General features: G+C 66.0%; 48 protein-coding genes (2 of these 48 running past the window's edge). 17 read left to right on the top strand and 31 right to left on the bottom strand.

Annotated features, from left to right (window positions below):
• The 5 genes in view from C8C93_RS17410 to C8C93_RS17390 are tightly spaced (at most 4 nt apart) and all read right to left on the bottom strand, a layout consistent with a single transcriptional unit that may run on beyond the window.
• Nucleotides 1–1084, bottom strand: partial view of an AMP-binding protein gene (locus C8C93_RS17410; RefSeq protein ID WP_121507727.1) — the 5' portion only. Its footprint begins 584 nt before the window's first position; only the first 1084 of its 1668 coding nucleotides appear in the window; its start codon is at nt 1082–1084; the stop codon falls past the left edge of the window.
• A gap of 4 nt (nt 1085–1088) precedes the next feature.
• Nucleotides 1089–2285, bottom strand: a complete 1197-nt coding sequence (locus C8C93_RS17405; RefSeq protein ID WP_121507726.1) for an acyl-CoA dehydrogenase family protein — start codon at nt 2283–2285, stop codon at nt 1089–1091.
• A 4-nt stretch (nt 2286–2289) separates the two neighbouring features.
• A complete protein-coding gene (locus C8C93_RS17400) occupies nt 2290–3144 on the bottom strand; it encodes an enoyl-CoA hydratase family protein (RefSeq protein ID WP_121507725.1) in 855 nt (284 codons plus the stop codon).
• Entirely contained in the window at nt 3141–3632 is a 492-nt protein-coding gene (locus tag C8C93_RS17395) for a MarR family winged helix-turn-helix transcriptional regulator (protein WP_121507724.1), read from the bottom strand. The genes C8C93_RS17400 and C8C93_RS17395 overlap by 4 nt, the downstream gene beginning before the upstream one ends.
• Before the next feature lie 2 nt (nt 3633–3634).
• Nucleotides 3635–5995, bottom strand: a complete 2361-nt coding sequence (locus C8C93_RS17390) for a bifunctional salicylyl-CoA 5-hydroxylase/oxidoreductase (RefSeq protein ID WP_121507723.1) — start codon at nt 5993–5995, stop codon at nt 3635–3637.
• Between the two features lie 113 nt (nt 5996–6108).
• Between C8C93_RS17390 and C8C93_RS17385 the strand changes: the two genes are divergently transcribed.
• The 3 genes from C8C93_RS17385 to C8C93_RS17375 all read left to right on the top strand — a co-directional run bounded on the left by C8C93_RS17385 (nt 6109) and on the right by C8C93_RS17375 (nt 8219).
• Nucleotides 6109–7377: a class I SAM-dependent methyltransferase gene (locus C8C93_RS17385; RefSeq protein WP_121508846.1), complete on the top strand. Its 1269-nt coding sequence runs from the start codon at nt 6109–6111 to the stop codon at nt 7375–7377.
• Between the two features lie 29 nt (nt 7378–7406).
• Nucleotides 7407–7730, top strand: a complete 324-nt coding sequence (locus C8C93_RS17380) for a DUF1840 domain-containing protein (protein ID WP_121422116.1) — start codon at nt 7407–7409, stop codon at nt 7728–7730.
• 99 nt (nt 7731–7829) lie between these two features.
• On the top strand, nt 7830–8219 hold the full coding sequence (locus C8C93_RS17375) for a nuclear transport factor 2 family protein (RefSeq protein ID WP_121507722.1): 390 nt from the start codon (nt 7830–7832) through the stop codon (nt 8217–8219).
• Nucleotides 8220–8247: 28 nt separating this feature from the next.
• Here C8C93_RS17375 and C8C93_RS17370 read toward each other — a convergent pair whose 3' ends face one another.
• From C8C93_RS17370 to C8C93_RS17330, 9 genes are all read right to left on the bottom strand, one after another.
• Nucleotides 8248–9276: a tripartite tricarboxylate transporter substrate binding protein gene (locus C8C93_RS17370; RefSeq protein WP_121507721.1), complete on the bottom strand. Its 1029-nt coding sequence runs from the start codon at nt 9274–9276 to the stop codon at nt 8248–8250.
• Nucleotides 9277–9458: 182 nt separating this feature from the next.
• Complete coding sequence (locus C8C93_RS17365; RefSeq protein WP_121422117.1) at nt 9459–10445, bottom strand: tripartite tricarboxylate transporter substrate-binding protein; 987 nt, start codon at nt 10443–10445, stop codon at nt 9459–9461.
• Between the two features lie 412 nt (nt 10446–10857).
• Entirely contained in the window at nt 10858–12105 is a 1248-nt protein-coding gene (locus tag C8C93_RS17360; protein ID WP_121507720.1) for a phenylacetate--CoA ligase family protein, read from the bottom strand.
• Nucleotides 12106–12329: 224 nt separating this feature from the next.
• Nucleotides 12330–13142, bottom strand: a complete 813-nt coding sequence (locus C8C93_RS17355) for an ABC transporter ATP-binding protein (protein ID WP_055400025.1) — start codon at nt 13140–13142, stop codon at nt 12330–12332.
• A 224-nt stretch (nt 13143–13366) separates the two neighbouring features.
• Nucleotides 13367–14695, bottom strand: coding sequence for an ABC transporter substrate-binding protein (locus tag C8C93_RS17350; RefSeq protein WP_121507719.1), 1329 nt, complete (start codon nt 14693–14695; stop codon nt 13367–13369).
• A gap of 52 nt (nt 14696–14747) precedes the next feature.
• Nucleotides 14748–15824: a branched-chain amino acid ABC transporter permease gene (locus C8C93_RS17345; RefSeq protein ID WP_055400013.1), complete on the bottom strand. Its 1077-nt coding sequence runs from the start codon at nt 15822–15824 to the stop codon at nt 14748–14750.
• Between the two features lie 28 nt (nt 15825–15852).
• A complete protein-coding gene (locus tag C8C93_RS17340) occupies nt 15853–16782 on the bottom strand; it encodes a branched-chain amino acid ABC transporter permease (RefSeq protein WP_055400015.1) in 930 nt (309 codons plus the stop codon).
• A gap of 15 nt (nt 16783–16797) precedes the next feature.
• The gene (locus tag C8C93_RS17335; protein ID WP_055400027.1) at nt 16798–17583 is read right to left on the bottom strand and encodes an ABC transporter ATP-binding protein; all 786 of its coding nucleotides are present in this window, start codon (nt 17581–17583) and stop codon (nt 16798–16800) included.
• Nucleotides 17584–17621: 38 nt separating this feature from the next.
• Nucleotides 17622–19568: a long-chain fatty acid--CoA ligase gene (locus C8C93_RS17330; protein WP_121507718.1), complete on the bottom strand. Its 1947-nt coding sequence runs from the start codon at nt 19566–19568 to the stop codon at nt 17622–17624.
• A gap of 243 nt (nt 19569–19811) precedes the next feature.
• Here C8C93_RS17330 and C8C93_RS17325 point away from each other — a divergent pair, with 243 nt between their 5' ends.
• Together C8C93_RS17325 and C8C93_RS17320 are read left to right on the top strand one after the other, a co-directional pair.
• A complete protein-coding gene (locus C8C93_RS17325) occupies nt 19812–21575 on the top strand; it encodes an ExeA family protein (RefSeq protein WP_121507717.1) in 1764 nt (587 codons plus the stop codon).
• A 2-nt stretch (nt 21576–21577) separates the two neighbouring features.
• Nucleotides 21578–22408: a general secretion pathway protein GspB gene (locus C8C93_RS17320; protein WP_121507716.1), complete on the top strand. Its 831-nt coding sequence runs from the start codon at nt 21578–21580 to the stop codon at nt 22406–22408.
• A gap of 183 nt (nt 22409–22591) precedes the next feature.
• On the opposite strand, the gene C8C93_RS17315 is transcribed toward C8C93_RS17320, so the two are convergent.
• A complete protein-coding gene (locus tag C8C93_RS17315; RefSeq protein WP_121507715.1) occupies nt 22592–23770 on the bottom strand; it encodes an ABC transporter substrate-binding protein in 1179 nt (392 codons plus the stop codon).
• Between the two features lie 178 nt (nt 23771–23948).
• Between C8C93_RS17315 and C8C93_RS17310 the strand changes: the two genes are divergently transcribed.
• Complete coding sequence (locus C8C93_RS17310; RefSeq protein ID WP_199727044.1) at nt 23949–24662, top strand: Crp/Fnr family transcriptional regulator; 714 nt, start codon at nt 23949–23951, stop codon at nt 24660–24662.
• An 89-nt stretch (nt 24663–24751) separates the two neighbouring features.
• Here the strand turns inward: C8C93_RS17310 and C8C93_RS17305 are convergent, their stop codons facing one another.
• Nucleotides 24752–26464 (bottom strand): methyl-accepting chemotaxis protein, encoded by a 1713-nt coding sequence (locus C8C93_RS17305; RefSeq protein WP_121507713.1) that lies wholly within the window; start codon nt 26462–26464, stop codon nt 24752–24754.
• 396 nt (nt 26465–26860) lie between these two features.
• Between C8C93_RS17305 and C8C93_RS17300 the strand changes: the two genes are divergently transcribed.
• From C8C93_RS17300 to C8C93_RS17275, 6 genes are all read left to right on the top strand, one after another.
• Nucleotides 26861–27757 carry a DUF4394 domain-containing protein gene (locus tag C8C93_RS17300; protein WP_121507712.1) on the top strand — a complete coding sequence of 299 codons (897 nt, stop codon included), beginning with the start codon at nt 26861–26863 and terminating at the stop codon, nt 27755–27757.
• Nucleotides 27754–28410, top strand: coding sequence for a methylamine utilization protein (locus tag C8C93_RS17295; protein WP_199727043.1), 657 nt, complete (start codon nt 27754–27756; stop codon nt 28408–28410). Before C8C93_RS17300 ends, C8C93_RS17295 begins: the two co-directional genes overlap by 4 nt.
• Nucleotides 28407–30776, top strand: a complete 2370-nt coding sequence (locus C8C93_RS17290) for a bifunctional diguanylate cyclase/phosphodiesterase (protein WP_199727042.1) — start codon at nt 28407–28409, stop codon at nt 30774–30776. The genes C8C93_RS17295 and C8C93_RS17290 overlap by 4 nt, the downstream gene beginning before the upstream one ends.
• Before the next feature lie 172 nt (nt 30777–30948).
• Nucleotides 30949–31929 (top strand): pseudouridine synthase, encoded by a 981-nt coding sequence (locus C8C93_RS17285; RefSeq protein ID WP_233559478.1) that lies wholly within the window; start codon nt 30949–30951, stop codon nt 31927–31929.
• Between the two features lie 55 nt (nt 31930–31984).
• Entirely contained in the window at nt 31985–33250 is a 1266-nt protein-coding gene (locus C8C93_RS17280; RefSeq protein WP_121507711.1) for a triacylglycerol lipase, read from the top strand.
• Nucleotides 33251–33385: 135 nt separating this feature from the next.
• Nucleotides 33386–34321, top strand: a complete 936-nt coding sequence (locus C8C93_RS17275; RefSeq protein WP_121507710.1) for an exopolyphosphatase — start codon at nt 33386–33388, stop codon at nt 34319–34321.
• Nucleotides 34322–34382: 61 nt separating this feature from the next.
• On the opposite strand, the gene aqpZ is transcribed toward C8C93_RS17275, so the two are convergent.
• Entirely contained in the window at nt 34383–35078 is a 696-nt protein-coding gene (gene aqpZ / locus C8C93_RS17270; protein WP_055400143.1) for an aquaporin Z, read from the bottom strand.
• A gap of 322 nt (nt 35079–35400) precedes the next feature.
• Here aqpZ and htpG point away from each other — a divergent pair, with 322 nt between their 5' ends.
• The gene (gene htpG / locus C8C93_RS17265) at nt 35401–37377 is read left to right on the top strand and encodes a molecular chaperone HtpG (RefSeq protein WP_121507709.1); all 1977 of its coding nucleotides are present in this window, start codon (nt 35401–35403) and stop codon (nt 37375–37377) included.
• 120 nt (nt 37378–37497) lie between these two features.
• On the opposite strand, the gene C8C93_RS17260 is transcribed toward htpG, so the two are convergent.
• Entirely contained in the window at nt 37498–37806 is a 309-nt protein-coding gene (locus tag C8C93_RS17260) for a hypothetical protein (protein WP_055400148.1), read from the bottom strand.
• A 471-nt stretch (nt 37807–38277) separates the two neighbouring features.
• Between C8C93_RS17260 and C8C93_RS17255 the strand changes: the two genes are divergently transcribed.
• Nucleotides 38278–41571: an IPTL-CTERM sorting domain-containing protein gene (locus tag C8C93_RS17255; RefSeq protein WP_233559476.1), complete on the top strand. Its 3294-nt coding sequence runs from the start codon at nt 38278–38280 to the stop codon at nt 41569–41571.
• A 143-nt stretch (nt 41572–41714) separates the two neighbouring features.
• Here C8C93_RS17255 and C8C93_RS17250 read toward each other — a convergent pair whose 3' ends face one another.
• The 10 genes from C8C93_RS17250 to C8C93_RS17205 all read right to left on the bottom strand — a co-directional run bounded on the left by C8C93_RS17250 (nt 41715) and on the right by C8C93_RS17205 (nt 50624).
• Nucleotides 41715–42428 carry a response regulator transcription factor gene (locus C8C93_RS17250; protein WP_121508842.1) on the bottom strand — a complete coding sequence of 238 codons (714 nt, stop codon included), beginning with the start codon at nt 42426–42428 and terminating at the stop codon, nt 41715–41717.
• Between the two features lie 203 nt (nt 42429–42631).
• Nucleotides 42632–43690 carry a serine/threonine protein kinase gene (locus C8C93_RS17245; protein WP_121507707.1) on the bottom strand — a complete coding sequence of 353 codons (1059 nt, stop codon included), beginning with the start codon at nt 43688–43690 and terminating at the stop codon, nt 42632–42634.
• A gap of 44 nt (nt 43691–43734) precedes the next feature.
• Nucleotides 43735–44829: a DUF2855 family protein gene (locus C8C93_RS17240; protein ID WP_121507706.1), complete on the bottom strand. Its 1095-nt coding sequence runs from the start codon at nt 44827–44829 to the stop codon at nt 43735–43737.
• An 85-nt stretch (nt 44830–44914) separates the two neighbouring features.
• Nucleotides 44915–46351, bottom strand: a complete 1437-nt coding sequence (locus C8C93_RS17235; RefSeq protein ID WP_121507705.1) for a bifunctional serine/threonine-protein kinase/universal stress protein — start codon at nt 46349–46351, stop codon at nt 44915–44917.
• Nucleotides 46348–47106, bottom strand: a complete 759-nt coding sequence (locus tag C8C93_RS17230) for a metallophosphoesterase (RefSeq protein ID WP_121507704.1) — start codon at nt 47104–47106, stop codon at nt 46348–46350. The genes C8C93_RS17235 and C8C93_RS17230 overlap by 4 nt, the downstream gene beginning before the upstream one ends.
• 134 nt (nt 47107–47240) lie before the next feature.
• Nucleotides 47241–47627, bottom strand: coding sequence for a DUF1304 domain-containing protein (locus C8C93_RS17225; protein ID WP_121422133.1), 387 nt, complete (start codon nt 47625–47627; stop codon nt 47241–47243).
• A 3-nt stretch (nt 47628–47630) separates the two neighbouring features.
• Nucleotides 47631–48047, bottom strand: a complete 417-nt coding sequence (locus tag C8C93_RS17220) for an organic hydroperoxide resistance protein (protein ID WP_121423023.1) — start codon at nt 48045–48047, stop codon at nt 47631–47633.
• 72 nt (nt 48048–48119) lie between these two features.
• Nucleotides 48120–48584: a MarR family winged helix-turn-helix transcriptional regulator gene (locus tag C8C93_RS17215; RefSeq protein ID WP_121507703.1), complete on the bottom strand. Its 465-nt coding sequence runs from the start codon at nt 48582–48584 to the stop codon at nt 48120–48122.
• A 270-nt stretch (nt 48585–48854) separates the two neighbouring features.
• Complete coding sequence (locus C8C93_RS17210) at nt 48855–49688, bottom strand: crotonase/enoyl-CoA hydratase family protein (RefSeq protein ID WP_121507702.1); 834 nt, start codon at nt 49686–49688, stop codon at nt 48855–48857.
• A gap of 87 nt (nt 49689–49775) precedes the next feature.
• Nucleotides 49776–50624, bottom strand: a complete 849-nt coding sequence (locus C8C93_RS17205; RefSeq protein WP_121507701.1) for a 3-hydroxybutyryl-CoA dehydrogenase — start codon at nt 50622–50624, stop codon at nt 49776–49778.
• A gap of 128 nt (nt 50625–50752) precedes the next feature.
• Here C8C93_RS17205 and C8C93_RS17200 point away from each other — a divergent pair, with 128 nt between their 5' ends.
• Together C8C93_RS17200 and C8C93_RS17195 are read left to right on the top strand one after the other, a co-directional pair.
• Nucleotides 50753–52342, top strand: coding sequence for a GMC family oxidoreductase (locus tag C8C93_RS17200; protein WP_121508841.1), 1590 nt, complete (start codon nt 50753–50755; stop codon nt 52340–52342).
• A 188-nt stretch (nt 52343–52530) separates the two neighbouring features.
• Complete coding sequence (locus C8C93_RS17195) at nt 52531–53268, top strand: hypothetical protein (protein WP_121507700.1); 738 nt, start codon at nt 52531–52533, stop codon at nt 53266–53268.
• 165 nt (nt 53269–53433) lie between these two features.
• Here the strand turns inward: C8C93_RS17195 and C8C93_RS17190 are convergent, their stop codons facing one another.
• The 3 genes from C8C93_RS17190 to C8C93_RS17180 are packed head-to-tail and all read right to left on the bottom strand — an operon-like array spanning nt 53434 to nt 56146.
• Nucleotides 53434–54786 carry a GAF domain-containing protein gene (locus C8C93_RS17190; RefSeq protein ID WP_121508840.1) on the bottom strand — a complete coding sequence of 451 codons (1353 nt, stop codon included), beginning with the start codon at nt 54784–54786 and terminating at the stop codon, nt 53434–53436.
• Nucleotides 54783–55298 carry a hypothetical protein gene (locus tag C8C93_RS17185; RefSeq protein WP_121507699.1) on the bottom strand — a complete coding sequence of 172 codons (516 nt, stop codon included), beginning with the start codon at nt 55296–55298 and terminating at the stop codon, nt 54783–54785. The genes C8C93_RS17190 and C8C93_RS17185 overlap by 4 nt, the downstream gene beginning before the upstream one ends.
• Nucleotides 55295–56146 (bottom strand): ABC transporter permease, encoded by an 852-nt coding sequence (locus C8C93_RS17180; protein WP_121507698.1) that lies wholly within the window; start codon nt 56144–56146, stop codon nt 55295–55297. Before C8C93_RS17180 ends, C8C93_RS17185 begins: the two co-directional genes overlap by 4 nt.
• Before the next feature lie 90 nt (nt 56147–56236).
• On the opposite strand from C8C93_RS17180, the gene C8C93_RS17175 reads away from it, so the two are divergent.
• On the top strand, nt 56237–56412 hold the 5' end (the start) of the coding sequence (locus tag C8C93_RS17175) for a PAS domain-containing sensor histidine kinase (protein WP_121507697.1). It continues 1033 nt past the right edge of the window; the window shows 176 of its 1209 coding nt (coding positions 1–176); the start codon lies at nt 56237–56239; its stop codon lies off the right edge, out of view.

The following is a 56412-nucleotide window of genomic DNA, read 5'->3' as shown; positions in this document are numbered from 1 at the left end:
GCCGGCTCTCACCGCCGGGCGAGGAAATGAAGATGTGGAACATTTCGGTGGCGCCAATGCCGTCCGTCATGTCCAGGCCGGTCGCCTCCTTCCACAGCTGGCGCGTGGCGTCCGGCAGGCCCTCGCCCGCGCTCACGCTGGTACGCAGCTGGGGCAGGCCGATCTGCTTGGCGAACGGCGCCATCTGCCGGTAGAAGGTGGGCGCGGTGTAGCAGATGGTCACGCCCGCATCGCGCATCAGCCGCACCATGGTTTCGGGCGTGTAGGGCTGGTCGGGGAAGTACACGCTGGCGCCGGCCCACATCGGAAACACCAGCAAGCCGCCCAGGCCAAAGGTGAACGCCAGCGGCGGCGAGCCCGCCACGATGTCATTGGGCGTGGCCTTGAGTACATGGCGCGGCCAGGCCTCGCAGCCTGCCAGCACATCGCGGTGTGTGTGCACGGCGGCCTTGGGTGCGCCCGTGGTGCCCGAGGTGAACGCCATCAGCGCGATGTCGTCCGCCGACGTGGGGCAGGGCGGCGTGGTGCCAGGCTTGCCCTGCGCGCGCTGCAGCAGGTCGGCTGCATCGGGTGCGGTGTGGAAGGGCACGATGGTGGCGAGCACGGGGTGCTGTGTCTGTGCCGCTTGCAGTTCGGCCAGCAGGCGGCCGTCGCACAACGCCAGCGTGGGCTGGGCGCGGTCGATGATGCTGCCCAGTTCCACCGCGCGCAGCAGCGGCATGGTGGCTACCGCCACCAGCCCCGCGTAGACGGTACCCAGCCAGGCCAGCGCCATCTCCACCGTGTTGCCGCCGCGCAGCAGCACGCGGTTGCCGGGCACCAGGCCGTGGTCCTGCGTCAGCACCTCGGCAATGCGCGCGGCCTCGGTGCGGGCGTCGCGGTAGGTGTACGTGCGGTGCGGGCCGCGCAACAGGGGGCGGTCGATGTGGCCAGCGCGCTCGGCCTGGTCGAACAGCGCCTGCACCAGGTTGGCCTGGTTGGCGATCTGCAGCTCGGGCAGGTCGTAGCGCAGTGTGGGCCAGGCCTCGGGCGGCGGCAGCCGGTCGTGCACGAAGTGGTCGGGCTGGGCGGAGGGGGCTTTCATGCGATTACTCCTGCAGAACGGCCTTGCCGATGATCAGTTGCTGCACCTCGGTCGCGCCTTCGTAGATGCGCAGCGAGCGGATGTCGCGGTACAGCGATTCGACCTTGCTACCCACCTCCACACCGCGCCCGCCGTGCAACTGCAGCGCCATGTCGATCACGCGCTGGGCGTTTTCGGTGGCGGTCATCTTGGCCATGGCTGCTTCTGCGGTGACGCGCGCCTGGCCGGTGTCACGCAGCCAGGCCGCGCGGTAGGTGAGCAGCGCGGCACTGTCCACCAGTGCAGCCATCTCGCCGATCTTGGCCTGCGTGAGCTGGAAGTCTGCGAGCGTCTGGCCGAACATGCGGCGCTGGCGGGCGTGGTGCACCGCCTCGGCCAGCGCGCGGCGCGCCATGCCCAAGGCGGCGGCGGCCACCGATGCGCGGAAGATGTCCAGCGTGCGCATGGCCAGCTTGAAGCCGCCGTTTTCTTCGCCCAGCAGCGCTGTGGCGGGCACGTTGCAGTCGCTGAACTGCAGCGTGGCCAGCGGGTGCGGCGCCATCACATGGATATGGCGCGAGGTGTCCAGCCCTGGCGCGTTCGCATCGACGATGAAGGCGCTGATGCCGCGCGTGCCGCCGCTGGGGTTGGTCTTGGCGAACACACAGTAGAAGTCGGCAATGCCGCCGTTGCTGATCCAGGTTTTGGTGCCGTTCAAGCAAAAAGTGCCTGTAGCGCTAGTGGAATCTGTGCTGGTAGCTATGGTTTGCATAGCGCCTACATCGGAGCCCGCCTCGGGCTCGCTGAGCGCAAACGCCGCAATCAGCTCGCCGCGCGCCACACCTTGCAGGTAGTGCGCCTGCTGAGCGGGGCTGCCCGCCAGGGTGATCGCACCGCTGCCCAGGCCCTGCATCGCAAACGCAAAGTCCGCCAGCGGCGAGTGGTAGGCCAGGGTCTCGCGCAGCAGCACCAGCGCGCGCGAGTCCAGTGCGGGCAGTGCGCCGCCGTGCGCTGCGGGCACGCAGTAGCGCAGCCAGCCGCCCAAGCCCAGGCGTTTCACCCAGTCGCGGCAGGCGGCGCGGTCGTCGGTTTCATCGACCTCTTGCGCGGCCGCCCAGGGCACCAGGCCCTCGGCCAGCGTGCGGTGGGCGTCGTCAAAGAAGGGCAGAGCCAGGTGCGCCGTGGAGGGCGGGCAAGGGGCGGGGGGCGTGGCGACATGCATGGGTTCAATCCCCCTGGAACACGGGCTTTTGCTTGGCAGCAAAGGCTTCGTAGGCGCGGCGGAAGTCTTCGGTCTGCATGCAGATGGCCTGGGCCTGTGCCTCGGCCTCGATGGCCTGTTCGATGGTCATGCTCCACTCCTGGCTCAGCATGGTTTTGGTCATGCCGTGGGCAAAGGTGGGGCCGTCGGCCAGTGCGCGCGCTGTGGCCTGCACGTTGGCCAGCAGGTCGGCGCTTTCATACAGGTCGTTGAAGAAGCCCCAGGCCAGGCCTTCGTGCGCGGTCATCGCGCGACCGGTGAACAGCAGCTCGCTGGCGCGGCCCTGGCCGATCATGCGGGGCAGCAGCGCGCAGGCGCCCATGTCGGCCCCGGCCAGGCCCACGCGGGTGAACAAGAAGGCGGTCTTGGTGGCCTGGGTGCCGTAGCGCATGTCGCAGGCCAGCGCCATCATCGCGCCCGCACCGGCGCAAATGCCGTCGATGGCGCCCAGCACGGGCTGTGGGCAGGCGCGCATGGCCTTGACCAAATCACCGGTCATGCGTGTGAACTCCAGCAGCTCGGGCATGGTCATGGTGGTCAGCGGGCCGATGATCTCGTGCACATCACCACCCGAGCAAAAGTTGCCGCCCGCGCCGGTGACGACGATGGCCTTCACATCGGTGGCAAAGCGCAGCGCATAGAAGAAGTCGCGCAACTCGGCGTAGCTCTGGAAGGTCAGTGGGTTCTTGCGGTCCGGGCGGTTGAGCGTGACGGTGCCCACACCATCGGCAAAGGTCCAGGCAAAGTGCTCGGCCACATAGCTGGCTTGCGGGTTGAACTGCTCGCGCATGGGGTTGCTCGCCCCGATGAAGTGTTTCATTCGGCTGTCTCCAAAGAATTGTTTTGTGTGTGTTCTTTCACCTTGCCCAGCAGGCGGTACAAGGTGCTGATGTCGCGCTCGCCCAGCGAGGCGAAGGCTTCGACGATCCATTGCTCGTGCTGGCGCGCCATGGTGTTGAACTGCTCGCGGCCTTGCGGCGTGAGGCGCACGAGGTACGCGCGGCGGTCGCCTTCCACGTCCATGCGCTCCACCAGCCCCTCGGCCACGAGCTGGTCGGTGATGCCGGTGATGTTGCCGCTCGTCACCATCATGCGGCGCGAGAGTTCCTTCATCTTCATGCCGTCCGGCGCGCGCTCCAGCTGGGCCATCAGGTCAAAGCGTGGCAGCGTGGTGTCGAACTGCGCGCGCAGGTGGCTGCGCACCTGTTTTTCGATGAGCTGGGTGCAGGTGAGCAGGCGCAGCCACAGGCGCAGGGCTTCGGGGTGCTCGCTGGGGGCAGCGCCGTGCAGGCGGGCTTCGAGGTCCATGGCTAGCCTTCTTCCTCGGATGCTCTGTTTTTGGTAGCTGCTTGCGTTTGATTGGCCTGCGCAAGGAGCTGTTTTTGCTTGGATATCTCGCGCAGCATCTGGTCGCGGCCGCTGGTGTACTGCACCGGCCAGTCGGTGTGCGCTGCGGCCACGGGGCTCAGCTGCGCGGCGGCGTGCAGCGTCCAGGCCGGGTCGGCCAGGTGGGGGCGTGCAATGGCGCACAGGTCGGCGCGGCCGGCGGCGATGATGCTGTTGGCGTGGTCGGCCTCGGTGATCGCGCCCACGGCCATTGTGGCAATGCCCACCTCGTTGCGGATGCGGTCGGCAAACGGCGTTTGGTACATGCGGCCATACACCGGACGCGAGTCGCGTGTGGTCTGGCCGGAGGACACGTCGATCAGGTCTGCGCCTGCCGCCTTGAACAAGCGCGCAATGGCGATGGCGTCGTCGGCAGTATTTCCGTCGGGGAGCCAGTCGTGGGCCGAGATACGCACGGAGAGCGGCTTGTCGGCCGGCCACACGGCGCGCAGCGCGGTCAGCACCTCCAGCGGGTAGCGGCAGCGGTTCTCCAGGCTGCCGCCGTATGCATCGGTACGCTGGTTGGTGGCGGGGCTCAAAAAGCTGGCCAGCAGGTAGCCGTGTGCGCAGTGCAGCTCCAGCCAGTCAAAGCCGCAGGCCACGGCGCGGCGGGCGCTGTCCACAAACGCGGCGGTCACGCGGTCCATGTCGGCGCGGGTCATGGCGGCAGGTGTCTGGTTCTGCGCGCCATAGGCGATGGGGCTGGCGGCCAGCAGGGGCCAGTTGCCCGCCTCCAGCGGTTCGTCCGTGCCTTCCCAGCCCACGCGGGTCGAGCCCTTGGGGCCGCTGTGGCCCAACTGCAGGCCGATCTTGGCCGTGCTGCTGCCGTGCACAAAGTTGACGACGCGCGCAAAGGCGGCTTGCTGTGCGTCGTTCCACAGGCCGGGGCAGGCGGGGGTGATGCGGCCCTCGGGCGTGGGGCTGGTCATCTCAACCATCACCAGCGCTGCGCCGCCCAGGGCCCTAGCGCCCAGGTGCACCAGGTGGAAGTCCTGCGGCACGCCCTCGACCGCGCTGTAGGTGGCCATGGGCGAGACGACGATGCGGTTCTTGAGCGTGAGGCCTTTGAGCGTGAAGGGCGTGAGCATGGGCGGAATCGCGGCCTTGCCACCCGCGAGCCAGGCCTCATAACCCTCCAGCCACGCGGCATCGCGCAGCCGCAGGTTCTCGTGGCTGATGCGCTGGCTGCGCGTGAGCAGCGAGTACGTGAACTGCTCCACGGGCATGCCGGCGTAGCGCGCCACGTTCTCAAACCACTCGGTGCTGTTGCGCGCGGCGTTCTGGATCTTGAGCACCTCCACGCTGCGGCGCGCTTCATAGTGCTGCAGCACCTCGTCAATCGGCAAGCCCGTGGCGAATTCGTTGGCCAGGTCAATGGCGTCTTCGAGCGCGAGCTTGGTGCCGCTGCCAATCGAGAAATGTGCGGTGTGCGCCGCGTCACCCATCAGCACGATGGGTACCTGCTTCCCGCCGATGGTCTCGCGGTGCACCCAGGTGTTGCAGATCACGCGCGGGAAGCGGATCCAGTTGGCCGAGCCGCGCAGGTGCGTGGCGTTGCTGATGAGCGCGTTGCCGTCCAGGTATTTGGCAAACAGCTTTTCGCAGAATGCAATGGCCTCGGGCTGCTCCATCTGGTCGAGACCGTGCGCCTTCCACACCGCTTCGGGGGTCTCGATGATGAAGGTGGAGGTGTCGGCATCGAACTGGTAGGCATGCGCCTGGAACCAGCCGTGCTCAGTTTGCTCGAAAGCAAACGTAAAAGCATCCAGCTTTTTGTGCGTACCCAGCCAGACAAAACGGCACTCGCGCAGGTCGATATCGGGCTGGTAGGTGGTGGCGTAGCGGGTACGGATGCGGCTGTTGAGGCCATCGCTGGCGATCACCAGGTCGGCGTTGTACTGCGCAGCCAGCGCCTGGTCGTCGGTCACGTCGGTCTCGAACACCAGCTCCACGCCCACCGCCAGGCACCGGTCCTGCAGGATGTTGAGCAGGCGCTTGCGGCCAATGCCGCAGAAGCCGTGGCCTGTGGAGCGCACGCTGCGCCCCTTGAAGAACACCTCGATATCGTCCCAGTGGTTGAACGCGTCGCCGATCAGGGCTGCCGTGGGCGCGTCGGCCGCCTGCAGGTTGGCCAGCGTCTGGTCCGACAGCACCACCCCCCATCCGAAGGTGTCGAACGGCCGGTTGCGTTCGACCACCGTGACGCGGTGCGCGGGGTTTTGCTGCTTCATGAGCAGGGCGAAGTAGAGACCGGCGGGCCCACCGCCAATGCAGAGGATGTTCATGCCAAAATAGTTTAGGCTTAAACAAAATGCTGTCAATGGGGCCTTCCCGGCGAAACCCCTGATGCCATCGCGGGGTGTTGACGCAGTGCAGCAAATTTCTCAAGATGCGCCGCATGAAGCACTTGCTGCACACCTTGGAGGGGCGGCTGGCGGCCTTGCCGGTGCCGATGGCAGTCCAGTTGCCTGCGGGCCAGCAACTGGGCGCGCCCGAGCCTGCTGTAACGCTGCGCTTTCGTGACCGCATGGCACTGGTGGCGCTGGCCACGGGCGAGATCGGCAATGTGGGGGCTGCCATCGTCGAGGGGCGCGTGGCGCTGGAAGGCGGCATGCGCGACCTGATGACCGCCGCTGCGGGCCTGTTGACCCGCGACCCGGCCCGCGACCAGCACCACGGCTGGTGGCAGCGGGTGCTGGCACGCGCGCGGTCGATGGCGGTGCACACGCTGGCGCATGACGCGCGCCATGTGCAGTTCCATTACGACCTGTCGGACGACTTCTACGCGCTGTGGCTCGATCCGCGCCGCGTGTATTCGTGTGCGTACTACCGGTCCCCAGACCTGACGCTGGCCCAGGCGCAGGAGGCCAAGCTCGACCACATTTGCCGCAAGCTGCAGCTGCAACCGGGGGACCGGTTTCTGGACATTGGCGCGGGCTGGGGTGGCCTGCTGCTGTGGGCGGCCGAGCACTACGGTGTGGATGCCACAGGCATCACGCTGTCGCGCAACCAGCACGCCCATGTGCAGCGGCGCATTGAAGAGCGTGGGCTGCAGGGGCGCGTGCGCATGCAACTGGTGGATTACCGCGAGCTGCAGGTGGAGCAGCCCTTCGACAAGATCGCCTCGGTGGGCATGTTCGAGCATGTAGGCCGCGCGCAGATGCAGCGCTACTTTGAGACGGTGGCGGGCCTGCTGCGGCCCGGAGGGCTGGTGCTGAACCACGGCATCACAGCGGGGGGCGCAGACAACGCGCAACTGGGCGCGGGCATGGGTGACTTTATCGAGCAGTACATCTTCCCGGGCGGCGAGCTGTTGCATGTGAGCACGGTGCTGCACGACATGGCCCGCGCAGGCCTGGAGATGGTGGACACCGAGAACCTGCGCCCACACTACGCGCGTACGCTGTGGGCGTGGTCCGACGGGCTCGAAGCCCAATTGCCTGCGGCCCGTGAGGTGCTGGCCGCACAGGGTGGGGCGCAGCAGGGTGATAAGGTCTTGCGTGCATACCGCCTGTATCTTGCGGGCAGTGCCCTGGGGTTTGAGCGCGGCTGGATGGCACTGCACCAGATGCTGGCCATCAAGCCTGACGGAGATGTGGCCACCGGGGCCATGCCCGGCGCACAATCAGGCTATCCGTTCATTCGCGATTACATCTACCGCAGCTGAGTCTGCTTCTTCCACGAAAACGCTTCTCCATGCTCTACAAATTCAAATCCCGCGCCGCAGCCGATCTGATCATGCTGGAGCCGCAGGGCCGCCAGGTGGTGACCATCATGGGCAAGACACCCGGTGCCAGCGGCATCGTGACGGCCGCCCAGATCCCTGCCGCCATCGCTGCGCTGGAGTCCGCCGTGGCGTCCGAAGAGGCTCAGCAGGCGTCCGCAGACGCGGGTGGAGAGGATGAGGCCAGTGCGGAAGACCGCGCTGAGGCCGTGCGTCTGCGGCAGCGGGTGGCACCGCTGATCGACATGCTCAAGCGCAGTGCTGCGGCGGATGTGGACGTGGTCTGGGGGGTGTAGCGCCTCGTCTTTTGAGCCAGTGGGCGGCGAGCAGCTTCGTTCGCGGCGCATATTCACGGCAGCCCCCTGCAGGTTTCTTCTTTCTTGTGCAACCCGCCAATGACTTGCGACCTTTCTCCGCTGGCCGTCGTCCAGGCTCAGCTGGACGCCTACAACGCCAAGAACATCGATGCCTTGCTGACGACCTACGCCGAAGACGCGCAGCAGTTTGTCCTCCACGGAGAGCGGCTTGCGCAAGGGCATGCCGAGATGCGCCCGCGCTTTCTGGCACGCTTTGCCGAGCCCGACCTGCATGCACGGCTGCTGTCGCGCACGGTGGTGGCGAATGTGGTGGTGGACTGCGAATTGATCACGCGCAATTTTCCCGAGGGCCTGGGGACGCTGGAGATGCTGTGCGTGTATGAAGTCTCGAACGGGCGCATCCAGCGCGCCTCGTTTGCCACGGGTGAAAAGCGCCTGCAGCCCGCGCAGGCAGCCATCACGGGCTGACCCGCAGGCCCGCCACCACGGCAACAGGTCAGTCCACCTTCGCCCCCGACGCCTTCACCACCTGAGCCCACTTCTTGTGTTCGTTGTCGATGTGTTTGGCAAACTCGGCGGGTGTGTTGCCACCCGGAATAGCGCCTTGCGCCACCAGCCGTTCTTTCATCGCCGGGGTGGCCAGTGACTTGGCCACTTCCTGCTGGATGCGGTTCACGATGTCCTGGGGCGTGCCCGCCGGGGCAAGCAGGCCGAACCAGGAGCTGGCCTCGTAGCCCTTGAGGGTCGGGCCTCCGGCCTGCTCCACTGTGGGAACGTCGGGCAGGGCGCTGGAGCGCTCTGAACTGGTCACGGCCAGGGCCGTGAGCTTGCCCGCTTTGATCTGCGCCATCGACGAAGGCAGGTTGTCAAACATCACGTCGGCGTTGCCCGCCACCATGTCCATGAGCGCGGGGCCGGAACCCCGATAGGGCAAGTGCAGCATGAAGGTGCCAGTCATGCTCTTGAACAGCTCGCCTGCCAGATGGATCGATGTGCCGTTGCCGCTGGAGGCCATGTTCATCTTGCCGGGGCTGGCCTTGGCGACGCGGATGAAATCCTGCACGTTGGCGATGCCCTGGGCCTTGGCCTTGTCGGCATTCATCACCATCACATTGGGCACCGCAGCCACCAGCGTGACGGGGACAAAGTCCTTGATGGGGTCGTAGGGCAGCTTGGCGTATAGCGCGCGGTTGATGCCGTGAGTGCCCACGGTGCCCATCAGCAGCGTGTAGCCGTCCCCCGGCGACTTGGCGACGATGTCGGCGCCCACATTGCCGCCAGCACCGGCGCGGTTGTCCACAATGAACTGCTGGCCAAACGCGCGCGAGAGTTCGGGCGCCATGGCGCGCGCCAGGATGTCGGTGGTGCCACCGGGGGCAAAGGGCACCACGATGCGCACGGGCTTGGTGGGCCAGGTGCTGGCTTGTTGTTGGCCGTGCGCAAGGGGCAGCAGGGCAGCGCAACCCAGGGCGGCGCAGGCCAGTGCCGCAACGGTGCGGCGGCGTGGATGGGGGCGTGTTGTCATGGGGGGGGCGTCCTTTCGCAGGTGTTTCGTATGCATGCAAAGCTTTTTACGCGGCACGGCGCGATCCGTGCAGATGGATTACCCCAAGGTGGTGGTGCCGAGCTCAATGGCAGGCACAAAAAAAGCCGCCTCGGCCAAGGCCGAGGCGGCTATTCCAACAATGACTGGAAGGGAAAAATTGATCAGTCTGCGTAGGTGCCTGCAGCCTTGATCACAGCGCCCCACTTGTCGATTTCGGCCTGTACAAACTTCTTGTGTTCAGCGGGTTCCATGCGCTTGTCGGTGACGACCACCGCGCCCAGGCCTTCTTGTTTCTTGATGAACTCGGGGTCCTTCAGTGCAAGCTTGAGGGCTTCGTTGATCTTGGTCACGACGGGAGCTGGCGTGCCCTTGGGCGCGTACAGGCCGTGCCAGATGCTGACGTTGAAGTCCTTCAGGCCCGACTCCGCCAGGGTGGGCAGGTCCTTCAGAGCCGGGGTGGTCAGGCGCTTGGGCGTGGTCACGGCGTAGGCCTTGACCTTCTTGCCTTCGATCTGTGGCGTGGTGTTCGTGGTCTGGTCGCACAGCAGGTCGATCTGGCCGCCAATCAGGTCGGTGATGGCGGGGGCCGTGCCCTTGTACGGCACGGGGGTCATGTCCACCTGCATGGCGCTCTGGAACATCAGGCCACACAGGTGCGACGCTGCGCCCAGGCCGGCATTGCCCAGGTTGATCTTGCCCTTGTTCTGCTGGATCCAGGCGGTGAGTTCCTTGAAGTTGTTCGCAGGCATGGTGGGCCGAGCGATCAGCGTCATAGGCACATCGTTGACCATGCCCAGGTATTCAAAGTCGTTGGGCACGCTGAATGACAGCTTGCGGTACAGCGCGGGCATGGTGGACATGCCAATGTGGTTGAGCAGCAGCGTGTAGCCGTCCGGTGCGGCGCGGGCTACGCGGGCTGCACCGATGGAGCTGCCGGCGCCGGCCGTATTGTCCACCACCACAGTAGCACCCAGGGGCTTGCGCAGTGCTTCGGCCAGGTCGCGCGCCACGCGGTCGGTGGGGCCGCCCGCAGCAAAGGGAACCACGATGGTGATGGTCTTGTCCTTGGCGGGATAGTCTTGGGCGCTGGCGCCAAAAGCGGTGGCTGCGGCCGCAGCGATCAATGCAAGTTTCAGCGTTGTTTTCATGGGTCTCTCCTGTGAATGACGGGCCATGATAGCGAGGGGGGGGTGCGGGAACATTGCGGATATTACGTAGCACACAGGGGGCATGGTTTTTAACAAAAAGACGCCTGAAGCGCTTGTCTATAAAGCGCTGAATGCTACAAAATAAGGAGCAATGCTAGGGTAAACACTGCGGCATGCCACCGCGCAAAGCGGGCACTTTTTGCGCTGACGCAAACCTTTGGGCGGAGCGGGAAGGGCCCACGTTTGCGCATTGACAGCACGCCCATGCCGCTCATCACCGAGACAGGCACGACCCGATGCCAGCGCCACCGTGGAACGCTTTGCCAGGCCACGGGCGGCGTTTCCGTTGGGGATAGAGGAGCTGCAGCCTCTGGCAGCTGCGGCTAGGCGCCGCATGGCGCCATGGCGGAGGCTACTTATAGCTCCGCGCGTCCTCAATCACCTTGCCATCGTTGGGCAGCGTGCCAGGGGCCACCATCTGCACGTCGCCCCGCAGCTTGGTCACCTCGCGGATCGCGTCCGAGAGCTGGTGTGCCAGGCCCTCGGCGGTCTCCACGGTTTCCACCTGCAGCACCATCTGGTCGTTGGCCATCTCGCCGCTGACCACCAGGCGTGCGCGCAGCACCTGCGGAAAACGCTGTGCAATCGTGGCCACCTGGCCGGGGTGCACGAACATGCCGCGGACCTTGGTGGTCTGGTCGGCCCGGCCCATCCAGCCCTTGATGCGGGTGTTGGTGCGGCCCGTGGGGCACTGCCCTGGCAGCACGGCCGACAGATCACCCGTGCCAAAGCGGATCAGCGGGTAGTCGGGGTTGAGCGTGGTCACCACCAGCTCGCCCACCTCGCCCTCGGGCACCGGGTCGCCCGTGCCGGGACGCACGATCTCGACGATCACACCTTCATCGAGCACCAGGCCTTCGCGGGCCGAGGTCTCGTAGGCAATCAGCCCCAGGTCGGCCGTGGCGTAGCACTGGTAGCCCGCGATGCCGCGCTCGGCAAACCACTCGCGCAGTGAGGGCGGAAAGGCCTCGCCCGACACCAGCGCCTTGGTCATCGTGGGCAGCGTTACACCCATCTCGGCGGCTTTTTCGACAATGATCTTGAGAAAGCTGGGCGTGCCGATGTAGCCCGCAGGTTGCAGTTCGGCCATGGCCTGCACCTGCTGCTCGGTCTGCCCCGTGCCGCCTGCAAACACCGTGCAGCCCAGAGCGTGTGCGCCGGTTTCCATCATCGAGCCCGCAGGCACGAAGTGGTAGCTGAAGCTGTTGTGGATCAGCTCACCGGGCCGAAAGCCTGCGGAATGGATGGCGCGCGCCATGCGCCAGTAGTCGCGCCGCGTGCCTTCGGGTTCGTAGATGGTGCCGGGGCTGGCAAACACACGCGGCATGGCCGCGCCAAAACCCAGCGCGCTGAAGCCACCAAACACGTTGGTGGCGCGGCCTGCCTGCTGGCGCTCCAGCAACTCGTACTTGCGCGTGACGGGCAGCTTTGCCAGGGCCGCGCGGCCGGTGATGGTGGTTGCATCCACGCCAGCCAGGATGCCGGCAAATGCGGGCGATGCCTTCTGGGCATGGGCGATCTGCTGCGGCAGCGCAGCCATCAGCGCCGCTTCGCGCTCTGCGGGGCTGCGTGTTTCCAGGGCGTCATAAAACGTGCTCATGCCTGGGGTTCCTTGTGAGGTGGTTTGAAGTGAAATTGGCCTCTGGCGCTTATCCATAAAGCGCAAGCAGCTATGAAAATAGGAGTGATCCGTTCAGCGTTTGAAAAGGTGCGGAGCCTGGAATACCGGCGCTGACGAAAGCCAGCGCCACCGCGCAAGGGCCGCCCCGCCGCGCTGGTGGCGTCCCCCTGAGGGGGAAGGCGCGCAGCGCCACAGGGGGCTCCTCAAGCCAACCAGCGCTTGCGCCGCTTGTAGCTTTTGACATCCTTGAAACTCTTGCGCTCGCCGCCGCCCACGCCCAGGTAGAACTCCTTCACGTCCTCGTTGTTGGCCAGGTCGCTCGCGGCGCCGTCCATCACCACGCGGCCGCTTTCCATGATGTAGCCGTAGTCCGAATACTTGAGGGCCATGTTGGTGTTCTGCTCGGCCAGCAGGAAGGTGACCTTTTCTTTGGTGTTCAGGTCCTTCACGATGTTGAACACCTCCTCCACGATCTGCGGCGCCAGGCCCATCGAGGGCTCGTCCAGCAGCACCATGCTGGGGTTGGCCATCAGCGCGCGGCCGATGGCGCACATCTGCTGCTCGCCACCCGAGGTGTAGGCGGCCTGCGAGGTGCGGCGCGTCTTGAGGCGCGGAAAGTAGTTGTAGACCTTCTCCAGGTTGGCTGCGATCTCGGCCTTGCTGGTGCGGGTGTAGCTGCCCGTCATCAGGTTCTCTTCAATGGTCAGGTGGGCAAAACAGTGGCGCCCCTCCATCACCTGCACCACGCCACGCTGCACCAGGTCCGCGGGCGAGAGGTTTTCGATGCGCTCGCCGCGCAGCTCGATGGAACCCTTGGTGACCTCGCCCCGCTCGCCCTGCAGCAGGTTGGAGATGGCGCGCAGCGTGGTCGTCTTGCCCGCCCCGTTCCCCCCCAGGATGGCCACGATGGAGCCCTGCGGCACCTGCAGTGACACGCCCTTGAGCACCAGGATCACGTGGTTGTAGATGACCTCGATGCCGTTGACGTTGAGAACGATATTGCTGTTGGAGTCCATGGTGTTGCCTTCCTGTACCAATCCAAAGAGCTGTTGCACAACCCTTTGGATTGGCGGCTGCCAGAAAGCAGCCGTTACGTCACTGGCCCTTGAAACGGTCGCAGCCTGAAATACCAGTGCCACCGCGCAAGGGCCGCCCCGCCGCGCTGGTGGCGTCCCCCTTCCCGCAGCGCGAAGCGCTAAGAGAGAAGGGGGAAGCGGCAAAGCCGCTCAGGGGGATGTGCTTAGCTCTGGCAGTCCGCAGCGTCGCGGCGCGTCATCTTCTTGTCGGCCAGGTACTTGTCCGCACCGGCCTTGACCATGGGCTTCAAGATCTGCTCATCGGCCTGGTACCAGTCGGACGAGAAGTTCCACTTGCTGCCATCCCAGGTGTGGACGCGCGCCCAGGTGGATCCCATGTGGTCAGCGCAGCTGGTGGACAGCGGACGCATCACGCCGCCAAAGCCCAGCGCATCGAGCTTCTTCTGGTCCAGGGCCAGGTTTTCCATGCCCCAGCGCACTTGTTCGCCGGTCATGACCTTGCCCTTGCCAAAACGCTCCTGTGCGCGGCGCACCGATTCGACGGCCAGCATCTGGATGATCACGCCGCGCGTGTACAGCACCGAGCCCACTTCGTCCTTGGGCCCTGTGCCCTGGCCCTTGTCGTGAACGTTCTTCAGGATGTCCTGGATCACCTTGGGCTGCTGGCCCGAGGTGTTCAGTGCCAGCGCGTTGTAGCCCTTGGCGCCTTCGCCCACGTCACGCACATCGGGCTCGGCACCCGCCCACCACACGCCATACATCTTGTCGCGGGGGTAGCCGGTGGCCTGGGCTTCCTTGAGGGCGGTGGAGTTCATCACACCCCAGCCCCACAGCAGCACGTAGTCAGGGCGGCTCTGGCGCACTTGCAGCCAGGTGGCTTTTTGCTCCACGCCGGGCGCGGTCACGGGCAGCATCTGCAGCTCAAAGCCGTGCATCTTGGCGCGTTCTTGCAGCAGCGGGATGGGCTCCTTGCCAAACGGGCTGTCGTGGTACACCAGCGCAATCTTCTTGCCCTTGAGCTTGTCCAGACCGCCGTTGGCCTTGCCAATGTGCTGGATCAGGATGTCGGCGCCTGTCCAGTAGCTGCCCATGAACGGGAAGTTCCACTTGAACGCCTGGCCGTCCTGCGCCACCGACAGGCCATAGCCCAGCGTCATCAGCGGGATCTTGTCCACGGGCGCTTTTTCGGTCAGCGCAAAGGTGATGCCGGTGGCCTGGGGGTCGAACAGCGACACGCCAGGGCGGCTCTTGAGGCGTTCGTAGCATTCCACGCCACGGTCGGTGGCATAGCCGGTTTCGCATTCTTCAAAGGTCAGCTTCACACCGTTGATGCCGCCGTCGCGGGCGTTGATCATCTTGATGTAGTCCTGCTTGCCGTTGGCCCATGGCACACCGTTGGGTGCGTAGGGGCCTGTGCGGTAGGACAGCAGCGGGAAGAACTGCTCCTTGGCTTGTGCGAGGGCGCTCGTCGCAATGGACGAGGCACCGGCAGCAACCACCGCAGCGGCGATCACGATTTTCGAAAGCTTCATGGATGTCTCCTTTGGATGAATGTGTTGAAGCACGGGAAAAACTGGCAGGGGATCAGTGGGGGAAGGGCCAGAGGCGGAGTTTTTGTTTGGCGGTGGACCACAGCTTGGCCAGACCATGGGGCTCCACGATGAGGAACCACACGATCAGAGCTCCGAAGATCATCAGCTCGGCATGCGAGACACCGGCGGTGGACACCTCGATGCCAAAGATCCCCATGAAGGCCGGCAGGAACTGGTTGAGCACGATGGGCAGCACCACGATGAAGGCCGCACCAAAGAAGCCACCCATGATCGAGCCGAGCCCGCCGATGATCACCATGAACAGCAGGCGGAACGAAATTTCCACCGAGAAGGCCGCAGGCTCCCAAGCGCCCAGGTGCACAAAGGCCCACAGCGCACCGGCCATGCCCACAATGAACGAGCTGACCGCAAACGCGCTGAGCTTGGCGTACATGGGGCGGATGCCGATCACGGCCGCAGCCACGTCCATGTCACGGATGGCCATCCACTCACGCCCGATGGCGCCGCGCACCAGGTTCTTGGCCAGCAGGGCCACCACCACCAGGATGGCCAGGCAGAAGATGTACTTGCTGGTGGCGCTTTCGATCGGCATGCCCAGCACCTGCAGGTTGGTGACCGACACCGAGCCCGAGTCGGAGTTGTTGGTGAACCACTTGATGCGCAGGAACATCCAGTCGCTGAAGAACTGCGCGGCCAGCGTCGCCACGGCCAGGTACAGCCCCTTGACGCGCAGGCTGGGCAGCCCGAACAGGATGCCGAAGAACGTGGCGCACAGCCCGCCCAGGATCAGTGCCGGGATCAGCGGCATGCCGGGGAAACGCACGAAGAAGTTGTAGGCCCCGTAGGCGCCCACGGCCATGAAGGCGCCCGAGCCCAGCGAGATCTGGCCGCAGTAGCCCACCAGGATGTTCACCCCCAGGGCCGCCAGCGCCATGATGACGAAGGGGATCAGGATGGCACGGAAGATGTAGTCGCTGGCCAGCATGGGCACGGCGATGAAGGCGATGGCCAGGATGATGCCGATGGCAATGCGGTCCTGCGCGATCGGAAAGATCTGCTGGTCAGCGCGGTAGCTCGTCTTGAACTGGCCGTTTTCGCGGTAGAGCATGGAAGTCTCCTGTTCTTGTTGTTATGGGTTACACGCGGTCGATGATCTTTTCTCCGAACAAACCTTGCGGTCTGAACAGGAGGAACACCAGCGCCAGCACATACGCAAACCAGATCTCGATGCCCCCGCCCACGAACGGGCCCAGGTACACCTCGGAGAGCTTTTCGCCCACGCCGATGATCAGGCCGCCGATGATGGCGCCGGGTACCGAAGTCAGGCCGCCCAGGATCACCACCGGCAGCGCACGCAGGGCCACCGTGGTGAGCGAGAACTGCACCCCGAGCTTGCTGCCCCAGATCATCCCGGCCACCAGGGCCACCACACCTGCCACGCACCACACGATCACCCAGATGCGGTTCAAAGGGATGCCGATGGATTGGGCCGCCTGGTGGTCGTCGGCCACGGCGCGCAGTGCGCGGCCGGTAGAGGTTTTCTGAAAGAACACCGACAGCAGGGCCACCAGCGCGGCGGCAATGGCCGCAGCAATCACGTCTTCCTTGTTGATCAGGATGCCGCCCTGGAACACCGTGTCGAACGCAAAAATGGGCTCCTTGGGCATGCCCACGTCGATTTTGTAGATGTCGCTACCAAACAGCGTCTGGCCCAGGCCTTCAAGAAAGTACGTGATGCCCAATGTGGCCATCAGCAGCGTGGCACCTTCCTGGTTGACCAGGTGGCGCAGCACCAGCTTTTCAATCAGCCAGGCCACCACGAACATGATGGCGCCCGCAATCACGAAGGCGGCCAGGTTGGCCACGATGGGGTTGTCGATGCCGGTCCACTTGGGGATCCATTCGGCAAAGCGGGCCATGGCCAGCGCTGCAAACAGCACCATCGCGCCCTGCGCGAAGTTGAACACGCCCGAAGCCTTGTAGATCAGCACAAAGCCCAGCGCCACCAGCGAATACAGCATGCCGGCCATAAGGCCGCCGATGAGGGTTTCCAAAAAGAATGCCATGAGTTGTTCTCCCGATCAGTGGCTTGTGCCCAGATAGGCACTGATCACGTCTTCGTTGTTGCGCACTTCGTCGGGGCTGCCGTCGCCGATCTTCTTGCCGTAGTCGAGCACCACCACGCGGTCGCTGATGTCCATCACCACGCCCATGTCGTGCTCGATGAGCACGATGGTGGTGCCGAACTCGTCGTTCACATCGAGGATGAAGCGGCACATGTCCTGCTTTTCTTCCACGTTCATGCCGGCCATGGGCTCGTCGAGCAGCAGCACCTGCGGCTCCATGGCGAGAGCCCGGCCCAGGTCCACGCGCTTTTGCAGGCCATAGGGCAGCTGGCCCACGGGCGTCTTGCGAAACGCCTGGATTTCCAGGAAGTCGATGATGTGCTCGACGTACTCGCGGTGGCGGATCTCCTCGCGCTCGGCCGGGCCGATACGCAGCGCCTGCATCAGCAGGTTGCTTTTGATCTTGAGGTTGCGGCCGGTCATGATGTTGTCGATCACGCTCATGCCCTTGAACAGCGCCAGGTTCTGGAAGGTGCGCGCCACGCCCATCTCGGCCACTTGGCGCGAGTTCATGTGCGAGAACGTCTTGCCCCGGAAGGTGATCGAGCCGTCCTGCGGCGTGTACACGCCGTTGATGCAGTTGAGCATGGAGCTTTTGCCCGCGCCGTTGGGGCCGATGATGGCGCGGATCTCGTGCTCTTTCACGTTGAACGAGATGTCGGTCAGCGCCTTCACGCCGCCAAACCGCAGGCTGATGTTCTTGACGTCCAGGATGACGTCGCCGATCTTCTTTTTGGTCATGGTGGGGTGTTGCTGCTCGGGCGGGTAGAGAGCGGGTTTCATGCTGCAGCCTTGACGGGCGCGAAGGTCTTGGTGTCCGACAGCTTCAGGGTGGCGCTCACGCTGCCCGTGCGGCCGTCCTCGAACTTGACCTGGGTCTCGATGTACTGCTCGGTGCGGCCTGCGTACAGCGCATCCACCAGCACCGCATATTTTTCGGCAATGAAGCCTCGGCGGACCTTGTTGGTGCGCGTGAGTTCGCCGTCGTCCGCGTCCAGCTCCTTGTGCAGCACCAGGAAGCGGCTGACCTGGCTGCCCGCCAACATGGTGTCGGTGGCGAGGTCGGCGTTGACCTTCTCGATGCACTCGCGGATCAGCTCGTACACCTCGGGCTTTTGCGCCAGGTCGGTGTAGCCCGCGTAGGGCAGGTTGCGGCGTTCGGCCCAGTTGCCCACGGCGTCGAAATCGATGTTGACCATCACACACACCTTCTCGCGGCCGTCGCCCAGCGCGACCACTTCCTTGATGTGCGGGAAGAACTTGAGCTTGTTCTCCACATACTTGGGCGCAAACATGGCGCCATCGTTGGCGCCGCCCTTGATGCGGCCCACGTCCTTCACGCGGTCAATGATCTTGAGGTGGCCGTGCGCGTCGAGGAATCCTGCGTCGCTGGTGTGGTACCAGCCATCGGCGGTGAGCACCTCGGCCGTGGCCTTGGGGTTCTTGTAGTACTCCTTGAGCAGGCCGGCGGACTTGACGAGGATCTCGCCGTTGTCGGCCACCTTGATCTCCACACCGCGAATCGGCACGCCCACCGTGTCGGCGCGCGCCTGGTTGTCGGGCTGCAGGCAGACGAACACGGCGGTCTCGGTGGAGCCATACAGCTGCTTGAGGTTGATGCCGATGGAGCGGTAGAACGTGAACAGATCCGGGCCAATGGCCTCGCCTGCCGTGTACGCCACGCGCACGCGGCTAAAGCCCAGGTTGTTGCGCAGCGGGCCGTACACCAGCAGGTTGCCCAGCGCGTACTTGATGCGGTCCAGGGTGCCCACGGGTTCGCCGTCCATGAGGGCGGGGCCCACCCGCTTGGCCACGCTCATGCAGGCGTGGAACATGGCGCGCTTGATGGTGCCTGCGTCTTCCATGCGGATCATCACGCTGGTCAGCAGGCCTTCAAAAATGCGCGGCGGCGCAAAGTAGTAGGTGGGGCCGACTTCCTTCAGGTCGATGGTCACCGTGCTGGCCGACTCGGGGCAGTTGACCACGTAGCCGCAGGCCAGCCACTGGGCGTAGCTGAAGATGTTCTGGCCGATCCAGGCCGGGGGCAGGTAGGCCAGCACTTCTTCGCTGCTGGTGAGCTTGTCGAACTCGGCACCTGCGCTGGCGCGGTCCAGCAGGGTGCTGTGGGTGTGCACCACGCCCTTGGGGTTGCCCGTGGTGCCCGAGGTGAAGAACATCGCCGCCACATCGTCGGGCTGGGCCTTGGCGACCTCGCTCTGGAACCACTGGGGGTTCTTGGCGACGTGCGCCTTGCCTGCTTCGATCAGCGAGTCCAGCGACGCCAGGCCCTGTTCCTCGTAGTTGCGCAGGCCGCGCGGGTCGTCAAAGTAGATGTTCGAAATCTGGGGGCATTGCTCGCGGATCTCCAGCAGCTTGTCCACCTGCTCCTGGTCTTCCACCAGGCAAAAGCGCACTTCGGCGTTGTTGAGCGGGAACACGCATTCGGCCCCCACGGCGTCCTGGTACAGCGGAACAGGAATCGCGCCCAGTGACTGCGCGGCCAGCATGGTGGCGTAGAGGCGGGGGCGGTTGGCGCCGATCACCACCATGTGTTCATGGCGCTGCAGCCCGGCCAGGTGCAGGCCGGCGGCCACCTGCTCCACCAGCCGCACCAGGTCAGCCCAGCTGTGGGTTTGCCAGATGCCATATTCTTTTTCGCGCAGGGCCGGGGCCGTGGGGCGCTCGGCGGCATGCTTGAGCAGCAATTGCGGGAACGTGGTCAACATTGCAGGTTCCTGAAAGTAAGAGGTGTCCGTCCGGTGACTGCCGGGAGCGCGGCCTTGTGGCTGCGTATCTGTGTATGGGATGGATGCTAGGACTGACTTTGACGCCATCTTGTCTTGCCGACGACAATTTACGGGAAACTACTCCTCGGGTAAAACCCTGACGCACTGCGAATGGCCGATTGGCGAGGGTGGCGGACGGGGTATCGCGGAACGCTTCACAGGGGGGCGGTATCCTCACGGGCTATGTACGCCCCGTTCTTCGGCCTTCAGCACCCACCGTTCTCCATCGCCCCCGACCCCCGCTACCTGTTCATGAGCGAGCGGCACCGCGAGGCTCTGGCCCACCTGCTCTATGGACTGGATGCAGGGGGGGGCTTCGTGCTGCTCACGGGCGAGGTGGGGGCGGGCAAGACCACCGTGTGCCGCTGCTTTCTGGAGCAGATCCCGTCGCACTGCAACGTGGCCTACATCTTCAATCCCAAGCTCACGGTGCGTGAGCTGCTGCGTTCCATCTGCGACGAGTTCGGGGTGCCGCACAAGCCCACCGTGCCGGGTGGTGTGGAAACGGTCAAGGATTACATCGATCCGCTCAACGCCTCGCTGCTGGCGGCGCACGCCGCCGGGCGCAACACCGTGCTCATCATCGACGAGGCACAGAACCTCTCGGCCGACGTGCTGGAGCAGCTGCGGCTGTTGACCAACCTGGAGACCAGCGAGCGCAAGCTGCTGCAGATCATCCTCATCGGCCAGCCCGAGCTGCGCGCCATGGTGGCCAAGCCGTCGATGGAGCAATTGGCCCAGCGCGTGATTGCACGTTTTCACCTGGGCGCACTGAGCCCGCAGGAGACACAGCAGTACATCGCACACCGCCTGGCCGTGGCCGGGCTCACCGGGCCGCTGCCGTTTGACCGGGGTGCCCTGCGGCGTGTGCATGCGCTCTCGCACGGCGTGCCCCGGCGCATCAACCTGCTGTGCGACAGGGCGCTCCTCGGTGCCTATGCGGCTGGCGCGCGGCAGGTGAACCGGGCCATCGTCAACCGCGCCGCGCGCGAGGTCTTCGATGCGCCGGCCTCGGCCGCTGCAGCGCGCAGCGCCCGGCAGGCTGGATTGCCGCGCTGGGCTCTGGCGGGCCTGGGTGCCGTGGCGGGCGCTGCGGCGGTGGCGGCTGTTGGGTTGGGCATGGGGGTGTGGCCTGCGCACCGTGGCGGCCCGCAGGTGGCCACCACAGGCCCTGGTGCCGCCGTGGCGCAGGGTGCGGCGTCCAGCTTGGGCGCGAAACCCCCGGCGGCTGCGGCGCCTGCGGCAGTGCTGCCCGCATCCGCTGCGGCTGCCTCCGCCCCGGTAGCTGCCGCGCCCGCTGTACCGGCGTCATCGGCGGCACCGTCTTCTGCGCTGGACCAATTTATGCAGGCCCAGCCTGCCACCGATGCGCCGGCCTGGCAGGCGCTGGCCTCGGCCTGGGGGGCGGCTTTGCCTGCGGGCGCCGATGCCTGCACTACCCTGCCGCGCGAGGGCTTGCGCTGCTACCGCAACCGCCGTGCGGGCCTGAACCTGGTGCGCCAGATCGACCGGCCTGTCCTGCTGGCTCTGTACCCGTCGGAAGAGGCCGAGGCCCCTGTCTCGGTCTTGCTGCGTGGACTGGATGGCGACAACGCCACGCTCGAAGGCGGCGGCCGCAGCTTGCGCGTGCCCGTGGCCGAGCTGGCCCAGGTCTGGCGCGGCGAGATTGCCACGCTGTGGCGCGCCCCGGTGGGCATGCCCGACCGGGGCGAGATCACCGATTCACCGGCGGGCGCGGCATGGCTGGACCAACGGCTGGCGAGCAAGGCCGCCGGTGGCTCGGGCCCCGGCAGCAAGCCGGTGACACCCGCTCAGCGCCAGTCGCGCATCCACCGGTTCCAGCTGGCCCAGGGCGTGACGCCCGACGGCCGCGCCGGCCCCCTGACCCTCATGCTGCTCAACCGCGCCACCGGCGTGAACGAGCCACGTCTGCGGAACACGCCTTAACCATGTCCTACATCCTTGATGCCCTGCGGCGTGCCGATGCCGAACGCGGCCGGGGCGCCGTGCCGGGCCTGCACACGCAGGCTGCGCCCACTTCTGGCGCTTCCTCCATGCCGGGTCAGGCCGGGCCGATCAACCTGTGGTTTGTCGCAGCGGGCGTGGTCGGAGCCGCTGCGCTGGCGGCCGGCGGCACCTGGTGGGCCCTGCGGCCCCAGGCCCCGGCTGTGGTGGTGGCAGCGGCCCCGGCTGTGCCAACGCCCGCTGCCGTGGCGCCCCCCGTGGCAGCGCCAACCCCGCTGCCGCCCCCCGTGCCCGCGCCGGAGCCTGCCCCGGCACCCGCACCCGCACCGATGGCACCTCTTGAGCCCCGCAGCGCCGACAAGCGCCCGGCAGACAAACGCAGCGCAGCACCTCAGCCACCCCCGCGTGAACGTGAGCGGCCCGTGGCCTCCGTGGTGGTGGCGCCTCCTGCGGCGGCCCGCGCCCCCGCAGCCGAACAGCCCGTGCGCCCGCGCAGCCCGGCAGCTGCGCCCGCCCCCCAGGCCCCCGCAGCGCCTGCGCCACGGCCGTCACCAGACGCCGGGGTGGCCCCGCCGCCCGCCAGCCCCGTGTTTGCGCAGGGAGATCTGCCCGAGGCCTTGCGCACGCAGTTGCCTGCGCTCAAAGTGACGGGCGCCACCCATTCGAACAATCCGGCCTACCGCATGGCCATCGTCAACGGACAGGTGTTGCACGAAGGCGACCAGGCGGCACCCGGCCTGGTGCTGGAGAAGATCGAGCCTGGGCGTACTGTCTGGTCGTTCAAGGGCTACCGGTATGGGGTAACGGCGCAGTAGTAAAAAACATGAGCTAAAACAGCCTCTAGCGCTTATCCAGTAAGCGCTAATAGCTATCTATTTGATAGTTGTTTTGTGAGGCGCTGTGCTTTCAGCACCTGGCTCCACGCAAAGCGAGAGCTACGGTGGAGTCGGCATCACCGGCCCACCAGAGTCCGGGGGACGGCGCAGCAACCCCGGGGATCAGCGGATAAACCTGCCGTCGCGCCCCACCAGCGTCAGCTCCACAAACCGCGATGCATTGCGGTCGGGGGTGCTGGCGTTGATCTCGAAGCCACCCAGGTCCCACTTCTTGAGGTTCCAGGTGGCGTCGATGAAAGCGGCTCGTGTGGGGTTGCGGCCCGCGCGCTGCAGGGCCTCGGCAAAGACGCGGGCGTTGATGTAGCCCTCCAGCGCCAGGTGCGAGGGCTCGGCCGCGGCGCCCGAGGCCTTCCAGGCGGCCTGGAAGTCGCGCACCACCGGCATGACCACGTTGGAGGGCAAGGGCACGACCTGCGAAATGGCCATGCCCGCGGCATCTGCGCCCAGGGCCTTCACGGTAGCGGGGGTGCCCATCACCGACAGTGCATACAGCGTCACGCCGCGCTTGATGGCGCGAAACGCCTTCACGAATTCCAGCGTGGGCTTGCCTGCCAGGCCGATCACGATGGCTTCGAGGTTGCCGCTTGCCAGTTTGGTGGCTGCGGCGCCGGCATCCGACGCGTTGTTTTCGACCGTCACCGTCAGCGCCTCGGGCAGCTTGAGGCGGTCCATCGACTGTTTGGCGGCGGTAAAGATCTCTTTGCCGAACGCGTTGTTCTGGTAGACGATGCCGATGCGCTGGATGCCGATGGTAGACAGGTGTTGAACCAGCTTTTCGGCCTCGTCGGCATAGCTGGCGCGGATGTTGAAAACACTGCGGGCCTTGGTGCGGCTCAGCTGCGCGCCGGTGAAGGGGGCGAAAAACGGAATGCCACTCTCGATCACCTTGGGAAGCATGGCGTCGATCATGGGGGTGCCCATGCAGTTGAACAGCGCAAAGTACCCAGGGTCTGCCAGGAACTGCTCCACATTGGCCAGCGCCTTGGGCACATCGTAGGTGTCGTCCTGCGTGACCAGTTCAATGGTCTTGCCGTGGATGCCACCCCGTGCATTGATGCCCGCAAACGCCGCCTTGGCACCCTGGTGCATGGCCGACCCGAGATCGCCCAGCGGGCCGGTGAGGGCGGTGGACTGTGCAATACGGATGGTCCCTTCCTGTGCGCGGGCGCTGCCCAGCCCCAGCCAGGGCAGGCTGATGGTGGCGGTCGCGGCAGCCAGCAACTGGCGCCGGGCGATGTGGGACGGTGGTCGGGCGGTGGTCGGGGGCAGGTCGGCGGGCATGTGTGTCTCCTCAAAAGGCCCGGGCCTGCGCAGCGGCGGCCGGGGGAGGCGACATCATCCAATCACGATTGGCATTTTTTTGTCGGTCTGGCGACAATTGGGGTCGTGGTATTCCCGCACTTCCCCATCGCGGCAGACTGCCCTTTTTCATGAGAACCTTCGCGCCATGGACTCACGCATGAACCAGGATCTGTCTTTGCACCAGCGTCGTCGGCCGCCTACGGCGGATGAGCTGGACGGCATTCCCTGGCTGCGACTGCTGCTGCCCGCCGAGCGCGAGCGCGCTGTGGCCTCGTTGCTGGTGGGGGATGCCAAGGCGGGCGACTATGTGTGCCGCGTGGGGCGCCCGGTGACCTACTGGTTTGGTGTGGTCGAGGGTCTGCTCAAGATGAGCACGGACAACGCCCAGGGCCAGACCATGACGTACGCGGGCCTGCCGCCGGGCGGCTGGTTTGGCGAGGGCACCACCATCAAGCGCGAGCCCTACCGCTACAACATCCAGGCGCTGCGCAAGAGTGTGGTGGCGGGGTTGCCGATTGACAGCTTTCACTGGCTGCTGGACCACTCCATCGGCTTCAACCGCTTTGTGATGAACCAGCTCAACGAGCGCCTGGGCCAGTTCATCGCCGCGCGCGAGATCGACCGCCTGAACAACCCCGATGTGCGTGTGGCCCGCAGCCTGGCATCGCTGTTCAACCCGGTGCTGTACCCGGGCGTGGGCGAGGTGCTGCGCATTACTCAGCAGGAGCTGGCTTACCTGGTGGGCCTGTCGCGCCAGCGCGTGAACGAGGCGCTGGCCGCGTTGGAAGCGCAAGGGGCCATCCGTGTGGAATACGGCGGCCTGCGCGTGCTGGACTTGGCCGCGCTTCGGTCGAGTGTGTTTCCCCCCTGAGGCGCTCGGCGCCTGGGGGCGACGCCCTCGCTGCGGGGCGGCCCTTGCCGGGCGTCCCTGGCGTGGGGCGCGCCGGTTTCAAAGTCCGGTTAGCTGCGCGGCAGGGCGCGGGGGCGGGAAGGTGGCGAGGACAGGGGGCGGCTGCCCGTGGTGCGGGCTGGGGCGGGCACAGCCATTGGCGATGCAGAGGGGCTGCCTGTCCCCCAGCTATTGTCATCACCGCCGTCGCGCGTGAGGCGGAAGGTGCCCACCATTTGTGTGAGGCGCCCGGCCTGGTCTTTGAGGCTGTCGGCGGCGGCGGCGCCTTCTTCCACCAGCGCCGCGTTCTGCTGGGTCATTTCTTCCAGCGCACCCACCGAGTGGCTCACGTGGCCAATACGCTGGCTTTGCTCCTGTGTGGCGGCGGTGATCTCGCCCATGATGTCCGACACGCGGCGCACCGAAAGCACCAGTTCTTCAATGGTCTTGCCGGCGTGGTTCACCAGGGTGCTGCCTTCCTGCACCTGGTCGACGCTGGTACCGATCAGCGCCTTGATCTCGCGCGCTGCATTGGCCGAGCGGCCCGCCAGGTTGCGCACCTCGCCCGCCACCACGGCAAAGCCCCGGCCTTGTTCGCCTGCACGGGCGGCTTCGACTGCCGCATTCAGCGCGAGGATGTTGGTCTGGAACGCAATGCCGTCGATCACGCTGATGATGTCGGCGATCTTGCGCGAGCTGGCGCTGATGGTGTCCATGGTGCGCACCACCTGCGACACCACCTCGCCGCCGCGCGTGGCGGCATCCGATGCGGTGGAGGCCAGCTGGTTGGCCTGGCGGGCCGAGTCGGCGCTCTGCGACACCGTACCGGTCAGGTCCACCAGCGAGCTGGCCGCGCTTTGCAGGTTGTGCGAGGTTTGTTCGGTGCGCTGGCTCAGGTCCAGGTTGCCCGAGGCCACTTCCGAGCTGGCGACCAGGATGGAATCTGCCGTCTGGCCAATCTCACCCACCAGGGTGCGCAGGCGTTCCTGCATGGCGGCGATGGCTTCGAGCAGGCGGCCGGTTTCGTCGTGGATGCGCACTTCGACCTGCGAGGTGAGGTCGCCGCGCGCAATGCGTTCGGCCACCACCACGGCGCGGCCAATGGGGGCCGTGATGCTGGTGGTGATGCGCCAGGCAATCAGCGCGCCCAACCCAATGGCCAGCAGCACCAGCAGCCCGCCCACCACGCGGGCCTGGCTCTGCGTGTGCTCGGCCGATGCAGTGGCTTCGGCATTCAGCGTGTTTTGCAGGTCGATGAGTTCGCCCAGTTTGGTGCGCCAGGCGGTTTCGGCGGGCGCCACGCGGGTCATCAGCGCCAGGGTGGCGCTCACGGTATCGCCGTCGTCGGCGGCCTTGATGGCTGTGTCCAGTTCGGGGCGGGTCTTCTTGCCCAGGGCCTGCACTTCGCCCAGCAGTTTGATCTCGGTGGGGGTGGCGTTGGCGGGGGTCAGCAACTCCGCCAGCGCGGCTTCCTGGGTCGCATACAGCTTGAGCGTCTTGGCCACAGCATCAATCTGTTCGCGGGCCTGTTTGGGGTCGATGTCGTTGAGCATGGCCGCCGACCGGCTCTGAATGCCTATGGCGCTCACACTCTCCAGCATGCCATTGACCAGCTTGGCCTTGTTGGCGCCGATGCCCGTGATCTGGCGCATCTGCTCGTGCACCTTGCCCACCGAGAGCTGGCCCACGGCGGCCACCGCCACCAGCAGCACCAGCATGCAGCCAAAGCCCAGGCTCAGCCGGCTGGAAATCGACAGGGATTTGAGTGACGTTGCGGCCTGCATGGTGTTCCTTGGAGTCTCTGGGGACAATGAATCGTGTGGGGTGAACGAAGCAATAAGGGTGCCCGTGTCAGCCACCTGCTGAATGGCCTTGGTCTGCGTCCGGGTTCAAGGCAGTGTAGGCACAAATTACAAAATGTGTCATGACGCTTGCGGATAGTGGTATGCCCAATGTGCATGGGCTCGTTGTTACAAATTTGCGGGCAATTTTTTGCCATTTGTGAAAACGTATGGCGGTATTGTTGCTTCGCAAGATTGCAGATAGAACTGGTGTTTACGCCTGTATTTAAAGCATCAAATGCTATACAAAATATAGCAACCCACTTTCCCTGGATTGCTCTGTGGCCACGCGGGAGTGGCCCATCAGGTATAAATCCGTTACAGATGCGAGGCCCCACGATGAAAGCTCTTTCCTTCCCCTTGGTGCGCCACATGGCTGCTGCAGCGCTGGTAGGCGCCGCGCTGGCGGGTTGCGCCACCGCACCCGCGCCAGAATCCAGCCAGCGCGAACTGGTCGTTGCGATCACGGCCTCGCACGAACTCATCACCTTCCACGCCGGCCAGCCAGACCGCATCCTGGAGCGGCGCCCCGTCACGGGTCTGCCCACAGGTGAGCGGCTGGTGGGTATCGACTTTCGGGTGGCGCGTGGCGTGCTCTATGCGCTCTCTCAGGCGGGCCGCCTGTACACGCTCGACATTCCCACTGGCGCGCTGCGCCCCGTGGGGCCAGCACCAGCGGTCCTGGGCTTGCGGGGCACGGCCTTCGGCTTCGATTTCAACCCTGCGGCCGACCGGATCCGTGTGGTGTCGAACACGGGCCAGAACCTGCGCCTGCACCCCGACACCGGGGCTGCCGTGGATGGCGACCCGGCCGTCGAGGGTGTGCAACCCGACCCGGCCCTGCGCTATGCGTGGAGCGACACCCACGCCGGCCGCAATCCCGACATCGCAGGCGCCGCCTATACCTACAACGCCCAGGACAGCAAGATCACCACCAACTACGCCATCGACCGCACCCTCGGCGTGCTGGTGATGCAGGGCTCACGCGAAGGCACCACGCCTGTGGTGTCGCCCAACACCGGTCAGTTGCGCACCGTGGGGTCGCTGGGGCTGCCACGGCTCACCGACGTGGCGTTCGATATTTCGGACGTCGGCAATACCGCGCTGATTGCGGTGCGCACTTCGGTAGACAGCCACACGCGGCTGCACCTCGTGGACTTGCGCACAGGGGCCACCCGGCCGCTGGGCACCGTGGGTGAAGGCGCCCCCCTGCTGGGCATGGCCATCGAACCATGACCACCAGCTGCCATGCCCAGCGCACCAGGGCTTTGTCTGCGCTGACCGGCGTGGTTGTGGTGTTTGTGGCGTGTCTGGCAGGCCTGCCCACCGCTGCCCAGGCTGCCACAGTGCAGGTGGAGGTGCTGGATGCGGCGGGCAGGCCGCTGCCAGACGCCGTGGTGTTTCTCGAATCCGCCGATGCCCGCAAGGCGGTCAGGCCGCTGTCCGGTGCGGAGATGGCGCAGGAAAAGCGGCAGTTTGTGCCCGGCGTGCTCGTGGTGCCCGTAGGCACCGAGGTGCGGTTCCCCAACCATGATTCGGTGCGCCACCACGTCTATTCGTTCTCGCCGGCCAAGAAGTTCGAACTCAAGCTCTATACAGGCACGCCTTCCAACCCTGTGCTGTTCGACCGCCCTGGTGTGGCCGTGCTGGGCTGCAATATCCACGACCAGATGGTTGGCTGGATTGTGGTGGTGGACACCCCGTACTACGCCCGCACACCTGCCGCACCGGGCCGGGCGCAGATCGACAACGTGCCGCCCGGCACCTACACCTTGCGCACCTGGCACACGCGGTTGCCCGTGGGCGCGCCCGCGCAGGAGCAGGCGCTCACGGTGCCCGCCACGGGTGCTGCGGCGGCATCGGTGCGTTTGGCAGGGCTGCAGCCTTGAACCGGAAGAAGCTGTGCGAACTGGGGCGCAGCCTGATCTTGCGGCTGATTGGGCTCACGTTGCTGCTGCTGCTCATCGTGCAGGCTGCAGGTTTTGCCGTGGTGCGCGCCACCATCGAGCGCAATGCCCGTGCGCAGATTGCCCAGGCCCTGGACCTGGATGAAAACGTCTGGCGCCGTCTGTTGGAGCAGAACGCCGACAAGCTGCGCCAGGGTTCGGCCTTGCTGGCCGCCGACTACGGTTTTCGCTCGGCCGTGAATTCGGGCGACGAGGAGACCATCCAGTCGGTGCTCGAAAACCACGGCAACCGCATTGGCGCGGCGGTCACCGCGCTGCTGGGCACCGACCTGGAACTGCGCGCGGTCAGCCTGGCGGGCAACATGGAGGCGTTTCCGGCCACGTTGCGCGCGCTGGTGCCGCCGCTGGCCGCCCAGCCGCAGGGCAGCCAGATCGCGGTGATGGGCGGCGTGCCCTACCAGTTCGTGATGGTTCCGCTGCGCGCACCGGTGGTCATTGGCTGGGTACTGATGGGGTTCCCGGTCAACCAGCCGCTGGCCGATGAGATGCGGCAGCTGCTGGCGGTGCACGTGGCGCTGGTCGTGAAGGGCGAGGACGGCAGGGCCAAGGTGCCCGTCAGCACGCTGCCGCCAGGCTCGCTGGCGCTGCTGCAGCGCGAGGGTGTGCCCTCTGGCGAGCTGCAGACGCCCGAGGGCATCCTGCTGGCGAGGGCCATTCGCCTGGACAGCGTGGGGGGCGAGGTGCAGGCGCTGCTGCTGCGGTCGGTGGAGGAAGTGCTCGCCCCCTACCGGCAGCTGCAGGTGCTGCTGGCCATCATCACCGTGGCGGGGGTGATGCTGTTTGCGGTGGGCACGGGGCTGGTCGCACAACGCCTGACCACGCCGCTGCGCTCGCTGCTGACCGCCACGCAGCGGCTGTCGCGCGGTGAATACGATGTGCCGCTGGAACACACCGACCGCAGCGACGAGATTGGCAACCTCGCACGTTCGTTCGATCACATGCGCAGGGACATTGCTGCGCAGCAAACCGAGGTCCGCCGCCTGGCCTATTGGGATCGCCTCACGGGCCTGCCCAACCGGGAGCGCTTTCGCGAGGCGGTGGTGTTGGCCATTGCGCGCAGCACCGGCGGCGCGGAGCCTCCGCACCCGCTGGCCGTGCTCACGCTCGACCTGGACCGCTTCAAACACGTGAACGACGTGCTAGGCTATTCCTTTGGTGACCGCCTGCTGCAGGCGGTGGCCGAGCGGCTGCGCCAGCAGGTGCCATCGCCCGAGAACATGGTCGCCCGCCTGGGCGGCAACGAATTCGCCGTGCTGCTGCGGGGCGCCGATGCGGCCACCGCCCATGCCACGGCGCTGCGCATCACCCAATCGTTCGAAGAGCCGCTGGCCTTCGAGGACCAGACGGTGGACCTGAGTGCGGGCATTGGCATTGCCTGCTGGCCTGGTGATGCCGACGATGCCGACACGCTGCTGAGCCGTTCCGAGATCGCCATGTATGCCGCCAAGCGCAGGCTCAGCGGGGCACAGCAGTACGACGCCTCATTTGATTCGGCCAGCGCGCAGACCCTGTCGCTGCTGACCGAGCTGCGCCACGCGGTGGAGCACCACGAGCTGCGCCTGTACCTGCAGCCCAAGGTGCCGCTGCACGGGCAGCCCGGCCGGGCTGCCGAGGCCCTGGTGCGCTGGCAGCACCCGCAGCGCGGCCTGGTGCCGCCCATGCAGTTCATTCCGTTTGCCGAACAGACGGGGTTCGTGCGGCAGCTCACGCTGTGGATGTTCGAAGAGGTGGCGCGCCTGCTGGCCGACCCGCGCACCCAGGGCCTGGCGCTGCGGGTGTCGGTCAACCTGTCCACACGCGATCTGCTCGACCCGGAACTCAGCACCCGCCTTGCCGACATTCTGGTGCGCCATGGCGTGCCGGCCAGTGCCTTCTGCCTGGAGATCACCGAAAGCGCCATCATGGACGACCCCCAGCGCGCCGAGGCCATGCTCAACCGGCTGTCGGAGCAGGGCTTCAAGCTGTCGATTGACGACTTCGGCACCGGCTATTCCTCGCTGGCCTACCTCAAGCGCCTGCCGGTCCATGAGCTCAAGATCGACAAGTCGTTTGTGATGGGCATGGAGACGGGCGAGGACGACGCGATGATCGTGCGCTCGACCATCGATCTGGCGCACAACCTGGGGCTCACCGTGGTGGCCGAGGGGGTGGAAACCGCCGCCATTCTGGAGCGCTTGCGCACCCTGGCGTGCGATGAGGCGCAGGGCTATCACATTGCACGACCACTGCCGGTCGATGATTTCCTGGCCTGGCAAGAGGGGCAGGCGCATCAGGTGCGCCAGGAGTAAGTTTCTTTAGTTCTTGGTCTGCCAGGCCCCGCAGGCGAAAATACGCGCAATGTCTCCTCCTTCCAGTTCTCGCCCGCCTGCCGGCCCCGCTGCTGCCCCCGCCCCTGCGCCGGCTGCAGGCGCCAGCGCACCAGCGGCACCCGCAACCCGTCCTGTTCTCCGCCGTCCCGCCGTGGCCGCCAAAGCCGCTCCCGTCCGGCCTGCGCCGCCGCCGCGCGCTGCCAGGGCGCCCGCGCCCCCCAACTACCGCACGGCGTCGGGCTCGTTTGTTGCGCCCATCAAGCAAGCGCCCGAACGGGCGTCCGCGACGATCACCGTGAACGGCATGGTCAGCTCCCGCCTGAACAAGCGCATGGCCGAGCTGGGCCTGTGCTCGCGGCGCGAGGCGGACGACTGGATCGCCCAGGGCTGGGTGAAGGTCAATGGCCAGGTGGCCGAAATGGGCGTGCAGGTGTTGCCTACCGACCGCATCGACGTGGACAAGGTTGCCCAGGGTTTCCAGGAGCAGCGCGTCACCATCCTGCTGAACAAGCCCATCGGCTATGTGAGCGGCCAGGCCGAGGATGGCCACACGCCCGCGGTGGCATTGATCAACCCCCGCACGCACTGGCGTGACGACCCCAGCCGCAACCGATTTTCTCCGCCGCAGCTGCGTGGCCTGGCGCCTGCGGGGCGGCTCGATATCGACTCGGTGGGCCTCTTGGTGCTGACCCAGGATGGTCGGGTGGCCCGGCAGATCATTGGTGAGGACTCCGAGATGGAAAAGGAGTACCTGGTGCGCGTCGTTTACCAGGCACCGGGTCAAGTGGTGCCACGCCATCCCAGTGAGCGCTCCGCGCCGCTGCAGGAGATTGACGAGCGCGATCCTGTCAGCACCAATGTGCAGGCGGTGTTTCCCCCCGCGTTGCTGGCCCGGCTGCGCCATGGCCTGAGCCTGGACGGCGAGCCGCTCAAGCCCGCCAAGGTCGATTGGCAGAACCCCGAGCAACTGCGGTTTGTGCTGACGGAGGGCAAGAAGCGCCAGATCCGCCGCATGTGCGAGCTGGTGGGTCTCAAGGTGGTGGGGCTCAAGCGCATTCGCATCGGCCGCGTCACCCTGGGCAATCTGCCGGTGGGGCAGTGGCGCTACCTGTCTCCCAGCGAGCGGTTCTGAGTACCACCAGGCTCCCCGCGTCACCGCACTGCATCCCTTGAACGGAGCCTTCTCCATGCCTACCCCACCGCGACCGCGCGCTGATGCTGCCAACGCCGCCAAACCCCATCCGCTGCGCCAGTTGCGTGCGTCCGACTTGCGGGGAGTGGCGCGGTTGGCCACACAGGCCACCACGGGCATCAGCCGCGTGGCCGAGGGGGTGCACCAGTCGGTGCTGGGCACGCTGGGCCTGCCTGGAGGGGCGCAGCCGGGCCAGGCGCGCGGCCTGACCGGGCTGGTCTACCAGAGCATTCGGGGCGTGACACGCCTGGTGGACGCGGGCCTGCAGGCAGGCCTGGCGCGGCTGGAGCCGTTTTTTGAACCCGATGCGCCGCCCACCGCAGTGCAGTGGGAGCGCGAGGCCGTGCTCGCCGCCCTCAACGGCGTGATGGGCGACCGCCTGCAGCGCGACGACAACCCACTGTGCACCCGCATGGGGTTCTACCGGGATGGGCTGCCTTTGGACCTGCCCGCCCTGGCCGCCAGCGGCGGGGCCACGGGCAAGCTCTTGGTGCTGGTCCATGGCCTGTGCATGAACGATCTGCAGTGGCTGCACCAGGGCCATGACCATGGCGCCCACCTCGCGCAGGCGCTGGGCTATACGCCGGTCTACCTGCGCTACAACACGGGCCTGCACACGTCCGCCAATGGTGCCGAGCTGGCCGCCCAGCTGGAATCCCTGGTGGCGGCCTGGCCCGTGCCCGTGAAGGAGGTAGCGGTGCTGGCCCACAGCATGGGCGGCCTGGTGGCCCGCAGTGCCTGCCACCAGGCGGCGGCTGCGGGGCAGGGCTGGCTGGCGCTGCTGCGCCACCTCGTATTTTTGGGAACGCCCCACCATGGCGCACCGCTGGAGCGCGCGGGGCACTGGGTGGACATCCTGCTGGGCAGCACGCCGTATTCCCGGCCGTTTGCCCGGTTGGCGCAGCTGCGCAGCGCGGGCATTACCGACTTGCGCCATGGCCATGTGCTGGAGGCCGACTGGCAGGGGCGTGACCGCTTCGTGCGGCACCCCGACCGGCGCACCCCCGTGCCCCTGCCCGAAGGGGTGGCCTGCCATGCCGTGGCCGCCACGCTGGCGGCGCAGCGCAGTCCGGCGGCCGAGCGGCTGGTGGGGGACGGGTTGGTGCCATTGCACAGTGCCCTGGGCATCCATGATGATGCGAAACGAACCCTGGGGTTTGCCAAGAGTCGGCAAGCCGTGTTCCACCGGATGGGCCACCTGGCGTTGCTGGGAGATGCGGGTGTGGCGCAGCAGCTGGAGCAATGGCTGCAGCCTGCGTGAAGACAAGCAAAAAGCAGGCAACACGGCAGAACCGGAAAAGCGGTTCGGATGGCCTGTTTTTCCCCGCCAGCGGTCTTGCCGGGTGTGAGGCCACCGCTACCATGTGGCCACGAGATATGTAACAAGGAGAAGCTAGTGAGTGACGTGAAATACCGCCTGGTAACCCGCAGCGACTTTGACGGCTTGGTGTGCGCCGTGCTGCTCAATGAGCTCAACCTCATCGACGAGATCACCTTCGTCCACCCCAAGGACATGCAGGACGGCAAGATTGCCATCACCAGCCGTGACATCACCACCAACCTGCCCTATGTGCCCGGGGCCCATTTGGTGTTCGACCACCACGAGTCCGAAACGGTGCGCAATTCGGGGCGGCGCTCCGAAAACCACATCATCGAAGCCCATGCCCCCTCGGCAGCCCGTGTGGTCTACAACCACTACGGCGGCAAGGCGGCTTTTCCGCGCATCACCGACGAGATGATGGCGGCGGTGGACCAGGCCGACTCGGCCCAGTATTCGCGCGAAGACATCCTCGACCCCCAGGGCTGGGTGCTGCTGAACTACATGATGGATTCGCGCACGGGCCTGGGGCGCTTTCGCGAATTCCGCATCAGCAACTACGCACTGATGATGGATCTCATCCAGTACTGCCGCGACCACACCATTGAAGAGATCCTGGCCCTGCCCGATGTGCAGGAGCGCGTGCAGCTTTACCGCGAACACGCCCCCAAGGCCCAGGAGCAGTTGCAGCGCTGCGCCATCCGCATCGGCAAGCTGGTCGTGCTCGATCTGCGCGAGGAGGACACCATCTGGGCCACCAACCGTTTCATGATCTACGCGCTGTTCCCTGACTGCAACATCTCCATCCACGTGATGTGGGGGTTGCAAAAACAGAACACGGTGCTGGCCACCGGCAAGTCCATCCTGGACCGCAGCAGCCAGGTTCACATCGGCAACCTCATGCTGGAGTTTGGGGGCGGTGGGCATGCGGCAGCGGGCACCTGCCAGGTGGCCAATGACAAGGCCGACCAGATCCTGCAGTCGCTGGTGCAGCGCATCACGGTCGAAGGCTGACCGGCAAAGCAACAGGGGGCGGGCGGCAAGGCCATGCGCCTTGCTTGCCGCCCCTTCGCGATCAGTCGTCGCTCAGCAGCGCGCGGTAGATGGCAGCGCCCAGCAGTGCGCCGGCAATGGGCGCGGCCCAGAAGACCCACAGTTCCGACAGCGCATAGGCTGGGCCAAACAGCGCCGGACCAGTGCTGCGGGCCGGGTTGACCGAGGTGTTGGTCACCGGGATGGAGATCAGGTGAATGAGCGTGAGGCACATGCCGATGGCCAGCCCGCCAAAGCCGCTCGCCGCACGTTTGGCCGTGGCGCCCAGGATCACGATGAGGAAGATGGCTGTCAGCACGACCTCCGTCACCACGGCGGCCATCAGCCCATAGCCGCCGGGGGAGTGTTCGCCATAGCCGTTGGTGGCAAAGCCCCCGATGTCTGCGCCCGGCTTGCCCGTGGCAATGAGGTACAGCACGGCCGCTGCAGCAATGGCGCCCAGCACCTGGGCCACCACGTAGCCCGGCAGCTCGGACGCCTTGAACCGGCCCCCCAACGCCAACCCTACCGACACGGCAGGGTTGAAATGCCCGCCCGAGATCGGCCCCAGCGCATAGGCCCCGGTCAGCACCGTGAGGCCAAAGGCCAGGGACACGCCGACAAAACCGATACCCAGCTGCGGGAAGGCGGCAGCCAGCACGGCGCTGCCGCAACCGCCAAATGTCAGCCAGAACGTGCCGAGGAACTCAGCGGACCATTTTTTCAGGGATGTGGGCATGGCAAGAGGGCTCCGGAGGAAAGGGGGCAGAGGATGGGAAGGCGGCCTCGCACCCAGCGCCTTCGGTGGCGTGCATCTTATGGGGTCTAAATGACAGAAATTGCTGCCAAATGCCTGCAAATTGTCAACAATCTTCAGCGCCGAAGTGGCTGTGCGGGATGGCTTCGGTGCGGGCCGCGGGTGGTGAGGGGTGTGCGCCGCACAGTGCAACCCTTGAAATCACCGAGTCCGCCCCGAGGTGAACACGCGCGAATGCCGTTCCTGGCCTCCTGGGCGTGAAACGCGTTCTTTTTGCACCTTACACAGCAACCTCCAAGACACCATGAGCACAAAACAAACCCTGTCTTTCCAGGCCGAAGTAGCGCAACTGCTGCACCTGGTCACCCATTCGCTGTATTCCAACCAGGAGATCTTCCTGCGCGAGCTGATCTCCAACGCGTCGGACGCCTGCGACAAGCTGCGTTTTGAAGGCCTGAACAACTCCGCGCTGTTTGAAGACGCCCCCAACCTCGAAGTGCGCGTGACCTTCGACAAGGCCGCCAAGACGCTGACCATCACCGACAACGGCATCGGCATGAGCCAGCAAGAAGCCATCGACCACCTGGGCACCATCGCCAAGAGCGGTACCAAGGACTTCATGGGCCGTCTCTCAGGCGACCAGAAGGCGGATGCCCAGCTCATCGGCCAGTTCGGCGTGGGCTTTTACTCCGGCTTCATCGTGGCCGACAAGATCACCGTGGAATCGCGCCGCGCGGGCCTGAAGGCCGAAGAAGGCGTGCGCTGGATCAGTGGCGGCACGGGCGACTTCGAGGTGGAAACCATCACCCGCGCCCAGCGCGGCACCAGCATCATCCTGCACCTGCGCGACGACTCCGAGGAATACCTCAACGCCTGGAAGCTCAAGCAGGTCATCGCCAAATACTCCGACCACATCAGCCTGCCCATCCTGATGGAAAAGGAAGAGTGGAAAGACGGCGAGCTGATCAACCCCAACGACGAAAACGGTGGCCGCCAGCCCGGCGGCATGGTCAAGACCGGCGAGTGGGAAACCATCAACAAGGCCAGCGCCCTGTGGACGCGCCCCAAGAAGGACATCACCGACGAGCAGTACGCCGAGTTCTACAAGACCATCAGCCACGATCACGAAGCCCCACTGACATGGGCGCACAACCGCGTGGAAGGCAACACCGAGTACACGCAGCTGCTGTACATCCCCGCCAAGGCGCCGTTTGACCTGTGGAACCGCGACAAGAAGGCTGGCGTGAAGCTGTATGTGAAGCGTGTGTTCATCATGGACGACGCCGAAGCGCTGATGCCCACCTACCTGCGCTTCGTCAAGGGTGTGATCGACTCGGCCGACCTGCCGCTGAACGTGAGCCGCGAGCTGCTGCAGGAAAGCCGCGACGTGCGTGCCATCCGCGAAGGCTCGACCAAGCGCGTGCTCTCGATGCTGGAAGACCTGGCCAAACACGACAAGCACGACACCGCCGCCAATGCCGACGGCGTGACCGATGTGGTGGATGCCGACGACAAGGCCAAGGAAGGCAAGTACACGCAGTTCTACAGCGAGTTTGGCGCCGTACTCAAGGAAGGTCTGGGCGAAGATTTTGGCAACCGGGAGCGCCTGGCCAAGCTGCTGCGCTTTGCCAGCACCACCAGCGACGCCGTGACGGTCGGTTTTGCCGATTACAAGGCCCGCATGAAGGAAGGCCAGGAGGCGATCTACTACATCACCGCCGACACCCTGGCCGCTGCCAAGAACAGCCCGCAGCTCGAAGTCTTCAAGAAGAAGGGCATCGAAGTGCTGTTGATGACCGACCGCGTGGACGAGTGGGCGTTGAACTACCTGCACGAGTTTGACGGCACGCCGCTGCAAAGCGTGGCCAAGGGCGCGGTGGACCTGGGCAAGCTGCAGGACGAAGCCGAGAAGAAGGCCGCCGAAGAAGCTGCCGAAGCCTTCAAGCCTGTGCTGGCCAAGCTGAAAGAAGCGCTCAAGGACAAGGCCGAAGACGTGCGCGTGACCACGCGCCTGGTCGATTCACCCGCCTGCCTGGTGGTGCAGGACGATGGCATGAGCACCCAGCTGGCGCGCATGCTCAAGCAGGCCGGCCAGCAGGCGCCCGAGACCAAGCCTGTGCTGGAGGTGAATGCCGAGCACGCGCTGGTCAAGAAGCTCGATGGCAGCGTGCACTTCCACGACCTGGCGCACATCCTGTTCGACCAGGCGCTGCTGGCCGAGGGCGGCTTGCCTGAAGACCCCGCCGCGTATGTGAAGCGCGTGAACGCCTTGCTGGTGTAAAAATTTAGGCCAAATCGGCCTCTGGCGCTTGTCCATCAAGCGCTAGGTGCTATAAAAATAGTAGTAAAAACCGGTGGTGCCTGGCACCACCGGTTTTTTTATGGGGCTTTACAAAGCCGCTCAATCTTCGGGCTGGGCCTGCTCCAGGATGCGGCTGTGTGCCTGGTTGCGTTCCTGTGAGGGGGTGTCGATCAGCTCCTTGAGCGCGCCCTCTGGCAAACGCAGTCCCTTGCGCCGGTCGTTCTTGACCGGCAGGTTGCGCCAGCCCGACAGCACCAGCCAGTCCCACAGTTCCCTGGGCAGCGGATGGGTGACGGCCATCTTGACCTGCCCCCGCAGGATCACGGTGCCCACGGCGGGCAAAGGCCCCACGGGGGCGGGCTTGCGCTTCTGGCGAATGGAGAGGAGCGTGCGAAACATGTCCTTCATGGGTGGGCCAACTCGCGGTAGATCGAAGATGGCGCAGCATAGCCCAGGGGCCCCCAGCCGGTCCACCACCCGTGTTGCCAACCGGCGGGGAGTGCACCCGTGGTGCAAACAATACGCAATACCGTTCGCGACCGTTAACGATTGTTGCCGCGCGGATTACGCCCCCGTCCGTCGATAAATTCCAACCCAGCCTTGGTCCGTGGCGGCCACGGTACATCCACGCACTCCCTGCATTTTTTGCCAGCCCCTCGGGGCCTGGTGAGGTTGCGGCGTGGCCGGAAGTCGGAGCCATTCACCTCAGGAGTATTTTTGATGCTTTATCGATTGACGCGATCTTGGGAAGGCGCATGCGCCTTCTGGCGCGCGCGCACATCCAGTGGGCCCGCGCAGCCTGCTACAAGCCCTGCGCACAGCGCGGTACGCCGCTTCCGCTGGCTCTTGCTGGCGGGTGGCCTGTTTGCGGGTGCAGCCATGGCGCAGTCCGCCGACCTGGTGGTCAACCATGCGGATTCGCCGGACCCTGGGCCCGCAGGCGGCATCTTCACGTACACGCTGCGCATCGACAACAACGGCCCCAACGGCGCCACCGGCGTCACGCTGACGGACACACTCCCGGTGGGCTCCACGTTCGTGGATGTGGCCACCACCGCAGGCACCTGCAGCCAGGCGGCGGGTGTCGTCGATTGCACGTTGGGCAATATCCCGTTCAACAGCAACCAGACCGTGACCATCCGGGTGCGGCTGCCTTCCGCCGGGGTCTGGACCAACACCGCCACGGCTGGCAGCGCCACGTCCGACCCCAACACCAGCAACAACGTCAACAGCGTGCAGGACACCACCGCCACGCAGGCGGCCGACCTTGCGCTGGTGGCGACACCTTCTGCCGCCAATGTGGTGGCCGGGCAGGCTTACAGCTACGGGCTGCAGGCCACCAACAACGGCCCGAATGCCGCCGATGGCAGCCAGCGCATCATCTTCACGGTGCCCAGCGGCGCGTCGATTCGGTCCACGCCCACGGGCACGGGCTGGTCTTGCACGGCGTCAGGCGCCTACCCGCTCAACAGCGGCACGGTCACCTGCACCCGCGCCAGCTCGCTGGCCAATGGCGCGTCCACTGGGGTGCTGACGGTACCAGCCGTGTCCAACGTCAACGGCACGGTGACGGCAGCCTTCGCGGTGAGCGGCTTGAAGCCTGACAACTCCACCATGCCCGACGGCAACACAGCCAACAACACCGCCACGGTGGACGTGAGTTCCACCGCCGGCGCGGACGTGTCCATCACCAAGACCCGCAACATCGCCAACGTGGCGGTGGGCTCCAACGTGGTCTACACGCTCACGCCGCGCCTGAACGGCGGCGTGTCCCTGGCGGGCGAACTGATCACGGTAACCGACACCCTGGATCCGGGGCTCACGCTGGTTTCGGCCGTCGGTACGGGGTGGACCTGCAACACGGCAATTGTTTGTACCCGTGTGGGCTACGCGGGTGCCAATTTCACCAATATGCCCACGATCACCATCACGGCGACCGCCACGGCTCCCGGCACGCTGACCAACACGGCGGGCATCAGCACGCCCGTGACTGACCCCGACCTGGGCAACAACTCTGCCAGCATCAACGTCGCCGCCAGCAATGACGCCGACATGCAGATGACAAAAACCGCCAATATCAATCCGGTGGTTCCCAACGTGCCCTTCAACTACACGCTGACGGCGCGCAATACCGGCCCACTGGCGGTGCCTGTCGGCCAGACGATCACCATTACTGACCAAGTTCCGACGGGCGTGACACTCACCGGGCCGGTTACTTTCGCGAACGGGGACACAAATTGGACCTGTGGAGCCTTGCCAGTTGTTGGCCCGAACGACTGGAGTTGTACGCGCGCTACGGGCCTGAACGCTAGTACCAACGCACCTGCGATCACGGTAGCCGCTCAAATGACCGTAGCTGGCGCAGCGACCAACAACGCCTGCGTGGCGCTGGGCGGTGTAGGCCGTGCGGACAGTAATGCAGGCAACAACTGTGCTGGCGCCACTGTGACCGCCACGGCTACTGGCACCGATCTGCGCGTGGTGTCCAAGACCGCCGTACCCAACCCTGTGGTGGCGGGCCAGAACCTTACCTATGTCATCACGGTCGATAACGCGGGCCCGAACTCCGCCGACAACGTGACGGTCACCGACACCCTGGGCAGCCTGGTGAACACCGGAGGTTTCCAGTCGGCCGTGCCATCGCAAGGCAGTTGCAGCCCTAACAGCGTGACCAATGGCACGTCGCAGACCGTCACCTGCAACCTTGGCACGCTCACCTCGGGCGCGTCGGCCACGGTCACGGTGGTCGTGCGCCCCAGCGTCGCAACCACGACCAACCGCATCAACATAGCCAGCGTGCGCTCGCCGGATATCGGCGACACCAACCCGACCAATAACAGCGGCAGCGTGACCAGCCAAGTCACGGCCATGGTGGACCTGGTGGCCTCCAAGACCGCCACGCCCCTGAGCGTGCCCGCTGGCGCACCGATCACCTTCGTGGCCACGGTGCGCAACAACGGCCCCTCGACCGCCCAGAACGTGCAAGTGGTGGACAACCTGCCCGCCAACGCTGCCTTCATCAGCGCCAGCGCCTCCGGCGGCGGTAGCTGTACGACGCCTGCCGTGGGTGCCGCTGGCGGCACGCTGACCTGTACCTGGGGCAGCATCGATAACGGCTCGCAGAACACTGTGACCTATCTGTTGCGGCCGCTCGGCACGGCGGCAGGCGGCACGGTGGTCAACACCGTGAACGTTTCCACGTCCACGGCGGAGTCCGATCTGACTAACAACTCGGCCACCACCACCACGGCGGTGACGGCCGCGCAGCTGGACATCCTGGTGAACAAGGTGGACAGCTCTGACCCGGTAGACCTGGGCCAATCGACGACGTACACCATCACGGTGAACAACAGCGGGCCGTCGTTCGGCACCAATGTGGTGATGACCGACATCTTCCCCGCACCGGGCTCCTCGCCCACGGCCACCTTCAGCTACCAGGGCGCGCTCACGGTGAATGCAGGCGGCGCGTGTACCGAACCCACGATGGGGGCGACCAGCGGCACGCTGACCTGTAGCTTTCCGGGGCTGAGCAGCGGCCAGAGCGCCACCATCACCTACGTCATGCGCGCGGAGACCCTCACCGTGGCAGGCGCGACCAGTGGCACCGCCTTCAACCAAGCGAGTGTGGTGGTGGAAGAGACCGAGACCACGATGGCCAACAACGTTGTTACCCACGACACCACCGCACGCCGCTTTACCGTGGCCACCGATCTGGCGCTGAGCAAGACTGCAGCCGCAGGGCCCCTGGCCCCGGGTGCCGCGATTGACTACACGCTGGTGGTCACCAACAACGGCCCGTTGGCCAGCGATGGTGCGCAGGTGGTGGATGTGTTGCCACCGGGAGTCAACTTCGTGTCCGGCGCGGGCTGCGTCAATGCAGCCGGTACCGTGCGCTGCGCGGTGGGCGCACTGGCGGTAGGGGCGTCGCGGACCTTCACGATCAGCACCACGCTGGCGTCGCCCTACAGCGGGGCGCGCCCCCTGGTCAATACGGCCACACTGGACGCGCCGGGCGACACCAACCCCGGCAACAACACCGCCAGCGCGACGACGGCGGTGTCGAACCTCCCTGCCAGCAGCATTCCGACGCTGTCGGAATGGGGCCTGATCCTGCTGGCTGCATTGCTGGGCCTGATGGCCTGGCAGCACCCCGCCATGGGCCGCCGCCGGTAGCCCGGCCGCCACCGCCGCCGCGATCCCTTCGCGGCGGCGGGCTGAACGCCAAAAGGCCAGCACGCTGCAAAGCGTGCTGGCCTTTTTTTGTTGTTCAGGGAAGGAGCACGTGGCGGCTTGTGCGCCGTCCTGCGCGCGGCGTTTCAGCCGCCTGGGTCCGCCAGAGCCACCGTGTCTACCGTGTCCAGCCGGTACCCTATGCCATAGATGGCCGTGATCGCATAGCCGTGGGCTTGCTGCGTCAACTGCAGCTTGGTGCGCAGGCGCGAAACGTGGGTGTCGAGCGAGCGTGAAGGTGCTTCGCTGCGCTCGCCCCACACCGCTTCGCGCAGGTGCGCGCGCGACAACAGGCGGCCCGCGTTGCGGAACATGAAAAGGGCGAGTTCGTATTCCAGGTTCTTCAGCGCCAGTGGCTCGCCGTGCAGGGATAACAACCGCTTCTCCGGATCGAACCGGTAGGGGCCGAAGACCAGCTGCTGGCCCATGGCCTGCGGATACGCCCGCCGCAGCAAGGCCGCAACGCGGGCGACCAGCTCCCCCACACGCAGGGGTTTGACCATGTAGTCGTCCGCGCCCCGGTTGAGTGCTTCGATCACGTCGCGTTCTTCATTGCGGCGTGTGACCAGCAGGATGGGCAGTTGCTGGCCGGCCATCTCGCGCAGGCGCTGGATGACCTCGATGCCGTCCATGTCCGGCAGGTGCCAGCCAGAGATCAGCAGGTCAAAGGTTTCGTGCCGGGTGTCCTTGAGCAGGCTCGCACCGCTGGTATAGAAATGGCACACATGGAGGTGGCGCTCAAGGGCGCCCCGGATCATGTCGGGCAAGAGGGGGTCGTCGTGCAGGACGGCAATGCGCATGGTGTCGGTCTTCGGGCGCAAGCGCCCTTCGCAAGTCAGAAAACGCCTTTCCAGGAAGGCGTCTCTGGATGTTGCGCGACATCGCGCCCCTGTGCACACGGGTTGACAATCGTTTGCAATACCCGCGCGCCTCTGGCGCCTCTCCGGGGCGCCGCAGCCGCCTGCACCACACCGCAGCGCAGGCGGCTCAGGGCGCGTTCATCTCACGCCACCAGGGGCTCTTCCTGCATGGCCTCGATCTGCTCGATCAGCATGTCCACCTGCCCGCGCCAGTAGTCGCTGGTGCCAAACCAGGGAAAGTTCACCGGGAAGATCGGGTCCTGCCAGCGGCGTGCGAGCCAGGCGCTGTAGTGGATCAGGCGCAGCGTGCGCAGCGGCTCGATGAGCGCCAGCTCGCGGTGGTCGAAGCTGCGGAACTGCTCGTAGCCGTCGATCAGTGCGCCGAGCTGGTGGGTGCGCTGGCGCCGGTCGCCCGACAGCAGCATCCACAGGTCCTGCACGGCCGGGCCCATGCGCGCGTCGTCCAGGTCCACAAAATGCGGGCCGCCCCGGCCCCATTCATCCAGCGGAGTCCAGAGGATGTTGCCGGGGTGGCAGTCGCCATGCAGGCGGATTGCTGTTGCATTTTCTAAGCCAAATGAGGCTCCAGCGCTTGATGGATAAGCGCTGGCAGCTATCAATTCAAGAGCTTTGTCGCATTGGGCCTTCCAGGTGGCCTGCATGTCGAGCGGAATGATCTCGTTCGTGAGCAGCCAGTCGCGCGATGCCGTGCCAAAGGTCTCCAGGTCCAGCAGTGGCCGGTGAGCAAACGGTTGGGCCGCACCCACGGTGTGGATGCGCGCCAGAAAGCGGCCGATCCATTCAAGCACCTCGAAGTCGTCCAGCTCGGGCTGGCGCCCGCCGCGCCAGGGGCTGACGGAAAACGCAAAGCCATCGTGCTGGTGCAGGGTGGTGCCGTTCAGCACCAGCGGGCCCACGGCGGGCACTTCGGCCGCCATCAGCTCGGCGGCAAAGGCGTGTTCTTCGAGGATCTGGGCCTCGCTCCAGCGGCCAGGGCGGTAGAACTTGGCCACCACGCGCTCGCCGTCTTCCAGCGTGGCCTGGTACACCCGGTTTTCGTACGACGACAGGGCCATGAGGCGGCCGTCGCCATACAGGCCCACGCTGGCCAGAGCGTCCAGCACCTGGTCGGGGGTGAGGCGGGCGTAGGGGTGTTGGTCGTTCGAGGCGTTGGCAGCGGTATCGGGGGGCAATGGGGTCATGCCCCATTGTCGCCGTCATGCCCTTGACGGCCGGGCATAGTGTTTCAGCCAGGCAGCATCGTCGCGATATGCCCGGCGCGCGGGTCGCCGCTGCCCGCCAGCACGCTCGTAAACAGCGCCAGCGTGGCCTGGGGACCTGCATGGTGCTGCACCACCAGCCAGGGCTGTGGCCCCGAGGACACCGCAGTGCTGAACTGGTTCCATGCCGCCACCAGGCGCTCGTTCAGGCCCTGGGCGCCCCAGTCGGCGTGGCGCTTCTTGACCTGGGCGGGCGCAAAGAACATCACCGGGCGCGGGCCGGGCAACTGGCCGGCGCCGCCCAGGTCCTGCACGTGGCTGGCGCCCACCGAGCAGCTGTAGGCCAGGCCCGTGAAGTGGGCGTGGATGCGCTGGCGCAGGCCCACGCTGCCCGCAAAGTCGATGTACACGCTGGGTGTGGCACCGTCGATGCTGTCCAGTGTGTCGTAGGTCACCACGCGGTCATAGCAACCCAGGCTTTCGCAAAACGCCACATTGCCGGGTGAGGTGAGGCCGATGACCTCGATGCCGTCGCGCTGTGCGAGCTGGAATGCGGTGCCGTAGGCGGTTTTGCTCGATGCACTGGACAGCAGCATGCGCCGGGCGCCAAAGAACTGCTGGTCGGCCAGAAAATCGTCGATGAGCCACGAGGTGATGAACAGCGGCCGCAGCAGTGCCTGTACGTCCTCGTTGTCGGCGCGGTACAGCCCGTCGGTGCCGGTGCGCAGGTAGTGGTTGTAGACCGCGTGCAGGCCTGCCCTGTGGGCGGCGCCGTCACTGAAGCCTGTGGGGTTGACGCGCTGGGGCGAAAGCACGGCCTGGTCGGCCATGGGCCAATAGCCATAGAGGCGCTCGCCCACAGCCACGTCGGGGTGCTGTGACTCTGTCACCGTGCCAAAACCCCACACGGGCACGATGCCCCAGCCTGCTTCGCCGGTGGGGAAGAACTGCCAGTAGTTCAGCATGTCGCCCAGCGCGGCGTAGGTGATGTTGTTGGCCGTGAGGGCGAACGACTCGACCCGCACGCGGACCTGGCCGCCTTCCAGCGGGGTGTCGTCGGCGGTCAACAGGCGGGTGCTGGCCAGGTTGTGCTGGCGCACGAGGAGGGTGGTGGTGCTCATGCCGCCACGCTAAACGAAAGCCCGGCGCGGCTCAAGCGGGCCGCGCCACCTCGGCGACAGCGGGGCCCACTCTTTGAACAGGCGCTTAGCCTGGGAACGTCTGGCCCAGTTGCTCGAACGGCAGCGCCTGCTTGACCAGGATGACGGTGCAGGGCGCCTCACGCGCCACGCGGATGGGCACGGTGTCGATGAAGCGCTGCATCTGCAGCCCGTGGGTGGCGGCGCCCAGGATCATCATGCTCACGTGGTTGCTGGCTGCATAGCGCACCAGCGCCTGGGCCACGTCGCCCGCTTCGAGCACGTGGTAGCTCACGGCATGCCCGGTCAGGTCCAGACCCTGGGCCCACTGGCGCAGGCGTGCCATGTGCTGGCGGTGCAGCGTGGTTTCGCTGCGGTTGCTGTCGCTGGTGCTGCTGGCTCCGGGCGAGATCACCGTCACGCAGGCCAGCCGCGCGCCGGGGCGGATGCCCAGGGACCGCGCCACCGCCTGGCGCAGCGAATACAGCGTGGCGTCACTCACATCGGCATGGGGCACGGCCACCATGAGGATGGGCGTGTCCTCGATCTGCTGCGAGGGCAGGGGGCTGGGCGTGTAGTGCATGCCCGCAGCACGCAGCCAGCGGCGCACATGCGTGCGCAGTGGAGTGCGCTCGGTGCGCTCGCCGCGTTCGGTAACCAGCACCTGTTCGGGGTTCGACAGGTCGAAGGCCAGGTGCGCGGCCGACGGGTAGCGGCTCCCTGCCTCAGGCTCCAGGCAGCGCAGGATGACTTCCTGCAGCCAGGGCGGGATGTCGGCGCGGTGCTTGCGCGGTGGCGCGGGTGTCATCCACAGGCGCTGGCGCATGCCGCCGCTGGTGGTCGGGGCGCCAAAGGGCAACTCGCCCGTGGCCAGCTCGTACAGCATCACGCCGATGGCAAAGATGTCGCTGCGCGGGTCGCCGCGCACGCCCACCACCTGCTCGGGGGCGATCCACGCGGGCGAGCCCACGGCCTGGCGCATCTCTTCGGCCAGCAGGTCGGGGTAGTGGGCGTGGCACGACAGGCCAAAGTCCAGCAGCACGGCCGTGCCATCTTCTTTGATGAGCACGTTGGCCGGTTTGAGGTCGAGGTGGCACACGTTCTGCTGGTGCAGGCTGTGCGCCGCGCGCGCGGTGGCTGCGCCCAGGCGGGCTATGGTTTCGATGTCGCAGCGCCCGGGCGCATCCAGCCAGTGCTGCAGCGTCTGGCCGGGGATGTATTCCATCACCAGGTAGGGCAGGCGCACCAGGTCGCCCGCCGCCACAAAACGCGGCACATGCGGGCCGCTGAGCACGGGCAGGATCTGCAGCTCGACCTCGAAGCTCACGATGTTCTCGGCCCCGTCGCCTGCCGTCATGCGCGGGATCTTCATCGCCATGGGAAAGCCGGGGCTGCGGTCGGGCTGTGCGTATTCCACGGCGTAGATGTGGGCCATGCCACCCGCGTGGATGCAGTCCACCACGCGAAAGCCGTCGATCTCGGTGCCGGGTTCGAGCAGTTTCATTGACCATGCTCCAGCCTGTCGGCGTAGAACGCGGGCAGTCCTGCCGCGCGGATGGCGGCGGCGGCAGCCAGGTGGTCATACGGCACGCGGTAGAAGGTGATCTGCCTGGCGGTGTCGTCGAACAGTGCGTACATGGCGCGCGCATCGCCGTCGCGCGGCTGGCCCACCGAGCCCACGATGCCCAGCCACTGGCGGTGCGGCGGCACGGGCACAGGCACGCCGGGTTCGGGCGCAAAACGCATGAGCTTGGCGGTGGGCGTGAGGAAGTACAGCACCTGTTCGTGCACATGGCCGCTGAACACGTAGCGGATGGCGGGGTCGAGGGCCTGGGCCGCAGTCATGCTGCGCTCGGCGGCGTTGGAGTCCTCCACATAGCGCCATTGCTCCGGCATGTCGGCGCTGGCATGCACGAGCAGCGCGCTGCTGCCCAGCCGGGCGGTGAGCGGCAGCGACTGCAAAAAGGCGATGTGGCTGTTGCCGAGCTGGTCGTGCGTCCACTGCGCGCCCAGCTCGCTGCGGTTGCGGGGGTTGGCGGGCGGCGCCAGGGCCATGGCGTCGTGGTTGCCCAGCACACACAGGGCGCCCTGCTGGGCCAGGTCGCGCAGCTGCTCCACCACGGCCACGGGCTCGCCGCCGTAGCCCACCAGGTCGCCCAGCAGCGCAAATTGTTCGGCGCCCTGGGCGCGGGCGTGTTGCAGGCAGGCGTCTAGGGCCTGGCGGTTGGCGTGGATGTCGGACAGCAGGGCGATTTTCATGGTGTTGTCTCCAACCCCATCATCGCGCGCATGGCTGAATGGCAGCTTGCAGGCCGCAGTGCTTTCCCTGATTCAAAGCAAAAATAGCTGCTGCCGACCGTCTATAGGGCGGTAGCAGCTATTGATTTGATAGCTCAGAGGCTGCGCTGTACGGCGGGTTTTTTGTCCAGCGCCAGCACCAGGCCCAGCGCGATGATCGCGGGCAGCGCCTGGCTGAAGAAGATCTTGGGCGCTGCGGTGGCGGCACCAAACACCCCGGCCACGATCACGCAGGCCAGGAAGAAGATCTTGAACACCCGGTTGCCGGTGAACAGCCCCCAGAACAGGCCTGCCGCCAGAAAACCGTTGTACAGCCCCTGGTTGGCCGCCAGCGTGGTGGTGGCGTCCGCCAGCTCCTGGGTAAGGTTGAAGGTTTTCATGCCCAGGGGCTTGTTCCAGAAAAACATTTCGAGCACGAGTATGTACACATGCTCGATGGCCACCAGGGCCACCGCGATGCGGGGAAGCAACTGGCGGCCCATGGCTTACACCAGCGTGATGGTCACGTCGATGTTGCCGCGCGTGGCGTTGGAGTAGGGGCAGACCTGGTGGGCTGCGTCCACCAGCTTCTGGGCGGTTTCCTTGTCCAGGCCGGGCAGGCTGATGGCCAGGCGGGCGGCGATGCCGTAGGCGTTCGGGATGGGGCCCAGGTCCACTTCGGCGTCGATGGACACGTCCTGCGGCACGGGGATGCCGATCTTGCCGCCCACAGCCTTCATCGCGCCGATGAAGCAGGCTGCGTAGCCGGAGGCAAACAGCTGCTCGGGGTTGGTGCCGGTGCCGGCCGTGCCGGGCGAGGACAGCTTGACTTCCAGGCGGCCGTCATCGGTCTTGGCGGCGCCATCGCGGCCACCGGTCACGTGGGACTTGGCGGTGTACAGGACTTTTTCGAGCTTGGTCATGGTGTCTTCCTTGCGGTTGTTGCCCACTGGCGGGCGGTGGAGGGAATCGGTGTTTGCGTTGTCTGTAGGCCGTCAGCGTTGCTGGCTGAGCCGGTCTCGCAGTTGCTTGAGTTCGGTGGTCAGGGCCGTCAGCTCGGCAATCGAGCACTGGCTGCTTTGCAGCACGCACTGCGGAATGGCCTCGGCCTGGTCACGCAGAGCGCGGCCTTGCGACGTGAGGGTGATGCGCACGCGGCGCTCGTCCTGCACATCGCGTAGCCGGGCAATGTGGCCCTGCGCCTCCAGGCGCTTGAGCAGCGGCGTGAGCGTGCCGGAGTCGAGAAACAGGCGCTCGCCCAGCTCGGACACGGTCACGCCATCCTGCTCCCACAGCACCAGCATCACGAGGTACTGGGGGTAGGTCAGGCCGATCTGGTCGAGCAGCGGTTTGTACAGCTTGGTCATCGCCAGCGAGGCGGAATACAGCGCAAAGCAGACCTGGTTGTCCAGCCGCAGGATGGCGGGGCTGGGGGTGTTGGGCGTGCTGTGGCTGGGCATGGGGTGAATTGTGAGCGTGAATTCAATTGTGTGCAATTGAATTGTGAAAAACTTTGTTAATGAATGGGATTGTGCCGATGGGGGAGCGGCGCCGCGCCATCGGTGCTATTTGCGCGCTCCGCTGGCGCATGCGGGGGTGCCGCATCCACGTCGCCCTCAGGAGGTGCTATCAATAGTGAAGCTGCTAGCGCGTGATTCATCTGCGCTGGCGGTCAATTGGGCTTGAAATCTGGCGCGTGGTGGCACTGGCGGCGACGCACCACCAGGACCTCATCGCCCGCTGAACTGCGCGGGCCGGCGCTCGACAAACGCGCGCACGCCTTCGGCGGCGTCCTCGCTGTTGGCCAGAGCTTTCTGCACGGGGATGAAGTCCGCCACCGCAGCCGCCTGGCCTTGCTCGATGGCCTTGAGCACATTCAGGCGCGTGGCGACCACCGCGCGCGGCGCCTGGGCGGCAATGCGCTGGGCAATCGCCAATGCCTCGTCCAGCTCCTGGCCAGCCGGCACCACTTTCTGCACAAAGTTCAGGCGGTACGCCTCGGCGCTGCCGAACTCGTCGGCCGTCAGCAGGTGCAGCAGCGCATTGCCTGTGCCCGCGCGCTCGGCCATGCGCAGCGTGGCGCCGCCCGTGGCCATGATGCCGCGCTGCACCTCCATCTGCGAGAAGCGGCAGTTGTCGGCCGCCACCACGATGTCGGCACCCAGCATCAACTCGATGCCCACGGTGAAGCAGATGCCCTTGATCGCCACCACCATGGGCTTGGTACGGCGCCGGTAGCCGGGCAGGCCGTAGTCGTGCGGCTCCACCAGGCCTTCGGGGATGGCTTTTTCGCCGCGTTGCATGTAGGCGCTCACGGCGGGCAGGTCCAGTCCGGCCGTGAAGTGGTCGCCCATGGCATGCAGCACACCGACGCGCAACTCGGGGTCATCGTCGAGGCGGGTGTAAGCCTCGGCCAGCTGGCGGAACATGGGCGGCGTCCAGCCGTTGCGCTTGGCCGGGCGGTTGATGCCGATCAGCAGCACGTGGCCGAGCACCAGGGTGTCGATGCAGCCCTCGGGCGGGGGCATGGTGCTGGATGGTGTGGTGGTGTTTGCTTCTGACATGGCCGGGTCTCCTTTTCGTTTCCACGATTGAAAACCCGGTGCGCGGACTGCGCCGTCCCCAGGGGGACAACGCAGCGCGTTCAACGGTTAGTAGGTGTAAACACCCTGGCCCGTCTTGCGGCCCAGGCGGCCTGCGGCCACCATTTCCTTGAGCAGCGGGCAGGGGCGGTATTTGCTGTCGCCAAACTCGGTCAGGTACACGTCCATCACGGCCAGGCACACATCCAGGCCGATCATGTCCGCCAGCGCCAGCGGGCCGATGGGCTGGTTGCAGCCCAGTTTCATGCCCGCGTCGATGTCCTCGGGCGTGGCCAGGCCTTCGGCCAGCACGAAGAAGGCCTCGTTGATCATGGGCACCAGGATGCGGTTGACCACAAAACCGGGCGCGTTCTTCACGGTGATCGGGCTCTTGCCCAGGGCCTCGGCCAGGGCCTTCACGGCGTCGTGCGTGGCGTCGCTGGTCTGCAGGCCACGGATGATCTCCACCAGCGCCATCATGGGCACGGGGTTGAAGAAGTGCATGCCAATGAAGCGGTCGGCGCGGCTGGTGGCGGCTGCCAGCTTGGTGATGGAGATCGAAGACGTGTTCGATGCAATCAGCACCTCGGGGCCCACCAGGGCATCCACCTGCTTGAGGATCTTGAGCTTGAGCTCGTAGTTTTCAGTGGCGGCCTCGATCACCAATTGCGCGGCCTTGAGGTCGTCGTAGCTGGTAGAGGTTTGGATGCGCGCCAGGGCCGCAGCCTTGTCGGCTTCGGTGATCTTTTCCTTCTTGATCAGGCGGTCCAGGCTGCCGGCCACGGTGGCCAGGCCTTTTTGCACTGCAGCATCCGAGATATCGACCATCACCACGTTGATGCCCGACACCGCACAGGCCTGTGCAATGCCGTTGCCCATGGTGCCTGCGCCGATGATGCCTACGGTCTGAATCGTCATATAGAGAGCCCTCTTCAAAGTGAAACGGATGGACGGAATGGTAAGGCGAATCGCACGACCGTTCGGTTATCGTGCGTCAAACCTGAACCAACAAGCCGCTGCGCAGCATGGCGGAGGAGACACAAAACATGTTTGACTACATCGTGATCGGTGGCGGATCGGCGGGCTCCGTGCTGGCCGGCCGTCTGACTGAGAACCCCTCCGTACGCGTCTGTCTGCTGGAGGCTGGGCCTGCCGACAAGAGCGTGCTCATCCACTGCCCGGCTGGGCTGGCCGTGATGGCCAAGTTCGAGCTGAACGGCTGGGGCTTCAACACCACGCCGCAGGCCGCGCTCAATAACCGGCGCGGCTACCAGCCACGCGGCAAGGTGCTGGGGGGCTCCAGCTCCATCAACGCCATGGTCTACATCCGGGGCCAGCACGCCGACTACGACCACTGGGCTGCGCAGGGCAACCCGGGCTGGGGCTGGGAGGATGTGAAGCCCTACTTCCTGCGCGCCGAGCACAACGAGCGCGGCGCCGATGCCTGGCACGGCCAGGGCGGGCCTTTCAACGTGGCCGACTTGCGCTCGACCAACCGCTTCAGCCACCACTTCACTGAAGCGGGGGTGCAGGCCGGGCACCCGCACAACACCGACTTCAATGGCGCCACGCAGGAAGGCGTGGGCCTGTACCAGGTCACGCACAAGAACGGCGAGCGCCACAGCGCAGCCAAGGGCTATCTCACGCCGCACCTGGCGCGGCCCAACCTGCAGGTCATTACCGGCGCGCATGCCACGCGCATCCTGTTCGAGGGCACGCGCGCCGTGGGCGTGGAATACCGCAAAGGCGGTGCGCTGCAACAGGTGCGTGCCGGACGCGAGGTGCTGCTGAGTGCGGGCGCGCTGCTGTCGCCGCAACTGCTGATGCTGTCGGGCGTGGGGCCCGCCGCACACTTGCAGCAACACGGCATCCCGGTGCTGCACGACCTGCCCGGCGTGGGCCAGCATCTGCACGACCACCCCGACGTGGTGCAGGTGCTGGACGCTCCCGATCTGAAGGACCTGTTCGGCCTCTCGCTGTCGGGCATGGCGCAGACGCTGCGCGGCATTGTCGAATGGCGCAAGCACCGCACGGGCATGTTGACCACGAACTTTGCCGAGGCGGGGGGCTTCATCAAGAGCGACCCGTCCGAGCCCGCGCCCGACCTGCAGCTGCACTTTGTGATCGGCAAGCTTGTGGACCACGGGCGCAAGACCGTGTTCGGTCATGGTTACTCGGCCCACGTGTGCCTGCTGCAGCCCAAGAGCCGGGGCTCGGTCATGCTGGCCAGCCGCGACCCCATGGCCTTGCCTTTGGTGGACCCGAACTTCCTGGCCGATCCCGATGACATGGCACGCATGGTGCGTGGCTTCAAGCGCACGCGCGAGATCCTGATGCAACCGGCGCTCGCGAAGTTCGGCGCCAAGGAGCTGGCGGCCTCGGCCAGTGCGCGCACCGATGCCGAGATCGAGCAGTTCATCCGCCAGTACGCCGACACCATCTACCACCCCGTGGGCACCTGCCGCATGGGGCCTGGGCCGCTGGATGTGGTGGATGCCGAACTGCGTGTGCATGGCCTCGCGGGCCTGCGTGTGGTGGACGCGTCCATCATGCCGCGCATCGTGAGCGGCAATACCAATGCGCCCACGGTGATGATTGCGGAAAAAGCGGTGGACCTGCTGCGCGCCGCGCCGTGAACGATTTCACGTTTGGCGCCCGGAACGCGATTTTTAAGGTTTTCAAAGGGTCTGTTTAAGGAGTTTTTAACAGGCAAAAACGCGGCGAATTTCTAGACTTCTTGGCATGGAAACGGGTGCATGGTGCACCCGGCCCGGCGCCCCAAAAAAGGCGCTGAAAGAGCCCAACGAGGCCATGAAAGAACGTGATGAAGATTGATGCCCGCGAAATTGCCGCACTGACCCAAGCCCAGCCCGCCGCCCCCCGCATGGACATGTATGCCAGCATCCACAAGGCGCTGCGCGCCTTCATGGCCGACACGCTGCTGGGCTTGGGCCGCATGGATGTCGAGGACGATCTGGAGTTTGCCCACACCTGCGACCGCGTGATGCAGCTGCTGGACCTGTGCCGCGCCCACCTGCACCATGAGAACCAGTTCGTGCACGCCGCCATGGAGGCGCGTCAGCCCGGCTCCAGCCAGAGCATTGCCGGCGAACATGTGGAGCACGAACAGGCCATCACGGCCCTGGCAGACGGCGTGAACCACCTGATGGCCTGTGCCAAACCCGTACGTCCGGCCGCCACTCTGGCCCTGTACCGCCAGCTGGCGCTGTTTGTGGCGCACAACTTCGAGCACATGCACGAGGAAGAGACCGCGCACAACCGCGTGCTCTGGCAGTGCTACACCGATGCAGAACTGGCAGGCGTGCACGATGCGCTGGTGGCCTCGATCCCGCCGCACGAAATGATGGTGGTGGCCAGCTGGATGGTGCCCTACATGTCACCCGCCGAGCGCACGGCCATGCTGTCGGACATGAAGCAGCATGCGCCTGCCCCTGTGTTGGCAGCGGTGCTGGCGCAAGTGCAGCCGCACCTCACGCAGCCCGAATGGACCAAGCTGATGCGCAGCCTGGGCCTGCCGGTGGTGCCGGGTCTGGTGCACTGAGAAGGTGTGAACGAACCCGCCATGCCCGCTCATCCCGCCAAAACACACCCGTTCGTCGTTACAAATGCTCGCCATAGCCCGAGCTATGGCTGCGCTTTGCGTCTCGATCGGGCGCGTTTTGATGGCCTGCTCGGGCTCGCCGGGTTCATTCACACCTTCTGAGGCTCAAGCGTCTTCCAGCACCACCGGGCGCAGCACGCACAGCCGAAAGCGCCCGCGCCCCGTTTTTTCGATGTGGATGTGCGGGCAGTTCTCCTGCAGGCGGCGCTGCAGCAATAGCAGGCGGGCCTCCAGGTTGTCGGCCACATCGGGCAGGCGCAGTGCGGGGTCCAGCCGCAGTTCGCGGTTGGTGAAGTCCACGCGCCCGGTGTACTGGTGGTCGCGCAGCAGCTTCCAGACAATGGCGCCCGCCACCCCCTTGATCAAATAGTCGTCGTTGATGAACACGCTGTCGTTGGCCGCAAAGTGGCGCACCCGCAGCGCGCTGCCGCTCACTGGCGGTGCCGCTGTCGGAGTAGGCAGCGGCTCGGGCGCATCGGGCGCGGCCTGCAGAAGGTCGATGGCGGCGGCCAGCTGGCCCGCAATGGCCACCAGCAGGTCTTCATCCTCGAAGCCAAAGCGCATGTCCTCGGGGCTCTCGGCAAACAGCACACCCAGCAGGCGCCCGGCCGACAGCAGCGGCACCGCCACCTGGCTGTGCGGCTCTGGCAGGCCAGGGTAGGGGATATCCATGCCGCGCAGCGGGGGCGCATCGGGCGCGGCATGCGCGTCCATGCTTTCGCGGATGGCGTGGCTGTACAGGGCGGCGTGCGTCATGTGGCTGATGCGCACCGGCGTGCGCTCGCGCGCGGCCATGCCGATCACTCCCTGACCCAGCCGGATTTCTGAACCCACGCCCGACGTGGCATAGCCGCAGCTGGCCACCGTGTAGAGCTGCTGGGCGCTGGCGTCCAGCATCAGCACCATGGCGTGCTGGATGCCCAGCTTGTCCTGCAGGCCCTGCAGCGCGCCTTGCAGCAATTCATCCAGCCCCGAGCAGCGCGCGATGCTCTCGCTGCACAGGCGCAGCGTGTGCAGCAACCCGGAACGCGGCGCCGGTGCCGGCAGGCCTTCGCCCGCCACCGATTCGATGCGCTCCACAGCGTAGATGTCGGCCCCTTTGAGTTCAAACACCTCGGCCATGCCCGCATGCGACGCGATGCCCGCCAGCTGCGCGCGCATGCTCTCGAACACCGGGCCACTGTCCTCGGTGCGTTCGTACAGCAGGTGCAGGCGGTAGAAATGGGCGGTGAGCGGGTCCAGCACCAACACCGACGCGCGCGGGTTGCGCAAGATGTTCTGGCGGGTCTTGTTGAAGAACTGGAACGACAGTGCCACATGCCCCGCATCCACATAGACCACCTGCGAGATGTAGGCCACGTTGGGGGTGCCGTCAGGGTCGCAGGTCGCCATGATGGCGGGAATCGCGCCCTCCAGGCAGGGGCGGATGCTGTGCAGGGACGGCGCTGCGGTGCTCATGGCTGCGGTACGGGTGGTGTGGGTGGTGCGGGCGGCGCACACAGCTCCGCGCCTGCGCGTGGGCCCGGTGTCTGGTCGAACGCGCTGGTGGGCGCGAAGCTCACGGCCACCACATCCTGCAGCGGCGCCGCCAGCATGGCCGCCACATACTGCGGCCCGTAGCCGACCCGGCCCACCTCCTGCACCATGGACTGCAGGTAGGCCTGCAACACCGGCAGGTCGCCGTCATGGGCCGGGCGCTGCGTGGCCCGGCGGGCTTTGAGCTGCAGCGTCTGGTGGGTGGACGGCACGCTGAACACCACGGCAATCTCTCCGGTGTGCGCAATGTCCTGCAGCAACTGTTCGGACTGGCTGCGCCGCAGGTACACCGTGACCTCCCGCCCATCGCCGCTGATATGGCTGCCCACGGCCCGCATGATGCTCGGCCGCAGGGCCGCGTCGCGTGACGCAACGATGGCCGACACGCCTTTGGCCACCATGGCGATATGGCTGGGGCCGAGCAGCGCGGTCATGCCTTGAAGCGCTTGCGGGTCAGGGCCAGAGCCAACCAGAAGGCCACCACGGTGGTCACCACCAGCACCAGGCCGTGGCGCAAGGGGTGGGCGGGCCACTGGTCCATGAACAGCGGGCGTACCAGCTCGACCGCGTTGGTCAGCGGCAGCCAGTCGGAGATGGCGCGCACGATGGGGGGCAACTGCTCGCGCGGGAAGAACACACCCGAGAGAAACATCATGGGCGTGAGCACCAGGGTGAAGTAGTAGGTAAAAAAGTCATACCCCTTGGCCAGCGCATTGAAGATGAGTGCGATGCTGGAGAACATCACCCCCACGAACAGCAGCACCGGCCAGGCCACCAGCAGCTTGGGGCTGTGGCTGATGGAGAGGGCCAGCATCACGCCCAGGATGGCGGTGACGGTGAACAGCGCCTTGAACGCGGCCCACAGCATCTCGGCCAGCACCACATCGTCCAGGCTGACCGGCGCGTTCATGATGCCGTCCCAGGTCTTTTGCACATGCATGCGCGAGAAGGCCGAGTACAGCGCCTCGAAGCTGGCCGCGTTCATGGCGCTCATGCAGATGGAGCCGCTGGCCAGGAACAGGATGTAGGGCACCTTGGTGTCGCCCGCCGCGCCGCCCACGTTCACCTGCCCCACCAGGGCCCCCATGCCGTAGCCAAAGGCCACCAGCCACATCAGCGGTTCGGCAATGTTGCCCACCAGGCTGGGGATGGCCAGCTTGCGCCAGACCAGCAGGTTGCGCATGAACACGGGCCACCAGCGCACGGACAGGCTGGGCGGGCGCCATACCGACGGCGGGGGCGGGGCCACAGTGGCCACAGAGGGCGGGTGAGCGGTTTGCATCCGCTTATTGTGCGATGTTGGCGGGCGGGCGCACAGTCCCCGATGTGTTCCTGGTCGCTACCTGGGCACGGCCATTGCTTGGGTACCCCTATGTCCACCCACGTCCTGAACCTGCCCGCCGGTGCCAGTACCCTCTGGCAGAACCGCCTGGGGCTGCTGCTGGAGTCCACGGGCGAGGGGGTGTTTGGCATTGATCTGGCGGGCAACTGCGTGTTCATCAACCGGGCGGGCGCGCAGATGCTGGGCTTTGCGGCCGATGAGGTGAT

This window comes from Acidovorax sp. 93 (genome assembly GCF_003633835.1).
Taxonomy (GTDB): Bacteria; Pseudomonadota; Gammaproteobacteria; order Burkholderiales; family Burkholderiaceae_C; genus Acidovorax; species Acidovorax facilis.
Note: the sequence above shows the minus strand (reverse complement) of the source record. Positions and strands in the feature narration are given on the sequence as shown.

What these genes read in the sequence shown, in the direction of transcription:
- C8C93_RS17405 (WP_121507726.1), bottom strand. Translation starts at nt 2,285, where the DNA reads ATGCATGTCGCCACGCCCCCCGCCCCTTGCCCGCCCTCCACGGCGCAC.
- C8C93_RS17400 (WP_121507725.1), bottom strand. Translation starts at nt 3,144, where the DNA reads ATGAAACACTTCATCGGGGCGAGCAACCCCATGCGCGAGCAGTTCAAC.
- C8C93_RS17395 (WP_121507724.1), bottom strand. Translation starts at nt 3,632, where the DNA reads ATGGACCTCGAAGCCCGCCTGCACGGCGCTGCCCCCAGCGAGCACCCC.
- C8C93_RS17390 (WP_121507723.1), bottom strand. Translation starts at nt 5,995, where the DNA reads ATGAACATCCTCTGCATTGGCGGTGGGCCCGCCGGTCTCTACTTCGCC.
- C8C93_RS17385 (WP_121508846.1), top strand. Translation starts at nt 6,109, where the DNA reads ATGAAGCACTTGCTGCACACCTTGGAGGGGCGGCTGGCGGCCTTGCCG.
- C8C93_RS17380 (WP_121422116.1), top strand. Translation starts at nt 7,407, where the DNA reads ATGCTCTACAAATTCAAATCCCGCGCCGCAGCCGATCTGATCATGCTG.
- C8C93_RS17375 (WP_121507722.1), top strand. Translation starts at nt 7,830, where the DNA reads ATGACTTGCGACCTTTCTCCGCTGGCCGTCGTCCAGGCTCAGCTGGAC.
- C8C93_RS17370 (WP_121507721.1), bottom strand. Translation starts at nt 9,276, where the DNA reads ATGACAACACGCCCCCATCCACGCCGCCGCACCGTTGCGGCACTGGCC.
- C8C93_RS17365 (WP_121422117.1), bottom strand. Translation starts at nt 10,445, where the DNA reads ATGAAAACAACGCTGAAACTTGCATTGATCGCTGCGGCCGCAGCCACC.
- C8C93_RS17360 (WP_121507720.1), bottom strand. Translation starts at nt 12,105, where the DNA reads ATGAGCACGTTTTATGACGCCCTGGAAACACGCAGCCCCGCAGAGCGC.
- C8C93_RS17355 (WP_055400025.1), bottom strand. Translation starts at nt 13,142, where the DNA reads ATGGACTCCAACAGCAATATCGTTCTCAACGTCAACGGCATCGAGGTC.
- C8C93_RS17350 (WP_121507719.1), bottom strand. Translation starts at nt 14,695, where the DNA reads ATGAAGCTTTCGAAAATCGTGATCGCCGCTGCGGTGGTTGCTGCCGGT.
- C8C93_RS17345 (WP_055400013.1), bottom strand. Translation starts at nt 15,824, where the DNA reads ATGCTCTACCGCGAAAACGGCCAGTTCAAGACGAGCTACCGCGCTGAC.
- C8C93_RS17340 (WP_055400015.1), bottom strand. Translation starts at nt 16,782, where the DNA reads ATGGCATTCTTTTTGGAAACCCTCATCGGCGGCCTTATGGCCGGCATG.
- C8C93_RS17335 (WP_055400027.1), bottom strand. Translation starts at nt 17,583, where the DNA reads ATGACCAAAAAGAAGATCGGCGACGTCATCCTGGACGTCAAGAACATC.
- C8C93_RS17330 (WP_121507718.1), bottom strand. Translation starts at nt 19,568, where the DNA reads ATGTTGACCACGTTCCCGCAATTGCTGCTCAAGCATGCCGCCGAGCGC.
- C8C93_RS17325 (WP_121507717.1), top strand. Translation starts at nt 19,812, where the DNA reads ATGTACGCCCCGTTCTTCGGCCTTCAGCACCCACCGTTCTCCATCGCC.
- C8C93_RS17320 (WP_121507716.1), top strand. Translation starts at nt 21,578, where the DNA reads ATGTCCTACATCCTTGATGCCCTGCGGCGTGCCGATGCCGAACGCGGC.
- C8C93_RS17315 (WP_121507715.1), bottom strand. Translation starts at nt 23,770, where the DNA reads ATGCCCGCCGACCTGCCCCCGACCACCGCCCGACCACCGTCCCACATC.
- C8C93_RS17310 (WP_199727044.1), top strand. Translation starts at nt 23,949, where the DNA reads ATGAACCAGGATCTGTCTTTGCACCAGCGTCGTCGGCCGCCTACGGCG.
- C8C93_RS17305 (WP_121507713.1), bottom strand. Translation starts at nt 26,464, where the DNA reads ATGCAGGCCGCAACGTCACTCAAATCCCTGTCGATTTCCAGCCGGCTG.
- C8C93_RS17300 (WP_121507712.1), top strand. Translation starts at nt 26,861, where the DNA reads ATGAAAGCTCTTTCCTTCCCCTTGGTGCGCCACATGGCTGCTGCAGCG.
- C8C93_RS17295 (WP_199727043.1), top strand. Translation starts at nt 27,754, where the DNA reads ATGACCACCAGCTGCCATGCCCAGCGCACCAGGGCTTTGTCTGCGCTG.
- C8C93_RS17280 (WP_121507711.1), top strand. Translation starts at nt 31,985, where the DNA reads ATGCCTACCCCACCGCGACCGCGCGCTGATGCTGCCAACGCCGCCAAA.
- aqpZ (WP_055400143.1), bottom strand. Translation starts at nt 35,078, where the DNA reads ATGCCCACATCCCTGAAAAAATGGTCCGCTGAGTTCCTCGGCACGTTC.
- htpG (WP_121507709.1), top strand. Translation starts at nt 35,401, where the DNA reads ATGAGCACAAAACAAACCCTGTCTTTCCAGGCCGAAGTAGCGCAACTG.
- C8C93_RS17260 (WP_055400148.1), bottom strand. Translation starts at nt 37,806, where the DNA reads ATGAAGGACATGTTTCGCACGCTCCTCTCCATTCGCCAGAAGCGCAAG.
- C8C93_RS17255 (WP_233559476.1), top strand. Translation starts at nt 38,278, where the DNA reads ATGGCGCAGTCCGCCGACCTGGTGGTCAACCATGCGGATTCGCCGGAC.
- C8C93_RS17250 (WP_121508842.1), bottom strand. Translation starts at nt 42,428, where the DNA reads ATGCGCATTGCCGTCCTGCACGACGACCCCCTCTTGCCCGACATGATC.
- C8C93_RS17245 (WP_121507707.1), bottom strand. Translation starts at nt 43,690, where the DNA reads ATGACCCCATTGCCCCCCGATACCGCTGCCAACGCCTCGAACGACCAA.
- C8C93_RS17240 (WP_121507706.1), bottom strand. Translation starts at nt 44,829, where the DNA reads ATGAGCACCACCACCCTCCTCGTGCGCCAGCACAACCTGGCCAGCACC.
- C8C93_RS17235 (WP_121507705.1), bottom strand. Translation starts at nt 46,351, where the DNA reads ATGAAACTGCTCGAACCCGGCACCGAGATCGACGGCTTTCGCGTGGTG.
- C8C93_RS17230 (WP_121507704.1), bottom strand. Translation starts at nt 47,106, where the DNA reads ATGAAAATCGCCCTGCTGTCCGACATCCACGCCAACCGCCAGGCCCTA.
- C8C93_RS17225 (WP_121422133.1), bottom strand. Translation starts at nt 47,627, where the DNA reads ATGGGCCGCCAGTTGCTTCCCCGCATCGCGGTGGCCCTGGTGGCCATC.
- C8C93_RS17220 (WP_121423023.1), bottom strand. Translation starts at nt 48,047, where the DNA reads ATGACCAAGCTCGAAAAAGTCCTGTACACCGCCAAGTCCCACGTGACC.
- C8C93_RS17215 (WP_121507703.1), bottom strand. Translation starts at nt 48,584, where the DNA reads ATGCCCAGCCACAGCACGCCCAACACCCCCAGCCCCGCCATCCTGCGG.
- C8C93_RS17210 (WP_121507702.1), bottom strand. Translation starts at nt 49,688, where the DNA reads ATGTCAGAAGCAAACACCACCACACCATCCAGCACCATGCCCCCGCCC.
- C8C93_RS17205 (WP_121507701.1), bottom strand. Translation starts at nt 50,624, where the DNA reads ATGACGATTCAGACCGTAGGCATCATCGGCGCAGGCACCATGGGCAAC.
- C8C93_RS17200 (WP_121508841.1), top strand. Translation starts at nt 50,753, where the DNA reads ATGTTTGACTACATCGTGATCGGTGGCGGATCGGCGGGCTCCGTGCTG.
- C8C93_RS17195 (WP_121507700.1), top strand. Translation starts at nt 52,531, where the DNA reads ATGAAGATTGATGCCCGCGAAATTGCCGCACTGACCCAAGCCCAGCCC.
- C8C93_RS17190 (WP_121508840.1), bottom strand. Translation starts at nt 54,786, where the DNA reads ATGAGCACCGCAGCGCCGTCCCTGCACAGCATCCGCCCCTGCCTGGAG.
- C8C93_RS17185 (WP_121507699.1), bottom strand. Translation starts at nt 55,298, where the DNA reads ATGACCGCGCTGCTCGGCCCCAGCCATATCGCCATGGTGGCCAAAGGC.
- C8C93_RS17180 (WP_121507698.1), bottom strand. Translation starts at nt 56,146, where the DNA reads ATGCAAACCGCTCACCCGCCCTCTGTGGCCACTGTGGCCCCGCCCCCG.